53 protein-coding genes and 1 tRNA gene (1 of these 54 only partly in view) are annotated in these 57671 nt (G+C 59.9%); 5 read left to right on the plus strand and 49 right to left on the minus strand.

Going from position 1 to position 57671, the window contains the following annotated elements; translation table 11 throughout:
- The 41 genes from obgE to ACLBWT_RS17910 all read right to left on the minus strand — a co-directional run.
- On the minus strand, positions 1-146 hold the beginning of the coding sequence (gene obgE / locus ACLBWT_RS17710; RefSeq protein ID WP_447664458.1) for a GTPase ObgE. 1180 nt of this gene lie to the left of the window's left edge; only the first 146 of its 1326 coding nucleotides appear in the window; its start codon is at positions 144-146; the stop codon falls past the left edge of the window.
- Positions 147-159: 13 nt separating this feature from the next.
- Positions 160-894, minus strand: coding sequence for a Spo0B domain-containing protein (locus tag ACLBWT_RS17715; protein WP_447664459.1), 735 nt, complete (start codon positions 892-894; stop codon positions 160-162).
- A 122-nt stretch (positions 895-1016) separates the two neighbouring features.
- A complete protein-coding gene (gene rpmA, locus ACLBWT_RS17720) occupies positions 1017-1328 on the minus strand; it encodes a 50S ribosomal protein L27 (protein ID WP_048744637.1) in 312 nt (103 codons plus the stop codon).
- A 20-nt stretch (positions 1329-1348) separates the two neighbouring features.
- Entirely contained in the window at positions 1349-1684 is a 336-nt protein-coding gene (locus ACLBWT_RS17725) for a ribosomal-processing cysteine protease Prp (protein WP_447664460.1), read from the minus strand.
- Positions 1685-1696: 12 nt separating this feature from the next.
- Positions 1697-2008: a 50S ribosomal protein L21 gene (gene rplU / locus ACLBWT_RS17730; protein ID WP_021881561.1), complete on the minus strand. Its 312-nt coding sequence runs from the start codon at positions 2006-2008 to the stop codon at positions 1697-1699.
- A 159-nt stretch (positions 2009-2167) separates the two neighbouring features.
- Entirely contained in the window at positions 2168-3448 is a 1281-nt protein-coding gene (locus tag ACLBWT_RS17735; RefSeq protein WP_447664461.1) for an Rne/Rng family ribonuclease, read from the minus strand.
- A gap of 61 nt (positions 3449-3509) precedes the next feature.
- Positions 3510-4382, minus strand: coding sequence for a site-2 protease family protein (locus ACLBWT_RS17740; RefSeq protein ID WP_447664462.1), 873 nt, complete (start codon positions 4380-4382; stop codon positions 3510-3512).
- Positions 4375-5550 carry a peptidoglycan DD-metalloendopeptidase family protein gene (locus tag ACLBWT_RS17745; protein ID WP_447664463.1) on the minus strand — a complete coding sequence of 392 codons (1176 nt, stop codon included), beginning with the start codon at positions 5548-5550 and terminating at the stop codon, positions 4375-4377. Before ACLBWT_RS17745 ends, ACLBWT_RS17740 begins: the two co-directional genes overlap by 8 nt.
- Positions 5551-5900: 350 nt before the next feature.
- Entirely contained in the window at positions 5901-7046 is a 1146-nt protein-coding gene (locus tag ACLBWT_RS17750; RefSeq protein WP_447664464.1) for an FtsW/RodA/SpoVE family cell cycle protein, read from the minus strand.
- A gap of 6 nt (positions 7047-7052) precedes the next feature.
- Positions 7053-7844, minus strand: a complete 792-nt coding sequence (gene minD, locus ACLBWT_RS17755; RefSeq protein WP_076354307.1) for a septum site-determining protein MinD — start codon at positions 7842-7844, stop codon at positions 7053-7055.
- Positions 7845-7848: 4 nt separating this feature from the next.
- A complete protein-coding gene (locus ACLBWT_RS17760; protein ID WP_447664465.1) occupies positions 7849-8514 on the minus strand; it encodes a septum site-determining protein MinC in 666 nt (221 codons plus the stop codon).
- Positions 8515-8595: 81 nt separating this feature from the next.
- The gene (gene mreD / locus ACLBWT_RS17765; RefSeq protein ID WP_447664466.1) at positions 8596-9123 is read right to left on the minus strand and encodes a rod shape-determining protein MreD; all 528 of its coding nucleotides are present in this window, start codon (positions 9121-9123) and stop codon (positions 8596-8598) included.
- Positions 9120-9938, minus strand: coding sequence for a rod shape-determining protein MreC (mreC, locus tag ACLBWT_RS17770; protein WP_447664467.1), 819 nt, complete (start codon positions 9936-9938; stop codon positions 9120-9122). The genes mreD and mreC overlap by 4 nt, the downstream gene beginning before the upstream one ends.
- An 81-nt stretch (positions 9939-10019) precedes the next feature.
- Positions 10020-11045 (minus strand): rod shape-determining protein, encoded by a 1026-nt coding sequence (locus ACLBWT_RS17775; protein ID WP_447664468.1) that lies wholly within the window; start codon positions 11043-11045, stop codon positions 10020-10022.
- A 42-nt stretch (positions 11046-11087) separates the two neighbouring features.
- The gene (radC, locus tag ACLBWT_RS17780; protein WP_447664469.1) at positions 11088-11783 is read right to left on the minus strand and encodes a RadC family protein; all 696 of its coding nucleotides are present in this window, start codon (positions 11781-11783) and stop codon (positions 11088-11090) included.
- A gap of 61 nt (positions 11784-11844) precedes the next feature.
- On the minus strand, positions 11845-12474 hold the full coding sequence (locus ACLBWT_RS17785) for a Maf family protein (RefSeq protein WP_447664470.1): 630 nt from the start codon (positions 12472-12474) through the stop codon (positions 11845-11847).
- 45 nt (positions 12475-12519) lie between these two features.
- Positions 12520-12762, minus strand: coding sequence for a DUF4321 domain-containing protein (locus ACLBWT_RS17790; protein ID WP_447664471.1), 243 nt, complete (start codon positions 12760-12762; stop codon positions 12520-12522).
- Between the two features lie 88 nt (positions 12763-12850).
- Positions 12851-14650 (minus strand): SPOR domain-containing protein, encoded by a 1800-nt coding sequence (locus ACLBWT_RS17795; protein WP_447664472.1) that lies wholly within the window; start codon positions 14648-14650, stop codon positions 12851-12853.
- A 248-nt stretch (positions 14651-14898) separates the two neighbouring features.
- Positions 14899-16299 (minus strand): UDP-N-acetylmuramate--L-alanine ligase, encoded by a 1401-nt coding sequence (murC, locus tag ACLBWT_RS17800; protein ID WP_447664473.1) that lies wholly within the window; start codon positions 16297-16299, stop codon positions 14899-14901.
- A 5-nt stretch (positions 16300-16304) separates the two neighbouring features.
- Positions 16305-17684 (minus strand): bifunctional folylpolyglutamate synthase/dihydrofolate synthase, encoded by a 1380-nt coding sequence (locus ACLBWT_RS17805; protein ID WP_447664474.1) that lies wholly within the window; start codon positions 17682-17684, stop codon positions 16305-16307.
- Between the two features lie 96 nt (positions 17685-17780).
- The gene (locus ACLBWT_RS17810) at positions 17781-20447 is read right to left on the minus strand and encodes a valine--tRNA ligase (protein WP_447664475.1); all 2667 of its coding nucleotides are present in this window, start codon (positions 20445-20447) and stop codon (positions 17781-17783) included.
- Positions 20448-21086: 639 nt separating this feature from the next.
- Complete coding sequence (locus ACLBWT_RS17815; RefSeq protein ID WP_447664476.1) at positions 21087-22631, minus strand: LysM peptidoglycan-binding domain-containing protein; 1545 nt, start codon at positions 22629-22631, stop codon at positions 21087-21089.
- Between the two features lie 550 nt (positions 22632-23181).
- Positions 23182-24210 (minus strand): RluA family pseudouridine synthase, encoded by a 1029-nt coding sequence (locus ACLBWT_RS17820; protein ID WP_447664477.1) that lies wholly within the window; start codon positions 24208-24210, stop codon positions 23182-23184.
- 14 nt (positions 24211-24224) lie between these two features.
- A complete protein-coding gene (hemL, locus tag ACLBWT_RS17825; RefSeq protein WP_447664478.1) occupies positions 24225-25529 on the minus strand; it encodes a glutamate-1-semialdehyde 2,1-aminomutase in 1305 nt (434 codons plus the stop codon).
- A complete protein-coding gene (gene hemB, locus ACLBWT_RS17830) occupies positions 25529-26530 on the minus strand; it encodes a porphobilinogen synthase (RefSeq protein ID WP_447664479.1) in 1002 nt (333 codons plus the stop codon). The genes hemL and hemB overlap by 1 nt, the downstream gene beginning before the upstream one ends.
- Before the next feature lie 203 nt (positions 26531-26733).
- Positions 26734-28293: a uroporphyrinogen-III C-methyltransferase gene (gene cobA / locus ACLBWT_RS17835; RefSeq protein WP_447664480.1), complete on the minus strand. Its 1560-nt coding sequence runs from the start codon at positions 28291-28293 to the stop codon at positions 26734-26736.
- Between the two features lies 1 nt (position 28294).
- A complete protein-coding gene (hemC, locus tag ACLBWT_RS17840; RefSeq protein WP_447664481.1) occupies positions 28295-29257 on the minus strand; it encodes a hydroxymethylbilane synthase in 963 nt (320 codons plus the stop codon).
- Positions 29247-29891, minus strand: coding sequence for a precorrin-2 dehydrogenase/sirohydrochlorin ferrochelatase family protein (locus ACLBWT_RS17845; protein WP_447664482.1), 645 nt, complete (start codon positions 29889-29891; stop codon positions 29247-29249). The genes hemC and ACLBWT_RS17845 overlap by 11 nt, the downstream gene beginning before the upstream one ends.
- Positions 29892-29921: 30 nt before the next feature.
- A complete protein-coding gene (gene ccsA, locus ACLBWT_RS17850) occupies positions 29922-30728 on the minus strand; it encodes a cytochrome c biogenesis protein CcsA (protein ID WP_447664483.1) in 807 nt (268 codons plus the stop codon).
- Between the two features lie 44 nt (positions 30729-30772).
- Positions 30773-32149, minus strand: coding sequence for a glutamyl-tRNA reductase (gene hemA, locus ACLBWT_RS17855; RefSeq protein WP_447664484.1), 1377 nt, complete (start codon positions 32147-32149; stop codon positions 30773-30775).
- 336 nt (positions 32150-32485) lie between these two features.
- Complete coding sequence (gene speD / locus ACLBWT_RS17860) at positions 32486-32884, minus strand: adenosylmethionine decarboxylase (RefSeq protein ID WP_447664485.1); 399 nt, start codon at positions 32882-32884, stop codon at positions 32486-32488.
- Positions 32885-33203: 319 nt separating this feature from the next.
- Positions 33204-33794, minus strand: a complete 591-nt coding sequence (locus tag ACLBWT_RS17865; RefSeq protein ID WP_447664486.1) for a non-ribosomal peptide synthetase module — start codon at positions 33792-33794, stop codon at positions 33204-33206.
- A gap of 330 nt (positions 33795-34124) precedes the next feature.
- Positions 34125-34745, minus strand: a complete 621-nt coding sequence (gene yihA / locus ACLBWT_RS17870) for a ribosome biogenesis GTP-binding protein YihA/YsxC (protein ID WP_447664487.1) — start codon at positions 34743-34745, stop codon at positions 34125-34127.
- The gene (gene lon / locus ACLBWT_RS17875) at positions 34742-37129 is read right to left on the minus strand and encodes an endopeptidase La (protein ID WP_447664488.1); all 2388 of its coding nucleotides are present in this window, start codon (positions 37127-37129) and stop codon (positions 34742-34744) included. Before lon ends, yihA begins: the two co-directional genes overlap by 4 nt.
- A gap of 36 nt (positions 37130-37165) precedes the next feature.
- The gene (gene lonB, locus ACLBWT_RS17880) at positions 37166-38881 is read right to left on the minus strand and encodes an ATP-dependent protease LonB (RefSeq protein ID WP_447664489.1); all 1716 of its coding nucleotides are present in this window, start codon (positions 38879-38881) and stop codon (positions 37166-37168) included.
- Between the two features lie 383 nt (positions 38882-39264).
- On the minus strand, positions 39265-40179 hold the full coding sequence (locus tag ACLBWT_RS17885; RefSeq protein ID WP_447664490.1) for a DMT family transporter: 915 nt from the start codon (positions 40177-40179) through the stop codon (positions 39265-39267).
- 84 nt (positions 40180-40263) lie between these two features.
- Complete coding sequence (ispG, locus tag ACLBWT_RS17890; protein WP_076354261.1) at positions 40264-41373, minus strand: flavodoxin-dependent (E)-4-hydroxy-3-methylbut-2-enyl-diphosphate synthase; 1110 nt, start codon at positions 41371-41373, stop codon at positions 40264-40266.
- A 129-nt stretch (positions 41374-41502) separates the two neighbouring features.
- Entirely contained in the window at positions 41503-42759 is a 1257-nt protein-coding gene (gene clpX / locus ACLBWT_RS17895; RefSeq protein ID WP_076354234.1) for an ATP-dependent protease ATP-binding subunit ClpX, read from the minus strand.
- A gap of 24 nt (positions 42760-42783) precedes the next feature.
- Positions 42784-43380 (minus strand): ATP-dependent Clp endopeptidase proteolytic subunit ClpP, encoded by a 597-nt coding sequence (clpP, locus tag ACLBWT_RS17900; protein WP_447664491.1) that lies wholly within the window; start codon positions 43378-43380, stop codon positions 42784-42786.
- Positions 43381-43636: 256 nt separating this feature from the next.
- On the minus strand, positions 43637-44938 hold the full coding sequence (gene tig / locus ACLBWT_RS17905) for a trigger factor (RefSeq protein WP_447664492.1): 1302 nt from the start codon (positions 44936-44938) through the stop codon (positions 43637-43639).
- Between the two features lie 99 nt (positions 44939-45037).
- On the minus strand, positions 45038-46006 hold the full coding sequence (locus ACLBWT_RS17910) for a hypothetical protein (RefSeq protein WP_447664493.1): 969 nt from the start codon (positions 46004-46006) through the stop codon (positions 45038-45040).
- 188 nt (positions 46007-46194) lie between these two features.
- On the opposite strand from ACLBWT_RS17910, the gene ACLBWT_RS17915 reads away from it, so the two are divergent.
- Positions 46195-46271 (plus strand) — tRNA-Arg (locus tag ACLBWT_RS17915).
- A gap of 130 nt (positions 46272-46401) precedes the next feature.
- Positions 46402-46827 (plus strand): EamA family transporter, encoded by a 426-nt coding sequence (locus ACLBWT_RS17920; RefSeq protein WP_447664494.1) that lies wholly within the window; start codon positions 46402-46404, stop codon positions 46825-46827.
- A 99-nt stretch (positions 46828-46926) separates the two neighbouring features.
- Here ACLBWT_RS17920 and ACLBWT_RS17925 read toward each other — a convergent pair whose 3' ends face one another.
- Positions 46927-47868: a sugar-binding transcriptional regulator gene (locus tag ACLBWT_RS17925; RefSeq protein ID WP_447664495.1), complete on the minus strand. Its 942-nt coding sequence runs from the start codon at positions 47866-47868 to the stop codon at positions 46927-46929.
- 266 nt (positions 47869-48134) lie between these two features.
- On the opposite strand from ACLBWT_RS17925, the gene ACLBWT_RS17930 reads away from it, so the two are divergent.
- Complete coding sequence (locus tag ACLBWT_RS17930) at positions 48135-49049, plus strand: YihY/virulence factor BrkB family protein (protein WP_447664496.1); 915 nt, start codon at positions 48135-48137, stop codon at positions 49047-49049.
- Positions 49050-49187: 138 nt separating this feature from the next.
- On the opposite strand, the gene ACLBWT_RS17935 is transcribed toward ACLBWT_RS17930, so the two are convergent.
- Together ACLBWT_RS17935 and ACLBWT_RS17940 are read right to left on the minus strand one after the other, a co-directional pair.
- Positions 49188-49529, minus strand: a complete 342-nt coding sequence (locus ACLBWT_RS17935; protein WP_447664497.1) for a hypothetical protein — start codon at positions 49527-49529, stop codon at positions 49188-49190.
- The gene (locus ACLBWT_RS17940; RefSeq protein WP_447664498.1) at positions 49526-49873 is read right to left on the minus strand and encodes a hypothetical protein; all 348 of its coding nucleotides are present in this window, start codon (positions 49871-49873) and stop codon (positions 49526-49528) included. Before ACLBWT_RS17940 ends, ACLBWT_RS17935 begins: the two co-directional genes overlap by 4 nt.
- A 238-nt stretch (positions 49874-50111) precedes the next feature.
- Here ACLBWT_RS17940 and asnB point away from each other — a divergent pair, with 238 nt between their 5' ends.
- Complete coding sequence (gene asnB, locus ACLBWT_RS17945; protein WP_447664499.1) at positions 50112-51956, plus strand: asparagine synthase (glutamine-hydrolyzing); 1845 nt, start codon at positions 50112-50114, stop codon at positions 51954-51956.
- Positions 51957-52622: 666 nt separating this feature from the next.
- On the opposite strand, the gene rdgB is transcribed toward asnB, so the two are convergent.
- The 3 genes from rdgB to ACLBWT_RS17960 all read right to left on the minus strand — a co-directional run bounded on the left by rdgB (position 52623) and on the right by ACLBWT_RS17960 (position 55274).
- Positions 52623-53276: an RdgB/HAM1 family non-canonical purine NTP pyrophosphatase gene (rdgB, locus tag ACLBWT_RS17950; RefSeq protein ID WP_447664500.1), complete on the minus strand. Its 654-nt coding sequence runs from the start codon at positions 53274-53276 to the stop codon at positions 52623-52625.
- On the minus strand, positions 53273-54019 hold the full coding sequence (rph, locus tag ACLBWT_RS17955) for a ribonuclease PH (protein ID WP_447664501.1): 747 nt from the start codon (positions 54017-54019) through the stop codon (positions 53273-53275). The genes rdgB and rph overlap by 4 nt, the downstream gene beginning before the upstream one ends.
- Positions 54020-54188: 169 nt before the next feature.
- Positions 54189-55274 carry a GerMN domain-containing protein gene (locus tag ACLBWT_RS17960; protein ID WP_447664502.1) on the minus strand — a complete coding sequence of 362 codons (1086 nt, stop codon included), beginning with the start codon at positions 55272-55274 and terminating at the stop codon, positions 54189-54191.
- 137 nt (positions 55275-55411) lie between these two features.
- Here ACLBWT_RS17960 and ACLBWT_RS17965 point away from each other — a divergent pair, with 137 nt between their 5' ends.
- Complete coding sequence (locus ACLBWT_RS17965) at positions 55412-55966, plus strand: phosphatidylglycerophosphatase A family protein (RefSeq protein ID WP_447664503.1); 555 nt, start codon at positions 55412-55414, stop codon at positions 55964-55966.
- A gap of 97 nt (positions 55967-56063) precedes the next feature.
- Here the strand turns inward: ACLBWT_RS17965 and ACLBWT_RS17970 are convergent, their stop codons facing one another.
- Together ACLBWT_RS17970 and ACLBWT_RS17975 are read right to left on the minus strand one after the other, a co-directional pair.
- A complete protein-coding gene (locus ACLBWT_RS17970; RefSeq protein WP_447664504.1) occupies positions 56064-56420 on the minus strand; it encodes a cupin domain-containing protein in 357 nt (118 codons plus the stop codon).
- A 119-nt stretch (positions 56421-56539) separates the two neighbouring features.
- Complete coding sequence (locus ACLBWT_RS17975; RefSeq protein ID WP_447664505.1) at positions 56540-57643, minus strand: MBL fold metallo-hydrolase; 1104 nt, start codon at positions 57641-57643, stop codon at positions 56540-56542.
- Positions 57644-57671 lie beyond the last annotated feature (28 nt).

Below are 57671 nucleotides of genomic sequence, written 5' to 3' on the forward strand. Positions count from 1 at the left end.
TCCACACGGAAGATGACATTGCCTCCACGGCCGCCGTCTCCGCCGGCAGGACCGCCCTCGGGCACGTATTTCTCCCTCCGGAACGATACGATGCCGTCTCCGCCGTCTCCGCCTTTGACAAATATTTTTGCTTTATCGACAAACATGATTAGCCTCCAATTATGCGCAGAGCGGAGCCTTAAGCAGCACATGGCGGAACTGCTTCAGGCTGACGGCCTGCAGCGGGGTTCCGCGCAGACGCTGCTCCAATTTATCTACCAGCTCATCGCCGTCTCGCAGCTCCCCGGCGAACTCCAGCTCCACCATCAGCTCATCGGCTGCGCGGGACAGCTTCAGCACCAGGACGGCAGGATCGCCGATTCCCGGCTTGACGCCGAAGCGATAAGCGTTGATGACTTCGATCAGGGCATCCGCGGTCCGGTCTCGGTCAAGCTGGAAATCCTCCAGCGTGAGGTTGTCCTCGACTTCCACTTCAAGCACCAGGTTGTGGCTGTGCGTGCGGAAAGATTGCAAATAGGCGACCAGAGACGGAATGCCAAGGTGAGCGATCTTGCTCTCCACCGCCATCTTGTCCCGAATCCGTTCCACGCTGGCAGCAGCCCTCTCCAGCTTGCCGATGCGGATATAGCCATATAGCACCTGCAAATCGTTCATCCAGTCATGCCGGTGATGATTCAGCGTACGGATGGAGGCTTGCTGCTGAAGCGCGGAGGCGCGTCTGGCGCGGTCCTCAAGCTCCTTGCGCTCCTGGACAATCCATAAGGCAGCTGCGGCAACGGCCCACAGAATGAACAAAATATGCGTCCATAGAAAGGAAGGCCGAATGATCACGCCTGCTGCAGGCAGCAGGACAGACCCCGCTGCATACAGCTTAGCCGATCCGATGCGATTCATACGTTTTATCCCACTTTCTGCCTTAAGGATGCCCTGGCCAGCCAACTCCGTATGCAGCCGGCAATTTGTTGACAAAAAAACCCGGCCTGTTCAAATCAGGCCGGGTCGCGTCTCTCGTGAACTTAAGCTTCTACTGCTGCAGCTACCGGAGCCAGATCAACGGGGTAAACGCTGGCTTTCTTGCGGTCGCGTCCCCAACGCTCGAACTTGACGACGCCGTCGATCAGAGCGTACAGCGTGTCATCCTTGCCGATGCCCACGTTGTTGCCCGGGTGGATCTTCGTTCCGCGTTGACGGAACAGGATGCTGCCCGCGCTTACGACTTGGCCGTCAGCACGCTTGGCGCCAAGGCGCTTCGATTGGCTGTCGCGTCCGTTCTTCGTGGAGCCTACGCCCTTTTTGGAAGCGAACAACTGAAGATTCAGTTTCAACATGTCGGTGTCCTCCCTTCTCGTTAAACTAGCTCTTCGTTCAAGGTGACGAACTTGCTGTAGGAATCGGCGATTCCGCTCAGCATCACCACCATGGATTCCAGAAGCAGCTGAACCCGGCCATCGACCGTTTCGTCCTGCAGAGCTGGAATTTCCGATTGGAGCCATCCATTCTTCATGACGGCCGGCAGGGCGACGCCTGCCAAGGCCTCAATAGAATTCACGGTGCCCACCGTAACGGCGGATACACCTGCGCATACGATATCTTTGCCCGCTTTGGCATACTTCGCGTGCCCCTTGACGGAGAAGGCGGTAATATGCCGGTCACCGGATCGCCGGATGAACGTAACCACAATCATGAGAGCACCGGCTTACGCTTGGATGCTTTCGATCGTGACTTTCGTGTACGGCTGACGGTGGCCTTGCTTGCGGCGGTAGTTCTTCTTGGCTTTGTACTTGTACACGATGATCTTCTTGCCTCTGCCGATTTTCTCGACCTTGCCGGAAACCGTAGCTCCGGAAACGATCGGGGAACCCGTCACGAGACCTCCGTCCTTGGATACGGCCAGGACGCGATCAAACGTTACCGTATCGCCTTCGCCGGCGTTCAGCTTCTCGATGTAGAGAACGTCGCCTTGCTGAACTTTGTATTGCTTGCCGCCTGTTTCGATAATTGCGAACATGGATGGTGCACCTCCTTATAGTCGAAGACTCGCCTGGATAAGGTGGGGAAATCGACGAGCGAAATCCCGGCTTGAAAACCCGTCCGGTGCGGTACCATATATGTCCTCGGGGGACATACACCAAAGTAGTGTACCATATCCTAGGCACTCATACAATAGCTATGTCGAAGCTCGTCCATCCTGACCCGCCTTCGCGCGCGGGGAGAGCCCGACATACCGTTGCCCGCTCCCGCCGCAGCTGCCGCAGATCTCGTGGAATCTGGGCCCGATGCTCTTGCGCGTCTTCTTGCGGGTAATCTCGAGCAGGCCGAGCCGGGTCCAGCCGTGAACCTGGCACTTGCTCCGGTCGTCCCGCGAGGCGTCCTCGAGCTGATGGCGCACCTTCTCCCGATGGATGACGTCTTCCATATCGATGAAATCCACGATGATGATGCCGCCCACGTCGCGCAGCCGGAGCAGGCGGGCGATCTCGCGGGCCGCCTCCATGTTCGTGCGGAACACCGTATCCTCCAGACCGCTTGTTCCGGTGAACTTGCCCGTGTTGACATCGATGACCGTAAGCGCCTCGGTCTGCTCCCAGACGAGGTAGCCGCCGCTGGGCAGCCAGATCCGCGTCTGGAAGGCCGCACTCAGCTGCTCGGCGACTCCATGCTGCTCGAAGAGGGTCTTGCCGCCTTGCTTGTCCGCCAGATGAAGCCGCGCCTCGCTGCCCGGCGCCAGCTCCTTGACCAGCTTGAGCGCCTCCTCGTATCGGGACCGATCGTCGCAATACACCTCGGTGCCCGGCGTGAAGGCGTCGCGGAACGTCCGCCTCATCAAAGCCGCCTCGCGAAGGACCGGCTGGGGCGACTTGAGCCCTTTGGCCTTCTTCACCACCGCTTCCCAGCTTTCCCTGAGCTGCATCAGGTCCTGGCGCAGCGAGTGCAGGCTCTCGCCGGCCGCCACGGTCCGCATGATGATGCCCTCGCTGCCTCTGCGCAGCTCTTCGCCGACGCCTCGGAGCCTGCTGCGCTCGCTCTCGGCTCCGATCTTCTTGGATACGCCGACATAATCCGCGCCCGGCATATAGACAAGCCATCTTCCCGGCAAGGAAAACTGAGTCGTTACCCGCGCTCCTTTGCCGCCGATCGGCTCCTTGATGACCTGCACGAGCAGCTCCTGGCCGACACGGACCAAATCCGCGATGGCCGGCTTGTCCTTGCCGTGATCGGCTGCAGGATGGAGCAGCTCGTCGATATACAGAAACGCGTTCTTGGCCAGGCCGATATCGACGAATGCCGCCTGCATGCCAGGCAGCACGTTGACGACGCGCCCTTTGTACATATTGCCGACCAAACCGCCTTCCGAAGCATCCTCCATGAAAAACTCCATGACGCGCCCGCCCTGAAGCACCGCCGTCTGCAGCAGCGCACCGTTCGCCTGAATCAGCATTGTTCTCATGATATGACGGTGACACCTGCCCCCCGCGGTCTTTGCAAGACCGTTCGATTTGCCTCTTATTCTACCTCAAAAGGTCGGAAACTGCACGATCTCCCGTCAAATATCCTTCGACGATCCTCTGCTCCGGCAGCACCTTCACGATCCGGCCCCGCTCTTCCATCACGTAGACGAGATGATAATGGTCCCGCAGGAACAGTCTCGCAGTCGTCCAGACCGGATGCCGCTGCGTCACGACGATCGGCCTCGCCCGGACGCCTTCCCGAATACGCCTTCTCGCCCCGCGTTCCCTGTTCACCAGGAAACGCAAGAATAGGAAGGGGATATGCTTCCGGTAGGTCCAATTGGTCGCCAGCAGAAACAGCCCTATCGCCAGCAGATTGGCCTGGATGCCGCTGCTGCGGTGAAGCTGCGGCAGCAGCGCGTAACCGATCATGACGAGGCTGAACGCCATTCCGGTCCATGCGCTCAGCCTCAGCGTCGAATAAAAGGTAAAGCGAAGCCCGCAGGCTATCCAGAGCAGCCTGCCGCCGTCCAACGGATAGATCGGCAGCAGATTGAAAGCCAGCAAGAGCAGGTTCGCGCGCACCAGATAGTCCGCCCATCCCGCGTCCATCCATCCAAGCGAGCCCAGCCCCCAGGCCGCGGCCGCCATCCATACATTCTGGAGAGGTCCGGCCAGGGCGATGACCGCCTCCTCGTGCGCCGGCGCTCCCGGCTTCTCCTGTAGCTCGGCTACGCCCCCGAACGGCAGCAGCTTGATTTCCCTGATCGTCCATCCGTATCCATAGGCTGCCGCCGCATGTCCCAGTTCATGGACGAAGACGAGCGTGAAGAGGGTAAGGAGCTCGGCAAGATAACCTGTCATCACCGACAACAGCATCAGCACCGCGAACAAGGGATGAAGGCTCCACCTCACTCCCCGGATGTTAATCAAGCGGAACCACTTCCGCCGGGTCGACGTAGCGGTCGTTGTCCTTCACCGCAAAATAGAGCAGGGGCAAGCTTCCGTCCGCTGCAGCGGATCCCATCTTGCCGATCACCTGCCCGGCCGTCACCCAATCGTTCACCTGCACGCCGGCCTCGCCCAGCTGGCCGTAATAGGTCGTGCGGCCGTCGGCATGCTGGATGACGATCGTCGGTCCCTTGGCGTCATCGGCCGAGACGACCTGAACCCGTCCCTGCTCGGCCGCCCTTACCGCTCCTCCGGCCTGCCCCGCCATCTCCACGCCGCCCAGCGACTCGGCGAACGTCTTCACGACGGCGCCGCCTTCAAGCGGCGATACCGTTTCGGGCTTGACCGTCCCTCCTACGCTTGCCGTCTGCTCCCCGTCCCGAATGCCGAAGCCGGGAATAAAGGAAGGCGCCCCTGCGAATACCTGGTTGTACCAGCCCGCTAACCGCGTGAAGTCCATCTGCTCGGTCAGCGCCTCGGTCACCAGCGCCTGCCCTTGCCTCGCGGCTCCGCCGCTGAGCTGGAACAGTCCCCATACAGCCCCGAACAAGACAGCGGAGAGCAGCAGCTTCACCTGCAGCTCCCGGCGGAAGCCGCTGGTCCCGCCGCTTCCGCTCCGGCTCCCGCCGGAACCGGAGCGGCGTCCGGATGAGGGCGTCCTCCCTTCCTGCTTGCGGAAAGGAGCCGACAGGCTGCCGCTCGCCTCCTCCAGCCGCTGCCAGGGGTTGGCGCTGCGCTTCCATTCCAGCTCGGGATCCTTCTCGGACGGGAGCGGCCAGGCTTCCTGCCACAGCTCGTCCGGCTCGGCGTCAAGCCCTTCCGGCGGCGGAGCGTACACCCTGGTGCCGTAAGGTCCTGCGCCTGAACCTGCGCCTCCGTTATTGGGAACGGATGGGCCGGAACCGAATGCCCCTTGCTTTCGAGGCGAGCCGGACGAGGCGCGTTCAACCTCCGTATCCTTTTCGTACCGCGAGGCAGCCGGACGCTTCCCCGCGCCGGGTCCGCTCTCCGTCAATTCCCGGATTCTTTCCTGACGGCGCTCGCGGTTGCCCGTCCCGATCGCCTCCGCTTCCTCATGCCTGCGGCCGCCGTTCAAGCGGCGCCGGGTCGAATAATCGGCATCGAACCGTCCCTTGTTTCCCGCATCCATCCTTGTCCCGCTCCCTTCGGAATCTCCGCCGCCGGATAAGATGACGGAGGCTTGTTCCTTATCCTTATGAGCAGGCTTATCCAAGTATGCGGACGGAGCGGGCCAGGCTGGGCAATGGCATTTGCTTTTCGTTTGCTGTTAGGATCCGTTGCCGTATCCTCATCTTCTGTAGACGATCTTGGATAAGGCCGGTCACGATAACCCGAAGACCGCCCTGAAGATCCACACGCACGTCACCGAGAAAAGAAAAAGGATGCCGGGCAGAAGCTTGGCAGCTCCTGCTCCGACATCCTCAAGGGATCATCCACACAGAATGGGTGAGTTTTGCAGTTGTTCTGTTATCTTCCGTGCTACTCCAGCTGATACTTCTCCTGATGCGCCCGAACGCTGAAGACAATGCCGATGCTGAGCATATTCAGCATCAGCGACGTGCCGCCGTAGCTGACGAACGGCAGCGTGATGCCGGTGATCGGCATGATGCCGATCATCATGCCGACGTTCTGGAACACCTGGAACACATACATGCACACGATCCCGATGATGATGAACGAGCCCTTCAGGTCCAGGCACTGGAAGGCGATGATGATCATCCGGTAAATGAGCAGGAAGTACAGGAGCAGCAGCACTGCCGAGCCCTGGAAGCCGAACTCCTCGCCGATGACGACGAAGATGGAATCCGAGTACGTATAGGGGACCGCGCCGCGATTTTTGGAATCGCCCTGAAGGAAGCCGTCTCCCGTCAATCCGCCGCTGCCGACGGCGATCTTGGCGTTGCGCGCCTGGTAAGCCTGGTCCTTGTCCGCGTTGGTCGGATCGACGAAGGTGTTGATCCGCTCATACCAGTGCTTGACGCCGTGTTTCTCTGCATAGTCCTTGATTTCGGCATTGAAGGAGGTGAACAGCGTCACGAATAGAAGAGCGCCGCCGATGACGGATACAAGTCCAATCAGGACATGGGAGTACTTTACGTTGCCGATCCACAGCATGCCGAGCAGGATGACCAGATAAATAACGGCATTGCCGAGATCGGGCTGGACGACGACAAGCATGAAGGGCAGCCCGACCAAAACCGCGATCGGCATAAGATCCTGCGTGAACAGCAGCTTTTCTCCCTGCCTTCGTCCCAGCATGTATGCCACGACGATGATCATGATGATCTTGAACGCCTCGGCCGGCTGGAAGCTGAAGCCGCCCGGCAGCTTGAACCACCCGGTCGCGCCGTTCACCTTGGCGCCGAGGAAGAAAACGGCGACGAGCAGCGCGATGCCGATGGCGTATAAGTAATACCAGAACTTGAGAATAATGCGGTAGTCCACCAAGGTGACGAAAGTCACCAGAATGTACCCCGCGACATAAAACTGCAGCATCTTCTTATAGTAGCCGGCATATCTCGGATCCCCGTCGCCGACGCTGTAGAGCAGCATCGCGCTGACCACCATGAAGCACACAAGCAGCGTCAGAATGCCGACATCCATTTTTTTGAGTCTATTGAGCACTTACGTTCATCCCATTCCCAGAAACTTCACGAGCCTGCGCAGCCTACCCGGCCTCTCTTCCAGCTGCATCAGCGGAACCATGTCCCCAAGTATGCGCCTGGCGATGTTGCGATAAGCGATCGCAGCCCGCGAGCTCGGATCCATGACAGTCGGTTCGCCTGAATTGGCCGCCTTGATGACTCGCTCATCGTCCGGAACGATGCCGAGCAGGTCGACTGCCAGCACCTGGCAAATCTCGTCGATGTCCAGCATTTCCCCGTTCTTGACCATCGCGGGCCGGATGCGGTTGACGACCAGCTTGGCCGGAACCTTGGAGCCCTCCAGCAGGCCGATCACCCGGTCGGCGTCCCGCACGGCGGCATTCTCGGGGGTCGTGACGACAATCGCCCGGTCGGCGCCGGCTACCGCGTTGCGGAAGCCCTGCTCGATGCCGGCCGGACAGTCGATGATGACATAATCGTACTCCCGCTTCAGCTCCAGGACGATGTCCTTGACCTGCTCCGGCGTGACGTCGGACTTGTCCTTCGTCTGGGCGGCGGGCAGCATGTACAGCTCCTCGAACCGCTTGTCCTTGACGAGCGCCTGCTGCAGGCGGCAGCGCCCCTCCGCAACGTCCACGAGATCGTAGATGATCCGGTTCTCAAGCCCCATGACGACGTCCAGATTGCGCAGGCCGATATCGGTATCGACCATGGCTACTTTTTTGCCCAGCAGAGCAAGTGCGGTGCCCAGATTGGCCGATGTCGTCGTCTTGCCGACCCCGCCTTTGCCCGATGTGATGACGATTGCTTCTCCCATGCCTTTACACCCCTTTGAACAGCATCGTCTCCTTGCGCATCCGCGCGAGCTGGTTCATCTTGTCGATCTGCATTCGCCCGTCCTCCAGGTAGGCATACTCCATGGAGGCGTCTCCCGATATCCATTCCTCGGGAGGGCGGCTGATGACATCCGCGATGCGCAGCTGCGTCGGCCGCAGCAGCGATGCGGCGATAATGACGTCTTCACGGCCTTCGCAGCCCGCATGGGCCATTCCGCGAAGAGCGCCGAGCACATATATATCCCCGGTGCAGCGGACCGTGCCGCCGGGGTTCACGTCGCCGAGCAGCAGCAGGCCTCCATCATGCTCTACTGTCTGTCCGGAACGGATCATTCCCGTCATAAGCTTGAATGCCTGCATTCCGGCCGCATCGCCTTCTTCGGCGGCGGCTTCGGATTCGATCGACTGGACAAGCAGATTGCCCTTCTGGCGGATCAAGGAACGGATCCTCTCCTTGTCTTCCTCCTCCAGGCTGCGCGCGCCGAGCCTCACATGCACGTGCACCAGCGGCCCGGACAGCAGCTGTTGGTGGGATTTCTCCAGCTTGAACTGGAGCTCTTCCATCAATTCCGAAAGTTCGCACTGTTCGTCAAAGAGGAAGATGAGACCGTCCTTGACTCCCTTAATCGTGATACGCTGTTTGTCGGTCACATCCGTCCCTCCTTGACGTACTCAATTCGGCTTGCGGAAGGCGGTTTCCTGCTTCCTTCATGCATGGCTTCATGTATGGCTTCATTCAGGCTCTTTCTTGCTGTACCGGTTCCTGGCCAAGTTCTGGAACCATCGCCGCAGCGGGATGTACGCCGCCAGGGCGAATGCCAGCTGCAGGAACAGGCTAGGGAGAATATGGTCGGCCAGCGCCCAGGACAAGGACTCCTGCGTGAACTGGAACACTTTGTAGACGAAATAAAGGACTAGTTCATATAAGAGCGTGCCGAACGCGACGACGGCAAGCGCCATCATCATCGTGCTGCGGCGCCTCTCTAGCAGCAGCCCGAACAGGTAGCCGATGAGAGCCATCGCATAGGCATGCAGGCCGAGCAGATGCCCGCGGAAGACGACATCCTGCAGCAGCCCGAAGCCCGCTCCGAGCAGCAGAGCGGAGTGCCGGCTGTGGTACATAGCCGCGAAAAGCACGACGGCAAGCGTGAAATGAGGAATGATGCGTCCGGCGAACTCGCCCGGAATGATCCACGGCATGATCGTCGACTGCACGACGAATGCAAGGAAGGTCAAGCCTACGATGCCTTGCATCCTCATTGGATCGCCTCTGGCTTCTGAACGACAAGCACCTCGCTCAGATGATCGAAATCAGCAGCCAGCTTGATGCTGGCCGTCTTGGTCAGACCGAAGTCGCTGTCCTGAATGGACTCTACGGTCCCGATGACCATCCCCTCCGGATACACATTGTTCAGTCCGGAGGTCAGGATCGTATCGCCCTTCGTCATCGGGTCGTCCGCCGCGATCTTCGTCATTTGAAGCATCTGCGTCTCCTTGTTGTAGCTGCTGACGATGCCGAACGACTGCTTCTGCTTGCCGAGCGCCGTCGCCGATATTCCCGGCGCCTGGTCGTTCAGCTCAAGCAGCGGCATGATCGTGGAGGTGACCTCGGACACTTTGCTGATGATGCCGACCATGCCCTCGTCGGTTATGACGGCCATCTTTTCCTTGACCCCGTTCTTGGAGCCGAGGTTGATCGTCAGCGTCTGGTTGTAAGGATCCGGACTGACCGCGATGACCTGGGCGAACAGGAATTTGTAATCGTTGATCTTCTTCTGGGCTTCGGTGAAGTGCAGCAGTTCCTGCAAGCTCTGGTTCGTCTGCTCCATCGCATTGAATTTCACCTTGTCCCTCGTATAAGCGGCCACCGTCATGCGCAGCTGCTCATTCTCTTCATGCATGGCGCGCAAGTTCCCGATATCCTGGAAGAAGCCCGCCATATAGCCAGCGGGCTTGTAGAACCATTGCTGCACGAATCCGGTCGTATCCCGAAGGAACTTCTCCGGCGCGGTCAGCCCCGAGCGGTTGCTGATCGACACGCCGATGACCGCGATGAAAAGAATGAAGCTGATCATGAGAACGAAGAGCCGCCTGTTCCGCAATTGCTTAAACAAACCGTTCACCCGCCCGTCTCATTCATCCGCTCCTCCTGCGACTTAGCGCTTGGACCTGGAGCCGCCTCTGTTTTTGAATAAATGCAAGTTGTCGAGCGAGCGGCCCGTACCGATCGCTACGCAGTCAAGGGGATTCTCGGCTACGATGACCGGCATGCCGGTCTCGCGGGAGAGCAGCTTGTCCAGGTTGCGCAGCAGCGCTCCGCCGCCGGTAAGCACGATGCCTCGGTCCATGATGTCCGCGGACAGCTCAGGCGGGCATTTCTCAAGCGTGATCTTTACGGCGTCGATAATAGCCGCGACCGTATCGGCGAGAGCTTCCGTAATCTCGTCGGAAGTGATGGACAGCGTCTTGGGCAGCCCCGTCACGAGGTCGCGTCCGCGGATTTCCATCGTCTCCGACTGCTCCAGCGCCATCGCCGTGCCGATCTCCATCTTCAGCTGCTCGGCCGTGCGCTCGCCGATCATCAGGTTGTACAGGCGCTTGATGTACTGGATGACGGCTTCATCCATCTCGTCTCCGGCGATGCGGACCGAACGGCTCGTCACGATGCCTCCGAGCGAGATGACCGCGACTTCCGTCGTGCCGCCGCCGATGTCGACGACCATGCTGCCGGTCGGCTCCCATACGGGCAGATCGGCTCCGATCGCTGCCGCGAACGGCTCCTCGATCGTGAACGCCTCGCGCGCTCCTGCTTGCTTGGCCGCGTCTTCGACGGCGCGCTTCTCGACGGACGTGATGCCCGAAGGCACGCATATCATGACGTTGGGGTGGCGCGGGAACAGGGCGCGCTGCTTCTGCGCCTGGCGAATGAAATATTTGATCATGGTGGCTGTCGTCTCGAAATCCGCGATGACGCCATCCTTCATCGGACGGACAGCGCGGATGTTGCCGGGCGTGCGGCCGATCATTTTCTTGGCATGCTCGCCGACAGCTTCAATCGTTTTTGTATCCGTACGCAGGGCCACCACAGACGGCTCCCTGACAGCGATTCCTTTTCCTTTGACATACACGAGCGTATTGGCGGTACCCAGGTCAATCCCTAAATCCTTAGAGCCTCCGAACATGGTCAAACTCCCTTCTGAAATGCGGCAATCCTATTCATTATATTACAAGAGGCCTTGTTCCTTCAAACTAATGAAGACTCCATCGCCGATGACAATATGATCCAGCACATCGATTCCGACCAGTTCTCCGGCCTCTGCAAGCCTCCGCGTGAGCGCCGCATCCTCCGGACTCGGAGACGGATCCCCGCTGGGATGGTTGTGGGCGCATACGATCGAGGCCGCGCCGTGCCGGATCGCCGCGCGGAATACTTCCCGAGGATGGACAAGGGACGCATTCAGCGTTCCTACCGATATGGTCTCGCGCGCGACGATATGATTCTTGGTATTGAGAAACAGGCAGACGAAATGCTCTACCTTATGATAGCGCAAGTCTTCCATGAGATAATCCGCCGCGTCCTGAGGCCTCCGCACGACGGCGGCCTCCCCCCGGCGGCTCTGGGACAGGCGCCGGCCGAGCTCGATGCCGGCCCGGATCTGCAGCGCCTTGGCCGGTCCGATGCCTTTGATCCGCGTCAGCTCCGTCGTGCCCATGTCCACCAGTCCGCGCAGGCTGCCGCTCTGGGTCAGAATCCGCGAGGCGAGATGCACCGCCGTCTCCGACGCCGTCCCCGTCCGCAGAAGGATCGCCAGCAGCTCCGCATGGCTGAGCGCTTCCGCTCCGTACTTGATCATGCGCTCTCTCGGACGTTCTTCGCTTGGAAGCTCGCGCAGGCTTAACCCTTTTGATGAGACTGGCATTGGACCCGACCGCCTTCAAGCCCCCGTCCTGGCGCAGCGCGCAGGTACGGGAGCAGCAGAATTAAATGACGTGTATGCCGTATTCGGCCAGCATGTCCGCAAGCAGCGGCAGCGGCAAGCCGACGACATTGGTATAACAGCCTTCGATCTTCTCCACCAGCACGCCGCCCAGGCCTTGAATGCCGTAGGAGCCGGCTTTGTCGAGCGGTTCTCCCGTAGCCGCGTAGCGGCGGGCGCTCTCGATGCCGAACGGCTTCATCGTGACCAGCGTACGCTGCCAGCGGCTGACGGCAATCTCTCCCGGACAGGAAAGCAAGGTGACGCCGGTATAGACTTCATGTCTGCGGCCGCTCAGCGCCATCAGGGCAGACACGGCATCCTCGCGGTCCGCGGGCTTGCCGAGCACCGCCCCGTCCAGCACGACGATCGTATCGGCGCCGAGCACGAGATCGTTCGCTGCGGACGATCCTGCGGATTCCTCGCCGCGAAGCGCGTCGGCAGCGGCCTCGGCCTTGCGCCGGCTAAGCTCAAGGACGATCTCTCCGGGAGAGAGCGTCCCGGTGACGGATTCATCCGCCCCGGTAGGAAGCAGGCGGACAGGAAGCTCAAGCCCGAGGACAGCGACCAGCTCCCTGCGCCGCGGGGAAGCCGAGGCGAGTACGAGCCGGTCGGGTATAACGACATCGTTCATGTTCGATAATGCTCCTCTTCGATAACGGTCCGCCATGTCCTCCGGTCAGAGGCGGCGGTACAGCCACAGCGCAAGCACGAGCACGAGCAGGCTGATGAGGCTGAATTGGATGGTGGCGTCCAGACTGTAGCTGAGGACGCCCAGATCGGCAGCGGGAGACCAGCGGATATCCGTGGAGCGCGTCAGTGCCGACACCCCCGGAACATCCTTCAGCCAGCGGTTCGCGAGCGCTCCTGCGACAAGTCCAAGCACGATAAAGAAGAGAAGCGTCCAGCCATTTTTCTTCATGGTTCAACGCCTCTCGCCAATGATTGACACCTGGCCTCATTATACGCGATCGCCTCCGTTCTTTACAATGTAAAGAACCTGTCTCCCCTCACGGCTGCAAGGTTTCGATCATCGCACGCTGTCCGAAGAAGATATCCATCGATCGGCTCTGCACCGTCCACAAACGGGCCTTCGAGGGAGCCGCTATATAGGCATCCAGCTCTTTGGCAGCCTGATTGACTGCCGACTCCAGGCTATCGGCCGCGGCCGCCGCCTCCTTGCCCTGTACCCCGGGACGGAAGGCGGCATAGGCTTGCCGCCACGAGGCCAGCTGCTTGTCCCACTCCGCCATCGCTTCCTTGTCCGGAGCGCCAGGCTTCGCCTGGCTCGCAGATGCCAGCGTCATGTCGGCCAGCTGCGCGATCAGCCCCGATGTCGCAGGTCCAAACGCCTTCGCATCCTTTTCGGAACCGGCGAAACGAAACTTGCCGGCTGCAGGAAGCAAGACTTCCTTGATGTAAACTTCCGTGCCGGAGATGGAAGCAGCGAGAGACTCCGCGCCGCTGCGCTTCGATGAGATGCCTGCATATACGCGATAGCCGCCGTCCGCCTTTGACGAGGCAGAGCCGAGTCCGTCGGCCTTCAGCTCGGATGCCGCCGCGGCGGCGCTGTCCTTGGCCGAGAAGACGCCGTACTGCAGCAGGCTGAAAGCCGTCTGCGGCCAATCCGCCTGAATGTATGCCGCCGTGCCGGCAGCAGCCGAAGCGCCGTCGGCGGACGGCTCCGTCTTGACGGCGGGAGAGCCGGCGCCGCTTGCCGGAGGCGATGCCGCAGGAGCGGACGCCGGCTCCGAAGCCGTGTTTCCGGCGGCTCCGCCGTCTGTGGCCGGGAGAACGCTGCCGCCTGCGAAGAGTGCCAAGGCGATGTAGCCGAAGAGTGCTCCGGTCGCTATCGCGCCGGCAACCGACAGCAGGACCGCCGGCCAGGACGGCCCTCTGCGGCTGCCGCCCGCGCTTCCGCTTTCTATACGACGAGCGGGGGCTGATTTAAGCTTCCTTGAAGCGCGAATTTCATCCAAGTCGATGACGGGACCTTCGAAAAGCTCCGTACCCGCCGCAGGCACAGGCTCCGCATCCGGCCATTGCGGCCATTCGGAGAGAATGCCCGGATCGGGGAGCTGCGGCTTGCTGCGCTCTCCGGGCCTTTTGACAGCTCGGCCTTCGAGGAGCTCGTCCCCGGAGAGAAACGGGACTTCGGGTAAAGCATCCGTTCGGACGGATGGTGCTTCGAGGAGCCCGTCCGCTCCGAAGGCCTTGCCGGCACGGCGTTTTTCCGCTGCCGTTGCGGCGGCAGCCGGCCGTTCTCTTCCGGCCGGACGCCCCTTTTCCTTGTTGATGAGGCTTTCCAACGTATCGATGTCATCCTGAAAAGGGCTTTCCCATGCTTTGTACTCGGCTGTGAATTCCATAGATGAGAGCGACTCCGCAGGCACCGGGCTCCAGTCCGGCGGCAGCGTTGCCTGCTTGCGCATGCCCGACTGTTGCGCCCCCCCATGCCGGAACGGATTTCCCTTCGCTTTTCTTTGCTCTTTCGCTTGCAGTTGTTCTTTTGCTTGCAAGCGGCCTTTCGCTTGCAGTTGTTCTTTTGCTTGCAAGCGGCCTTTCGCTTGCAGTTGTTCTTTTGCTTGCAGGCGGGCTTGCTCAAGCACTTGCTCCTGCGGAGGCACATGGGCTTGCCCAAGCGCTTGATCTTTTTCTTGCCAATGCCCTTGAGTCTGCGCTTGCGCCTTTTCCTGCGCCTTCGCTCCGGCGGCATCGTGCCCGCTCCTTGCAGCCAAAGGCGATTTGCGTTGATCCTGCACCAGCTTCCCTTGGCCGTCCTGACGATAGGTCATCCGCGATTTCGTCATGTTCCATTCCTCCTGCCATGCCGGTTCTTAACTCTAATCTATGTCCGAACGATAGAGTTATTCCTCGTTTTGGAAGAAAGGATAAGGAGATTGATAGGCAGGATGGAATAGAGGAGCAGGAGCTGCAACAGGAGGAAAAGGGTAAAGGCCTAGCATCGCTGCCAGGAACTAGATTCCTGCAAGAAAAAAACCTCCGAAAAAGCCTGCATCAGGCCGTTTCGAAGGTTCTTCCTTCTGCTGTTCCGATGTTATTGCCCGTACCGCTCCCGCAGCTCGCGCGCCAGGCCGTCGGCAGCCTTCCAGATATCGCCGGCTCCCATCGTGATGATGAGATCGCCGGGCTCGGCCTGCTTCGAGAGCTCGGCCTGCACCTCTTCCTTGGTCGGAAGATAGCGTGTATTGGCATTGCAGTTCTCCACGATCATCTCCACGAGCCGCTGCGAGCTGATGCCTTCGATCTGCTGCTCGCCGGCCGGGGAGTAGATGTCGGTGATGATCACCTCGTCGGCTTCGGCGAAAGCCCGGCTGAACTGCTCCAGCAGGAAGAAGGTGCGCGTGTAGCGCTGCGGCTGGAACACGGCCACGATGCGCTTGCCGGTCGCCTTGGCGGCGCTGATCGTCGCCTGGATCTCCGTCGGATGATGCGCGTAGTCGTCGATGACGAGGATGCCGTTCACGTCTCCGAGCACCTGGAAGCGGCGCTTGGCCCCGATGAATTCCTTGATCGCGGCGGCTGCCGCGCCGAACGGAATGCCGGCTTCCATGCATGTGATCAGCGTAGCCATCGCGTTGTACACGTTATGGCGTCCCGGGACGGACAGCTGCACGACGCCGAGCTCTTTGCCGGAACGGGAGAGCTTGAACGCCACCTTGCGGTCGCCGAGAACGATGTCCGATGCACGGAATTCCGCTTCCTCGTCGATGCCGAAGGTCAGGATGCGTTCGGACGGAAGGGAGCCTGCCGCCTGCGGCAGCAGCTCGCGGACGATCGGATCGTCCAGGCATACGACTGCCCTCCCGTCGGGAGTGACCTGGGTGAGGAACTGAACGTAGGCCTTCTTCAGGTTGGCGAAATCGCCGTCGTAGTTCTCCAGATGATCCGGCTCGATGTTGGTGACGACCGCGATCGCCGGATGGTAATGCAGGAAGGAGCCGTCGCTCTCGTCGGCTTCCGCTACGACGTATTCGCCTTTGCCCGCCTTGGCGTTCGTGCCGACATTGACGATCTCGCCGCCGATGATGTAGGTCGGATCCGCTCCGCAGCTCTCCATGACGAGAGCGATCATCGAGGAGGTTGTCGTTTTGCCGTGCGCGCCGGCGACAGCGACCCCCTTGCCCGCATTCATGAGCCTGGCCAGCATCTGGGAGCGATGGATCACCGGAATCTTCAGTTCCTCCGCCGCGCGCCGCTCCACGTTGTCCCTGGAGAGCGCCGTGCTGTAGACGACCAGATCGGCCCCCTTGACGTTGCCCGCGTCATGGCCGATATAGATGCTCGCTCCCAGGGATGCCAGCTTTTCCGCCAGCTCCGCCCGCGCAACGTCGGATCCCGTCACCTTGTATCCCATCTCCAGCATGACGCGGGCGATCGCGCTCATGCCGTAGCCGCCGATTCCGATAAAATGTACGTGCTCTGCTGTAGTCGTCATGACGGTCACCAACCTTTTTCAGAATCCGGTAGCCCAAGCACCCTGGTGCGGACATCGGCGATTAAATAGAGAGTGCCGGTTGCGACGGACAGGTCCTCCGGACCCGCCGACTCTTCCAGGCGCCGCAGCGCAGCGGTCCAATCGGGCTCGACGACGATTTCCGGCGAAACCCCGAGCTCCGCCGCTTCCGAGCGTGCCAGCTCGGCAAGAGCAGGGGCCGGCATCGCCTTGCGGAAAGCGGGCTCCGTAATGACAAAGGTATCCACTATAGGGAGTATATGCCGCAGCACTTCCCGATGATTCTTGTTCTCCAGCATTCCCATCATCAGATGGAGCTTGCGGTACTTGAAGACGTCCTTGAGCGCCGCCGCCAGCGACTCCGCTCCTTCGGGATTATGCGCGCCGTCCAGCAGCAGACGCGGCTCGCTCCTCACCATCTCGAGGCGGCCCGGCCATGCAGCCTCCTTGAGGCCGGCGCGGAGCTGCTCGTCGTCGACCAGCAAGGCGTAGTACTGGCGCAGCACCTCAAGCGCCATGACCGCGGCAGCGGCATTGGTGCGCTGATGGGCGCCGCCAAGCGTCACGGTCAGCGGACTCACGGAGCGGAACGGGCCTTGGAACGCGAAGCTCTGCTCGGCCTCCGACACCTCCAGCGCTTCGATGGAGAACTGCTCGCCGAGCTGGTACAGCGTGCTCTTGCTGCGGCTTGCCGCCTCGCGGATGACCGCCAGCGCTTCCGGATCCTCGACGGTGCTTACGACCGGGACGCCAGGCTTGATGATGCCGGCTTTCTCCGACGCGATTTCCGTTATGGAGCTGCCAAGCACATCCATGTGGTCATGCCCGACGTTGGTGATGACCGAGATGACCGGCGTCACGATATTCGTCACGTCCAGCCGGCCTCCGAGGCCGGTTTCCCATACGACGTAATCCGGGTAGGTCACCTTGGCAAAGTACAGGATCGCCAGCGCCGTGGATACTTCGAACATTGTCGGGGAGCCGTGTTCGGTAACCGCGATCTCATCCACGAGCGGCTTCAGCTCGTTGGCCAGCCGCAGCAGCGTCTCCTCCTCGATATCCTGGCCGTTATAGCGGAAGCGGTTGGTGAACTTGGTGATATACGGCGACGTGAACGTCCCCGTGTCATAACCTCCGCGCGTCAGCGCCTCGGTCAGATAGGCGCAGACGGAGCCTTTGCCGTTCGTTCCCGCCACATGGATGAAGCGGAGCCGACGCTCGGGATGTCCGAGACGCTCCATCATCAGCTTCATCCGGTCCAGGCCCGGACGGATGCCGAAGCCGATGAGGCCTTCGATCCATCCCCGCGCTTCCTCGTACGATTTCAGCAGGCCTCCGGCCTGTCGATGCGTTTCCTGGTTGTCCATATCGTTTCGCTTCCTTTTATGTTTGACTTGCGCCGGCGAAAGGCGCGAGCGCCCTTCGCCGGGCCTCCCGTCCTCCAAGGACAGACGCAGCTCCGATCAGCTCTGCAGCTCCTCGATCCGCGCCAGCACCTTCTCCAGCTTGGACTCGTAATCGGCCCTCTTGGCTTTCTCTTCCTCGATGACTTTGGCCGGAGCTTTGGCCGTGAAGCCTTCGTTGGAGAGCTTCTTGTCCACGCGCTCCACTTCGGAGCGGAGAACGGCGGCTTCCTTCGTCAGCCTCGCGATCTCCTGCTCGATGTCGAGGAGTCCCGCGAGCGGCAAGTACAGCTCCGCGCCCGTCACAATGGCGGCCATCGCCTTGTCGGGAGCGGACAGTCCTGTGTCGATCGCCAGGGAGGAAGTGCCGCAGAAGCGGCGCAGCAGCTCTTCGTTCCCGCTCAGGATGCCGGCTTCGAAGCTGCCGGAAGGCTTGATCTGCAGCTCGATCTTCTTGCTCATCGGCACGTTCACTTCGGCGCGGATATTGCGCACGGAGCGGATCGTGCTCATGAGCAGCTCCATCTCGCGGACGGCTTCCGGTGCTTCCAGCGCGGCTTCATAGACCGGCCAGGCGGCCGTCGTGATGGATTCGCCTTCATGCGGCAGATGCTGCCAGATTTCCTCGCTGATGAACGGCATGAACGGATGGATCAGGCGCTGAGTCCGGTCCAGCACATAGGCGAGCACGGATTGAGTCGCCTTTTTGGCATCCGCATCCTGTCCGTACAGATTCAGCTTGGCAACCTCGATGTACCAGTCGCACAGATCGTCCCAGATGAAATTGTACAGCAGGCGGCCAGTTTCGCCGAAGTCGTAGGCGTCGATCAGTCTCGTCACATCGCGTGAAGTCTCGTTCAGACGATGCAGGATCCAGCGGTCGGCTGTGCCTAGAGGACCAGTTATATCGATATCATCGTAATTGAATCCTTCCAGATTCATCAAGGCGAAGCGGGAAGCATTCCAGATCTTGTTGGCGAAGTTTCTCGCTTGCTCTACTTTCTCCAGCCGGAACCGCAAATCCTGCCCCGGCGTGCTGCCGGTGGACAGCATGAAGCGCATCGCGTCCGCTCCGTACTGCTCGATGATGTCCAGCGGATCGACGCCGTTGCCGAGCGACTTGGACATCTTCTTGCCGTCCGCGTCGCGAACCAGGCCGTGCATGAGCACATCCTTGAACGGAATGCGGTCCGTGAATTCCAGCGCCGTGAAAATCATGCGGGCTACCCAGAAGTAAATGATGTCGTAGCCGGTGACAAGCAGGTCGTTCGGATAGTGCCGCTTGAAATCGGCGCTGTCCTCGTCCGGCCAGCCGAGCGTGGAGAACGGCCAAAGGGCGGAGCTGAACCAGGTGTCGAGCACATCCTCGTCGCGGCGCAGCTCTCCATGCCCGCAGTCCGGGCAGGCTTCGAGATCCTCGCGGGCGACATGCAGCTTGCCGCAGGAGTCGCAGTACCAGGCCGGAATGCGATGGCCCCACCACAGCTGGCGGGAGATGCACCAGTCGCGGACGTTCTCGATCCAGTTCAGGTAGATCTTCTCGAAGCGGTCAGGCACGAAGTTCACGCCTTCGCCGGACTTCTGGGCTTCGATTGCGCGCTCGGCGAGCGGCTTCATCGCCACGAACCACTGCGTGGACAAGTAAGGCTCGACGACAGCGCCGCTGCGCTCGCTGTGCCCGACTTGATGCACATGGTCCTCGATGCGGACGAGGACGCCGCTCTCCTGAAGGTCGGCGACGAGCTTCTTGCGCGCTTCGGCGCGGTCGAGACCCTGGTAAGGTCCGGCCTCGGCGTTCATGACGCCGCTCTCGTCCATGACGATGATCTTGGGCAGGCTGTGGCGCTCGCCGACCTCGAAGTCGTTCAGATCATGAGCCGGCGTGATCTTGACCGCCCCGGAGCCAAAGTCCTTCTCGACGTAATCGTCTGCGATGATCGGAATCTCGCGTCCGGTAACAGGGAGCACGAGCATTTTGCCGACGAGAGCGGCGTAGCGCTCATCCTTCGGATGCACCGCTACAGCCGTGTCGCCGAGCATCGTCTCGGGACGGGTCGTCGCGACGGTCACATGGCCGCTGCCGTCCGCGAGCGGATACTTCAGGTGATACAGGTGCCCGTTCACTTCCTTGTACTCGACCTCGATGTCGGACAAGGCCGTGCGTGCTGCCGGATCCCAGTTGATGATCTTGGCGCCCCGATAGATCAGCCCCTTCTCGTACAAGCGGACGAACACCTCGCGAACGGCTTTGGAAAGCCCTTCGTCCAGCGTAAAACGCTCGCGGGAGTAATCAAGGGAAAGGCCCATCTTGCTCCACTGGCTGCGGATCGTGCCCGCATACGTGTCTTTCCACTCCCATACCTGCTCTAGGAATTTCTCGCGGCCGAGATCATGGCGCGTGATGCCCTGCTCGCGAAGCTTCTTCTCCACTACGGTCTGCGTCGCGATGCCGGCATGGTCCGTGCCGGGCAGCCACAGGGCGTCGTATCCCTGCATGCGCTTCGTGCGGATCATGATATCCTGCAGCGTGAAATCGAGCGCATGTCCGATATGGAGCATGCCCGTCACGTTGGGAGGCGGGATGACGATCGTGTAAGGCTTCGCTTCAGGCTTCCGGCCGGCTTGGAAAAAACCGCCCTTTTCCCAGAAATCGGTTCCTTTCTGCTCCGCCGTCTTCGGATCGTAGGTCGTCGGCATTTCCGTCGTGTGCTGCTGAGTCTCTGACATCTTGGATTTCCACCCTTATCAATGAAAGTCGTTTTTTATGGCCTTCTTTTTGACAACGCCTCGGCTGGCCGGCCTGCGCGGAAGACACCGGATATCTGCCTCCGGCTGATGCCGGGTGCCGAAGTCCCGCAGGAAGACGAACGCCGTTTTTTCGACAAAAAAAAGCCTTTCATCCTCTTCGCAAAGGACGAAAGACTTCAAGCTTCCGCGGTACCACCTTTGTTCCGCAAGAAAGCTTCCTTGCGGCACTTTGGCGCAGGATATCGGCTGCGGCCGGCTCCGGCTTCCGCTGCGGACGCAGCATGACCGGGGCAACTCCGGGGCGACCCGCATCCGCTCCTTGCCTGCAGACCTTCCAGCGCTTGCGGTCTGCTCTCTGTAGGCGAGGCGAATGCTCTTCCCTTTCAACGTCGGCTATTCAAACTTCGGAAAAATAGATAGCTTCATTTTAGCGTTCTTGAAGGCTGGAGTCAACTTGGTTAGGCAGCAGCCATGCCCGGGGCAGCCATATCGGACAAATGCCGGGATCGGGCCGGAACAGCAGCCGAAGCCAAAAAAGGCGCCATCCCCCGCAAAGCGGGGAAAGGCGCGGTATGGTAAGCCATGGACGGAGCCGGGATAGATTCGGGACGCTCCCGCTCAAGGGATGTAGAGAATCTGGCCTTCCGCGACGCCCTGATCGGCAAGGCGGTTGTAGAGAGCGAGCTCGCGGGCTTGAAGATGATAGCGGTCGGCGATCAGATCCAGCGTCTCTTCCCGCTGCACGATGCAGATCCGCACTTTGCGGAACGGCTTCTCATCGCTGACCCGGCCGAGGAACAGCGACTGCCACTCCACCTCTTCCGCTGGCGCTGCCAGCTGGGATTCCTGGGATTGCCGGCTGCGCTCGGCCGCCTGCCGCTGCTCCCGCTCCCTCCGGCTGGAGCCGATCAGCGAAGAAGCAAGCTCCTGCCCGGCTTCCTCGGGCGAAGCCGATCGCTTGCTTCCGAACGCGATGCGCAGCTCCTGCTTCTCCTGCTCCTGCAGCGGCTCATGCTTCTCGAACGGCTCCGCGGCGAAGGCGGATGCGGAATCCCCTCCCCCGGCCGCTTCCGCCTCGGCTCGCTGAGGCTCGGAATCGGTCTCTTCGACCGGCGGCAGTTCGGCAGCCGGGCGGCCGTACAGGACGGCGGCCGGATCCTCCTCCTGCGGGACAGCCGCCGCTTCCGGCTCTGCCGGAATGATCTCCCCGGCTATGTTCCGGAGCGCCGAGAAGGCCGACTGCCGCTCTTCGTGCTGGACCTGGGGAATCTCCGAAGCAGGCGGAATCGGCGCGCGGAACGGGCTGGAGCTTCCTCCGCTGTCCGCGAGAACTTCGATTGCCGCCTCGGCATCCTGCCTGGAGGAACCCTCCTCCTGCTGGAAGGAGGAGTTCGCCTCGGCATCCTGCCTGGAGGTACCTTCCTCCTGCTGGAAGGAGGCGTTCGCCTCGGCATCCTGCCTGGAGGTACCTTCCTCCTGCTGGAAGGAGGCGTTCCCTTCCTCCTCGCGAGTCCCGCTGGCCAAGCCGAGCTGCGTCCAGCCGGCAGCATAGGCGTACGGCTCGCTCTGCGCCTCCTCGACCGGATCAATGCTCTGGCCGGCAATCGCCTCTGCATCCTGATAAGGAGTTGCCTGGTCGAATTCCCTTTCTCCCCCCGCTTCTACCTGCGGCTCGTCTTCCTCCTCATCCAGCTCCAGATACAGGACCGGAGAAATGTCGCCCGTCGGCTGGGCTTCCTGGCGATGCACCACCGTATAAGGCTCTTCCTTCCACTCCCCCTCCTCCTCGGAGGAGGATTCCACCCGAATGCCGGACAACGACAGCACGCCGGTAATGTTCAGCGTACGCGCCGACAGGAGGTCGACGTCGAAGTTGTCGATCTCCACGGAGATGTCGTCCAGCCTCTCGATGCGGTTCATCGGAAGCGTAATCTCGACCGGTATCCGATGCTCCATCGACTGCGCGGACGCCGAACGGTCCGCCGTGCGGTATACTCCGCTCAGCAGCAGCTGGCCTCGCAGTATGGCTTGTTCTCCCTGCTGAACGACTTGGATGCGGGGAACGAGTTCGATTTCCTCCAGCTCGTCGATAGCTGGAACTTCCTCGGGCAGATGGACGCGTTCATACACGTCGAACCGCAGTCCTTGTGTTAGTTCGCTCACGCTTAAGCCTCCCTTCCCTAGCTATTGCTTGGGCATATGCCTTGCTCCATACCATCTATATGGCAAGGAGTCCCATAGCATGACTACTTGGGAGTGGGACTCGATGACGTGGGCAGGCTGTTTTTGCTTGACGGCTGTCATCGGCAAGGCCGGCTTCCGCGTGCTTGCGCCGGGAAAACCGGCATAAAGGGCTGGCTAAGGCCGGATCGAGACCTATTTCGCCAGGTAGAAAAACATGTTTCTGCCGCTTCATGTCCGGCGATGAAAAAAATCCAAACCTGTATCGCTCAATATCGCGATGGAAGAAACACAACCTGTATCGCTTGATTCCGTGATGGAAGAGATGCTGGCTTGCTTCGTTTCATTCCGCAATGGAAGAGAAGCTGGCTTCGTTTCTTTCGGCCATGAAAAAGAACCACCCTGCATCGCTCAAAACGATGCAAAGCGGTTCATAAACCGAGGGCGGCCTCAAGCCGGCCAACGAGACGATGCCTCCCGGGACAGACCCATGGCAGGCCGAATTCCCGACACAGAGAGCCAATCCTATCTCTTATGGCTTCCCGGCGCGGAGCCTTGCCAGCAGACGCTCCATGTCAGCGGGAAGAGGGGCCTCGATCACCATATCGGAGCCCGTCCATGGATGCCGGAACCGAAGCAGCCTTCCGTGAAGAGCTTGACGGCCGAGCAGCGGCGACGCTCCGCCGTACAGGCCGTCTCCAAGCAGCGGATGGCCGATATGGCTCATATGAACGCGGATCTGATGCGTCCTTCCGGTATCAAGCGCAAGCTGAACGAGAGCTGCCGAGCGCCAGGATTCCAGAACCTTGTAGAAAGTGACAGCCCTGTCTCCGCCCGGCGATACTCTTCTCCGCGACGGATGATGCCGGTCCTTGCCGATCGGCTGGTCGATCTTGCCCTCAGGCGGATTCGGCGCGCCGTGTACGGCAGCCCAATACTGGCGTCCGATCGCCTTCTCCCGCATCGCAGCATCGAGCACCTGCTGGGCCAGATCGTTTTTCGCATACAGCACCGGGCCGCTCGTATCGTCGTCGATGCGGTGGATATGCCTCGCCGGAAGCGGGTCCCCCGCCGCCAGGCAGCGGCAGGCGGCCGCCTCGTCCAGCGTCGCCGGGCAGGCAGGCGCCTTGCCCGTTGCGGCGGCATGGGAAGCCCTGCTTCCCGCTGGACGCGGCGCTTCGCCGCTGCCGTGGACCGGCATGCCGGCCGGCTTGTTCAGGACGAGGCACCAATCGTCCTCATGCAGCACTTCCGGCCAGTCCTGCGCATATGCTCCGCCGGACGCCGCAAGGACGGCCGCGGCACGACGCTGCAGCGGGTCGGCCGCCGCTGCGGCGGGAAACGCCCGCAGCCGCAGCTCGCCGTCCGGCGTCCAGCCGATGCCTCCGGTGGAGAAGAGGGAATTGATCCATTTGGCCGGCCAAAGGCCAAGAGCCAGAAGCTGCAGGCGCGTCTCGTGCGCGTGGCTTCCGGCTCTCGGCTCTCCGGCATCTCCGTCCGGGGAGACAGGCACATGCAGCCATTCTCCGCGGCGATAAGCAGATTCCATCATCAGCTCCATGCCGGAATCCTCTCCTACAAGCGCCGGAGCGCTTCCCGGTTGGCAGCGATCGTCTCGTCGATCAGCTCCGCCGTATGGGCTGCCGAGACGAACATGCCTTCGAACTGCGAAGGCGCGACGCTTACGCCGAGCTCAAGCAGATTCGCGAAGTAGGCGCGGAAGCGGCCCAGATCGCTCTGCTGCGCCGTCTCGAAGTTGATGACGTGGCTGTCGTTGAAGAAAGGACAGACCATGGACCCGACGCGGTTGATCGTCACCGGTACGCCGGTCTCGCGCGCATTGTCCTCGAAGCCCGCCTGCAGCCGCACCGACATCTTCTCCAGCTGCTGATAGACTTCCGGCGTCAGCAGGCTGAGAGTCGTGTATCCGGCCGCCATGGCAAGCGGATTGCCGGACAGCGTGCCCGCCTGGTAGATCGGACCGGCCGGAGCCATGCGCTCCATGATGTCGCGGCGTCCGCCGTAGGCGCCGACGGGAAGGCCGCCGCCGATGACTTTGCCGAGGCAGGTCAAGTCGGGGGTAATGCCGAACAGGCCTTGGGCGCAGTTGTAATGGACGCGGAAGCCGGTCATGACCTCGTCGAAAATGAGCAGGCTGCCGTACTTCGTCGTGACGTCGCGCAGCCCTTGCAGGAACCCGGGCAAAGGAGGCACGACGCCCATGTTGCCGGCTACCGGCTCCACGATGATGCAGGCGATCTCCTCGCCGAACTTCTCGAACGCCAGCTTGACCGATTCAAGGTCGTTGTACGGAACGGTAATCGTCTGGGACGCCACCGTCTCGGGTACTCCCGGGCTGTCGGGAAGGCCGAGCGTCGCGACGCCTGAGCCGGCTTTGATGAGCAGGCTGTCGGCATGGCCGTGATAGGAGCCTTCGAACTTGAGGATTTTGCTCCTTCCGGTATACCCGCGCGCAAGGCGCAGGGCGCTCATCGTCGCTTCCGTGCCGGAGTTGACCATGCGCACGATGTCGCAGGACGGCACGCGCTCGCAGACGAGCTTCGCCATCTCCGTCTCGATCAGCGTCGGGGCGCCGAAGCTCGTGCCGCGCTCTGCGGCGGATTTGACCGCCTCGATGACTGCGGGATGGGCGTGGCCCATGATGAGCGGGCCCCAGGAGCCGACATAGTCGATATAGGAGTTGCCGTCGATATCGTACACGATCGCCCCTTCGCCGCGCTCCATGTAAGCCGGCGTGAGGCCGACCGATTTGAAGGCGCGCACCGGGCTGTTGACGCCGCCCGGAATATAGCGCTTCGCTTCCTCGAAGGCCGCGCTGGATTTCTCATCCGCTTTTCTGCCGTGAACGTTGTCCGCCATCAGTTCTGCACCTCCTGCAGCCAAAGGGCTGCGTCCTTGGCATGATAAGTGATGATCATGTCCGCTCCGGCCCGCTTCATGCCGAGCAGCGTTTCCAGCACGATCTTGCGCTCATCGACCCAGCCATTGGCTGCCGCCGCCTTCACCATCGCGTACTCGCCGCTGACGTTGTAGGCGACGAGCGGAAGGTCGAAATTCTCCTTGAGCGCGCGCACGACGTCGAGATAGGCGAGCGCCGGCTTGACCATGAGCATGTCCGCGCCCTCGGCGACGTCGCTGTCAGCTTCGCGGAGTGCCTCGCGGAAGTTCGCCGGATCCATCTGGTACGACTTGCGGTCTCCGTACTGCGGAGCGGAATTGGCCGCCTCGCGGAACGGTCCGTAATAAGCGGAGGCGTATTTGACCGAGTAGGAAAGAATCGGGATGTCGCTGTAGCCGGCCTCATCCAGACCTGCGCGGATCGCGCCGACGAAGCCGTCCATCATGTTGGAAGGAGCGATGACATCCGCTCCCGCCTCCGCCTGGGATACCGCCGTGCGCACGAGCAGCTCCAGCGAAGAATCGTTGTCGACCTCGGCTTCTCCGGTCCGCTCGTTCTGATGCACGATGCCGCAGTGTCCGTGGTCCGTGAATTGGCACAGGCAAGTATCCGCCATGACGATCAGCCCCGGAGCCCATTCCTTGATCAGCCTTGTCGCCTGCTGCACGATGCCATTGGCGTCGTAGGCGGAAGATCCGACCGGGTCCTTATGGTCCGGAAGCCCGAACAGCATGATGGAAGGAATGCCGAGCGAGACGATCTCGCGGATTTCCTGCTGAAGAAGGTCGAGCGAGAAGCGGTATACGCCCGGCATGGAGGAGATCTCCTGCTTGATGCCGGAACCGTGGATGACGTAGATCGGATAAATGAAATCGCTGGCCGTCAGAATCGTTTCGCGGACCATGGAACGCATCGCCGCCGTGCGGCGAAGCCGGCGATGCCGGACGATCGGGTAACTCATATGAATTCCTCCTTGTGTTCGTATGCAAAACAGGGGAAGGAGCACTCGGCGCCCTCCCTGATTTATCTTGTCGATGCCGATAGAGCTGCCGGACTGCTTGCTAGCCAGCCGAAAGCCGCTGGCTGCTTGTCTGCCTTGCGAGCCGCCCGAAACTGCCCGCTGCTTGTCAGCCCTGCGAGCCGCCCGAAACCGCCCGCTGCTTGTCAGCCTTGCACGGCGTCCCGAAGCTCGGCCATCCGCCTTGCGATCGCCTCGGCCAGCGACGAGATCGTCGCTTCCTCGGGAATGATCGTAGGCGCAAGCCCCGCTTCCTCTGCCGTACGGGCCGTAACGGGACCGATGCAGGCGATTTCGCAGCCGCGAAGCAAGCCGACCGGATCGGATTCCCCGAAGCGCCTGAGCACTTCGAGCAGATTCGTCACGGTCGAGGAGCTCGTGAAGGTGACGACATGGACAGCGCCTTCGCGCAGCCGTTCAAGCACCTGCTCATCCTGATCCCGAGGCACGATCGTCTCGTACAGCGTGACGGCGTCCACAGAGATGGAACGCGCGGCAAGATCCCGCGGCAGCGTCCCTCGCGCCAGATCGCCGCGCAGGAACAATGCTCGCTGGCCCGGCTCCAGCACCTCGTCGAGATGATCCAGCATGCCCTCCGCCTGGTAACCGCCCGGCAGCGCTTCATGCTGAAGCCCGCGCGAACGAAGCGCATCGCCGGTCTTCGGTCCGACTGCGGCGATGCGCGCCCGGTGGAAGCGGCGGATATCGCCTCCGAGCTCGGCCAGTCCGCGGAAGAAATGCTCAACGCCATTGACGCTGGTGAAAAACAGCCAGTCGTAGCTTTCCGCCTCGTCCAGAGCGTCGCGGAACGCTCTCGCGTCGCTTTCTCCGCGCGCCGGCACGATCTCGATGACGGGGAACTCGCACGGCTCGCCGCCAAGCTCCTCGATGAGATCGGCCAGCTCGCTGGCTTGGCTTCGCGAGCGCGTCACAAGCGCTCTCGTGCCGAAAAGCGGCTTCAAGTCGTACCAGCGCAGCGTCTCCCGCTGCTTGACGACATCGCCGACGACGATGACCGCCGGCGGCTCGAAGCCGGCCGCCTTGACCTTCGCCTCGATGTCCGCGAGCGTGCCCGTCAGCGTCTGCTGTTCGGGCCTCGTGCCCCAGCGGACGAGAGCTACAGGGGTATCGGCCGCGCGGCCATGCTTCATCAGCTGCTCGCTGATATACCCGATCTTGGCGACGCCCATCAGAAAGATCAGCGTGCCCGTCGCGTTCGTCACCTTGTCCCAGTAAATCGAGCGGTCCAGCTTGTCCGGGCTCTCATGGCCCGTGACGATCGAGAGCGACGACGCATGGTCCCGGTGCGTCACGGGAATGCCGGCATAAGCCGGCACGGCGATCGCCGACGTGATTCCAGGCACGATCTCGAACGGAATGCCGTGCTCGGCCAGCAAGCCGGCCTCCTCGCCGACACGTCCGAATATGGTCGGATCGCCTCCTTTGAGACGAGTGACGGTTTTTCCCTGCAAGGCCAGATCGACAAGCAGCCGGTTGATCTCCTCTTGCTTCATCGTATGGCGGTCCGGCTGCTTGCCGACATAGATGCGCTCGGCCCCCGGCCTCAGTCCGCGCAGCAGGCGCGGGCTGGCCAGCCGGTCGTAGACGACGGCATCGCTCCGCGAGAGCACCTCCATGCCGCGCACCGTAATCAGCTTCGGGTCTCCCGGCCCGGCGCCGACAAGATACACGATCCCCTTCGCCATGTTATCCCCCAATCTCCGCCAAAATCTCGTCTGCGCCCATCTCTCTCAGCGCCTGGGCGACTTCAAGCCCCAATGCTTCCGGATCGCGTCCGACCCGCATTTCCTTCAGGATCGTCTCGCCGTCCGGAGAGCCTACCATCCCAGTCAGCTCCATGACGAGCTCGCCGCCATCGCGGGAACGGATGACCGCATGGGCTCCGATCGGAATCTGGCAGCCTCCGTTGAGAGCGCCGAGGAATGTCCGCTCTGCCGCTACGGTCCGTTCCGTATCGGAATCGTTGAGCAGATCCAGCAAACCGCGGACATCGGCATCATCTTCCCTGCATTCGATGCCAAGAGCCCCCTGGCCGACGGCAGGCAGGCAGACATCCTCGGAGACCGCTTCGGTGATGCGGTCCTCCCAGCCCATGCGCTTCAAGCCGGCAGCGGCGAGCACGATCGCATCCAGCCCCTCCGTCTCCAGCTTGCGGATCCGGGAGTCGATATTGCCGCGTATCGATCGGATATCCAGATCGGGCCGGTAAGCCTTCAGCTGGCTGGCCCGCCTGAGGCTGCTTGTTCCGACCGCGGCGCCGATCGGAAGCTTCTCCAGGGGAATGCCGCCGCGGGCAATGATGCAATCCCGAGGATCGACGCGACGCGGCACCGCTCCGTTGATCAGTCCGGGAGGCAGCTCGGACGGCATATCCTTCATGCTGTGCACAGCCATATCGATATCGCCGTCGAGAAGAGCCTGCTCGATCTCCTTGACGAACAAGCCCTTGCCGCCTACTTTGGACAGGGTTACATCCAGGATGCGGTCGCCTTTGGTGACGATCTTATGGATTTCAAAGCCGTAATCCAAGCCATGCTCGTCCGCAAGACGCTGCAGTTCCTCTATGACCTGGCCGGTCTGCGTCAGCGCGAGCGCGCTCTGGCGCGTGCCGACGACAATGACTCTGCGGCCGTTCTCATCAGTTTTCAATATCCCCATCTCCTTCCGCCCCGAATCGGGCATGATCCTCTAGTCCCCTGCTTCCGGCAGCCGCCCAGCTTGCCAGCCGCTTCGCCTCGCTGCGGAGCAGCCGACTTCGCTTTCCTTGATCCGGCTCCTCGGCCAGCAGCCTTCGCCTCAGCTCCGCATGCTGCCTTACAGCCTCCGCATAAGGCTCCTTATATAAGTCTTCAAGCTCTTCCCGGATGACGGACGACAGGGCAGGCGAGCCGCCTCCCGTCGTGACGGCCAGCAGCAGCCCGCCACGCCTTACCGCGCCAGCTGTAATAAAGTCGCCTGATTGTCCGCTTGAAGCATGGTTGAACAACGCGCCTGCATTACCGGCATCCTCCATGACGGCGCTGTCGACTTCGACTATGCCCGTGGCCGCCACGACGAGAAACATGCCTGCGGCGTCTCCCGGCCGGTAAATTCTGTCCATGTGCTTCAACCGCCCCTGTCCGGCGAGCGCCTGGATGCCCGCCGTGACCGCCGGGCTGATGACGGTAAGCTTGTCCGCGCCGCCGTCGAGCAATCCGGCCGCCTTCCGTTCGGCAGCCGCGCCGCCTCCGACGATCAGGCAGCTTTTCCCCTCCAGCCGCAGCACGACCGGATATCCCGGCATCGCCATCTCCTCCTTCAAGCCGCCTTGATCTCAGCGGTGAAAATCCGATGCCGGGCTGATCATCGTGTTCAGCACGAGAAAAGCAAAGCAAAACACGTTCCAGCGCGCCGTCTCCAGCGCGGTTTTGCGCAGAATCTTTTTCTGGATCAAATAGAAGCTGTACAAAATGAGGACCGCGAATGAGGTGATGACTTTCCAATCGAGCAAATATTGGAACCTGTTCTCGACGATGACGAGAGCAACCGCGACCGACAAAGAAAGGGCGAGCAGCGGAACGCCGATCATGACGAGACGATAGGCGAACCGATCGGCTTGCTCCAGACTCGGGAGCCGCGCCGTCGTCCGATTCCATTTCCGCGACTTGAGCCTTCCGTGCAGAAACAGGTACATGCCCGAGAACACGCTCGAAATCGCCAGCGCCGCGAAGGAGCAAAGCACGAGGCTGATATGTAAAATGAGCAGCTCATTGGCCAGCTTCCAGTCCGGAAGCGGGATTCCGCGGGAAGGCCCGCTGAACAAGTTGAGCGCCAGCACGCCGAAACCGATGATGTTGACGAGAAACACGATGAACTCGATTCGGAAAAAGCGGCTGATGACGAGCGATGTCGTAAGCAGGAGCCATGAAACGGCAAGCCAGTATTCGAATCTGGAAAACAGCGTCATGTCCAGATGGGACCAGATCCGGTACAGCACGTATCCAGTCTGCAGAACCCATACGAACACAAGCAGCCCTGCGCCCATCCGCTTCGCTCTCCGATTCGCGTCGACGAAATCGGAGAAGTAGAACAGAAGGCTCAGGGCGTATAAATACAAAATCGTGTCGTAAATGGTGACCATGGCGCCCTCCTGACCTTGGAGATGAGGGCGATAATCCTGGCAGCCTAGCGCATGACCGCTGCAAAGGCGCCCTTGGACGGCTTGGCTTCTTCCGAGCCTTGACGGGACGTATCCGTTGTCCTCGCCGCTTGGCTCTTGACGGTCTTGGACGGCGCGCCGTCCTCCAGGGCAAACAGCTTGGCGAACAGCTCCATCGCCTCATCCGCTTTCTTATCGCCCGCAAGCTCCTTAATGCTGTGAATCGGATTTTGCACCATCTGGTTCAGCATGCTCTTGGTCAGCTTGTGGATGACCTTCAGCTGCTGCTCGTCCAGTCCGGGCAGCTTCTTGGAGAGGCTGTCCATCGTCTGGCTATGAATATCCTCGGCCTTTTCCTGCAGGGAGCGGATCAGCGGCACGACGCCGAGCGTGCGGTACCACTGATGGAATTCCTGCAATCCGGCAGCGATCATGACTCCGATCTTCTCCGCCTCCTGGCGGCGATGCTCCATGTTCGACTCCACGATGCCTTCCAGATCGTCGATGTCGTACAGGAATACATTCTCGACGGAAGCGATCGCGGGATCCAGGTCGCGGGGAACCGCGATGTCGATCATGAACAGCGGACGGGCTCTCCTGCGCTGCATGGCGGCCGCCACTTGCTCGCGGCTGAGCACATAGCCCTGGGCTCCGGTCGAGCTGATGATGATATCGGCCTCATGCAGCCTCCGCTCCGCTTCTTCCATGGAGCAGGGAATGCCGCTGAATTTCTCCGCGAGCTCGGCCGCGCGCTCGAACGTCCGGTTGACGACGAGCACCCGATCGGCCCCGTTCGCATACAAGTGCTTGGCCGTAAGCTCGCTCATCTTGCCGGCTCCGATGATCATGACCGTCTTGCGGTTGAACTGGCCGAAAATCCGCTTGCCGAGCTCGACGGCCGCATAGCTGACCGATACCGCTGATTCTCCGATCGATGTCTCGGTATGGGCGCTCTTGGCCAGAGTTACGGCTTGCTTGAAGAGCATGTTGAAGATCGTGCCTGTCGCGCGCCGCTGCTGAGCGAGCAGGAAGGCATTCCGCACTTGGCCAAGGATCTGCGTCTCCCCAATGACCATGGAATCCAAGCCGCTAGCCACCCGGAACAGATGCTCGATAGCCCGATCGTCCTCATGCATATAAAGATGGCTGGTGAATTCCTGCCGTGGGAGGCGGAACCACTGCTCCATGAACGTACGGATATGGTGGCCGCACAGATGATGCTGGTCAACGACCGCATACAGCTCCGTCCGGTTGCAGGTCGCGACGATGACACATTCCAGTATGCTTGGGGTCGCCTTGAGGGCTTCCACGGCACGGGGCAGATCGCTGTCCGCGATTGCGAAATTCTCCCTGATTTCGACGGGAGCCGTACGATAGTTAAGCCCGACCACAATAATATGCAAGTGACATCACCGCCTTATTTTTCGTATCTGAGCTGCCTTGTCCGAGCAACTAATTTAGAATTATTATAACATAGTTTTTTGGGAGGGAAGACTCAAGTTATGACGTTTTTTTGACCGGCTCGCCAAAAGGAAGGAAATGTCTTGACGACAGCAAAAGGAGCCGGCTTCCGCGGGCTAGTCCGCCCTGCCTTCGCTGCGCCGGGCAAGAAGCCCATTCCGACAAGGACAATCCATTTCATCCATTGTCTAGTTTAGGCCCGCAGCCCCTTCTCTATTCCAGGCTTAAAAAAAATAACCATGGAGCCTCCCATGGTTATTTGTACAGCAGGCTGGGTTTTAAACCAGCTCGATTTGTTTCATTTCCGGTTCTACAACTTGCAGCTCGCCCATTCCGCGAATCAGCTTCTTCGCGTGAGCGGCTTTAGGTTTCAGCACGGCCAGCATGTAATCGATCGCCAGCTGTGGGTCCACGGTCTCACCGCAGGTGTAGCAGTCAAGAGCAGCAAAGCCTCTTTCTGGATACGTGTGAATCGAGAGATGGCTTTCCGATAAGAGCACCAGTACGGTTGCGCCTTGGGGCTCAAATTGTTTTGCCTGTACCGAGAGCACAGATGCTCCGCATGCTTCAGCAGCCTCTACCATGTGGGCTTGCAGAAACTCTGCGTTGTTAATGAGTTCGAAGTCTACTCCCCAAGCATCAACAGCAACATGTCTTCCGAAAGTCGAATATTCCATCTTCCGGCTCCCCCTTCCTAGGAATAAAATGATTAAAAATTTCATCCGCTAGGACCTACGTCATTCACTTCCCGAGGGATAACTCTCTCTCGCAACATATCCATGTCCTGAGTGAATCCTGGTTCCTATATTGGGTTTTTTTCAACGAAATTAAAAATACCATCTATCTATAGGAAATGCAACCTTTTTTTCTGTTGAAAATACGCCGTTTTCCTGCACGCGGACAGCCCTTCTCCAGCTGCATGTCCAAAGCAGGCCTGCAAAAGGCGGAGACATGAAAAAAGCCGCCCGGAGGCGGCATCGGAAAAAGCGGTCGGAATCAGGCCTCGAGAGCGAAAAGCCGGTCGGAATAAAACTTGAGGCTGCGGTCTATGTCCAGCTTCTCGGCTGCGCTTGCAGCATCGATGCGGCGATCGAGCAGCTCGTTGACGGCCTGCTGGATCCACTGGATCTCCCCCTCCACCGATTGGAGGCGGAAAGCCCGCTCAAGCTCGCCCAGCGTGTCCTTGAACTGGTACACGATGCGGCTGCCCTTGGCGGTCTGCTCGGCGATCTGATGCACGGCGCCTGCTACATACTGATAGGACATCGTATAATGGCTGTAGATGCGTTTGACGACGGCGTCGCCCTTGAAGGCCGAGACCGCCTTGCGAAGCGCATTGGTCAGCGCGACGTTGGTGATGCGGCAGGACCACTCGCATACAAAGCGATCTTCATCCTGCTGGAATAAAAAGCGGACTTCTTCCCTCCCTGCACAGTCTTCGAGAACCGCCTCTTGGCTGCCGTTATCGAGCACCTTGACACCAAGGCGTACTTGCTGCTCGTCAAAAAAACGGAGGAATCGGGTCATCTCATCGCGTGTCAGTCGCAGTTTGGCTTGAACGTACTCGGTGGCTATCCGCTGAGCCATAAAAATCTCCTCAATTCTTTGTTCTTTGAAGCTATGGTTGCAATGTTCACTGCCCGCTTGCATTCGCTCCAAAACCGTCCGAGCCTTCAATCGCTGTTGAACCCAGATTTCCTTGATTAGATTTCTAAGGAGGGAAATCCGTCTTCAAAGGCGACCGTTATCACTTTTCCGGCTTCGAACGCTTTTTCCGCATCCTCGGGCAAATAAAAGACCTACAACCATTATACGGCATCGGCTCAAACGATTCCTGCCGGCCGGCCGCGATTATCCGCCGAATTTCAGAATTATCCGGAAGGAACCGTGATTGGCATCAAGAAAGATGCAAAATGCTTACGATTCCGACGTTCCTTGAAGAACTTCTCCCTCATATCCTGCCGCGGACGCGATTACGCTCCATAATTCGTCTCTTCCATTACCCTTTTCGGAGGAGAACAAAACGACCTGGTCGCCCGCGCTTGCGCCGAGCGTCTGCTTGACCAGCTTGATCTGCTTGTCCCATTGGCTCTTGGGAATCTTGTCCGCCTTCGTGCAGACGATGCAGAAAGGAATGTCATAATGCTTGAGCCAGTCGAACATGAGCACGTCGTCCTTGCTTGGCGCATGGCGGATATCGACGACGAGCAGCACGAGCTTCAGCTCCTCGCGGCCCTGCAAATAGCGCTCGATCATTTTGCCCCAGGCTTCGCGTTCGGTCTTGGATACCTTGGCATAGCCGTATCCGGGAAAATCGACGAAGTAGACAGCCTCGTTGACCTTGTAATAGTTCAGCTGCTGCGTCTTGCCCGGCTGGGAGCTTGTCCGAGCCAGATTCTTGCGCATGATGAGCTTGTTGATCAGAGAAGATTTTCCGACATTCGAACGCCCTGCCAGAGCAATCTCCGGCAAGGCGTCGATAGGATATTGATGCGGCTGAACCGCACTGATGATAAATTCTGCATTCGTAATCTTCATAAAATCGGAGTCCCTGCTTTCTCTTCTGCGGCGGCCTGCTCGCCGCTTGTTCCGTCCTCTGCCGGCAGCAGCGCATGGCGGACGACTTCATCCATATGCGCGACAGGAACGAATTCCATATCATCGCGCACGCTGTCCGGGATATCCCGCAGGTCGCGCTCGTTGTCGAACGGCAGCAGCACCTTGCGGATGCCGGCCCGATGGGCGGCAAGCGATTTTTCCTTGAGTCCGCCGATCGGCAGCACACGGCCCCGGAGCGTGATCTCGCCGGTCATGGCGACCTTCTTATCCACCTTTCGGCCGGTAAGAGCCGATATCAGTGCAGTCGCCATCGTGATGCCTGCCGAAGGTCCGTCCTTTGGAATCGCGCCTTCGGGAATATGGATGTGGATATCGTTCTTTTCATGGAACTGCGGATCGATGCCGAGCTCATCCGCGCGGGAGCGGGTGTAGCTGAAGGCGGCTTGCGCCGATTCCTTCATCACATCGCCGAGCTTGCCGGTGAGCGTAAGCTTCCCCGTCCCCGGCAGCACCGTCACCTCGATGACGAGCGTATCGCCGCCGACCTCGGTCCATGCAAGCCCGGTGACGGCGCCGACCTGGTCTTCCGCTTCGGCCATGCCGTAGCGGAACTTGGCTGGCCCCAGCCATTCCTTGATGACGGCCTCGTCGACCCGGATCGCTTCCCCTTCCGTCTGGGACACGAGCCTTTTGGCCGCCTTGCGGGAAATCGCCGCGATCTGCTGCTCGAGATTGCGGACGCCGGATTCCCGCGTGTACCCGCGGATCAGCTGCAGGAGCGCCTCGGGCTCGATCTCCAGCTGCTCCTCCTTCAAGCCATGCTCCCTCTTCTGCTTCGGAATGAGGTAGCGGCGCGCGATCTGGCTCTTCTCAAGCTCCGTGTACCCGGGGATATTGAGCACTTCCATCCGGTCCAGCAGCGGCCGCGGAATGTTGTGCAGCGCATTGGCCGTCGTCACGAACATGACCGAGCTGAGATCGAACGGCACCTCGACGAAGTGGTCGCTGAACGTCCCGTTCTGCTCCGGATCCAGCACCTCCAGCAGAGCGGAAGCCGGGTCGCCCCGGAAATCCGAAGCCATCTTGTCGATTTCGTCGAGCAGGAATACCGGATTCATCGACCCGGCATTCTTCATTCCTTGGATGATCCGTCCCGGCATCGCGCCGACATACGTGCGCCTATGGCCGCGGATCTCCGCCTCATCCCGGACGCCGCCGAGAGAAATGCGGACAAACTCCCTTCCGAGCGACTTGGCGATGGAGCGCGCAAGCGAAGTTTTGCCGACTCCGGGAGGTCCGACAAGGCAAAGGATCGGTCCCTTCAACTTTTGGACGAGCTTCTGGACCGCCAAATATTCGAGAACCCGCTCCTTCGGCTTCTCGAGCCCGTAATGGTCCTCGTCCAGCACTTCCTCCGCTTTGGCGAGATCAAGGTCGTCCTCGGTCGCTTTGCCCCAAGGCAGCGATAAGAGCCAATCGATATAGTTGCGGATGACGCCGCCCTCGGCTGAGGACGCCGGCATCTTCTCCAGACGGTCGATTTCCTTCTCGACCTTCTCGATGACCTTCTCGGGAAGCTCGGCGGCTTCCAGCTGGGAGCGCAGCTCCTCGACTTCTCCCGCTCGGCCCTCGCGGTCTCCGAGCTCCTTTTGGATCGCCTTCATCTGCTCGCGAAGATAATATTCTTTCTGCGTCTTCTCCATCTGCTTCTTCACGCGCTGGCTGATCTTGCGCTCCAGCTCCAGCACCTCGCGCTCATTGTTCAGGAAATCCAGCAGCTTCTCCAGCCGGGCGCGGACGTCGACGGTCTCGAGAATCTCCTGTTTGTCCTTGATCTTGAGCGACAGATGGCTCGTTATGACATCGGCCAGCCGGCCGGGCTCGTCGATATCCGACACGGCGGCATGCGTTTCGGGAGTGACTTTCTTGGACAGCGTGATGTAATGCTCGAACTGGTTCAGCACCGTGCGCATGAGAGCGTCGATCTCCGGATCGGTCGATTCCTCTTCCGGAAGCTCCCGAATCGATACCTCGTAAAACTCCTCGCGGGCGACGTAATCCTGGATTTCCGCCCTCGTAACGCCTTCGACCAGCACCCGGATCGTGCCGTTAGGCAGCTTCAGCATCTGACGCACCCGGGCAATGGTGCCGATTCGGTAAATATCCTCTTCGGTCGGCTCTTCAATATTCACTTCCGATTGCGAGCAGAGGAGGATCATATGATCGTCGAGCATGGCCCGGTCAAGCGCCTTGACCGATTTCTCCCTTCCCACATCCAGATGAAGCACCATACTAGGGTATACAAGCAGCCCCCGAAGCGGGAGCAGCGGCAGCCTGCGGCTTCTTCCTTTGGCAGGTCCCATGCCAACACCTCCCATTTAGATAGTCCCCCTATTGTATCATTCCCGAGAATCCGCCTGCAAATAGGGTACTTGCGGCGTCAGGAACAAATCGCTGATCGGAGCCGGCTCGGAAATGTCCTCCAAGGCTTCCTCCGCCATGAATCCTTGCGGGAAGACCGTCTGGAACACTTCCTCCACCCGATCGACCGGGATCACCCGCAGACCGTTCAAGCCCGCGAAAATTTCTTGCCAGTTGTCCTTCGGAATATAGACCGTGTCGGCACCGGCCTGGAAGGCGGCCTCCACCTTGGCAAGCACGCCGCCGACGGGCTTGACGTTGCCGTGGATCCCTACTTCCCCGGTCATCGCGATCCGGTGGTCCACCGGTATGCCGCGTATGGCGGATGTGATCGCGGTCGCCATGGCGATTCCCGCCGACGGTCCGTCGATCGGCGTTCCGCCCGGGAAGTTGATATGGAGGTCGAAGTCATGCGGCCTCATGCCAATGCGGCGAAGCATGGTGATGACATTTTCCACGGAGCCTTTGGCCATGCTCTTGCGCCGGAGCGTCCGCTGTCCGCCTCCAAGCTCTTCTTCGTCGACGACACCCGTAATGGTGAAGGCGCCTTTGCCGGAAGCGGCCGGGATCGCGCTCACTTCGATTTCCAGCAGCGTGCCCATATTGGGGCCGTATACGGCAAGGCCGTTGACGAAGCCGACCTGCGGCGCAGCCGGAATCTTGCGGTCCGGACGCGGAGGGATCTGGCTGCTGTTCACGACCCACTCGATATCGGCGGCGCTGATGCCTTCCCGTTTCTCCGACAGGGCAAGGCCGGCGGCAAGCTGGATGATATTGACGGCCTCGCGGCCGTTGGTCGCGTAGCGCTTCACCACATCCACCGCTTCCGGGCAAGGCGCGAAGCCTATTTTCTTCACCGCGTTGTCGGCGATCTCTCCGATCTCCTCCGGCAGCAGCGGCCGGAAGTAAATCTCCATGCAGCGGGAACGGAGCGCCGGCGGCAAATCCTGCGGAGATCGGGTCGTCGCTCCGACAAGGCGGAAGTCGGCCGGCAAGCCGTTTTGGAAAATGTCATGGATATACATCGGAATGTTCGGGTCCTCGGAGTGGTAGTAGGCGCTCTCGAGATAAACCTTGCGGTCTTCAAGAACCTTTAACAGTTTATTCATCTGGATGGGATGCAATTCACCGATTTCGTCGATGAACAGCATGCCTCCATGCGCCTTCGTCACAGCGCCCGGCTTCGGCTGCGGAATCCCGGCCACGCCCATCGCTCCGGCTCCCTGGTAGATCGGATCATGCACGGAGCCGATCAGAGGATCGGCGATTCCGCGCTCGTCGAAGCGGGCCGTCGTGGCGTCGATCTCCGTGAACTTCGCTTCCGCCAGAAACGGGGAAGTCGGATTTTTCTTCGCTTCCTCCAGCACGACCCGGGCTGCGGCCGTCTTGCCGACTCCTGGAGGACCGTAGACGATGACATGCTGCGGATTGGCGCTGCAGAGCGCCGCCTTCATCGCGCGAAGGCCGTCGCGCTGCCCGACGATGTCCTGCATCGTCTGCGGACGCGTCTTCTCCGCGAGCGGCTTCGTCAGCGAGATGGAGCGAAGCTTCCGGAGCTTATCCATTTCCTTGCGCGATTCCTTGTCCACTGCGGACCGGTTCGTGCGCTGGCTGCGCAGCATATTCCAAAAGTAGACCCCGATTACGACAGCGAAAAATACCTGGACCAGCATCAAAAACAAGCTTAACGTCATGCTTACCCGCTCCTCTCAAGCGTTTCCGGAATAAAAGACCCATACCGGATAGTATTGCCTGCGGCGCCAGGTTTAAATCCGGCTTCCCGAATTAGATTCGATCCGACAACAGGCGCAGCTTCAAGGAGCAACGGACAGTGCTACGAAGCACTTATCTGACACAGCTTCGAGGAGCATGCCGGATTGTGCTTCGATGCAAATACCAAACACAGCTTCAAGGAGCAACGGACAGTGACACGAAGCACTTATCTGACACAGCTTCAAGGAGCAACGGACAGTGACAGGAAGCACTTATCTGACACAGCTTCGAGGAGCATGCCGGACAGCTACGCTCTTGCAAAACGCCAAAAAGCGCATGCCCGCCAGCATGCGCTCCGATACGGCTAAGACGCCGCCGGCTTCGGTTCCGTCTTTTCTTTTTTAGGCCCCGGCCTCCGGTTCACGAGCACGATGCTCGCCAGCACAAGCGCAAGCCCCGCGACGAGCCGCACCGTCACCCGCTCTCCCATGAACAGCACGCTGACGATCAGGGCCACGACCGGAATGAGGAACGTGTATACCCCGACTGTGCTCGCCTGCCCCGAACCGACCAGCGTGAAGAAAGCCAGCCACCCGAGCGCGATGACAAATACAGAGATGAAGGCGAGCTCAAGCCAGAAAGTCCCCGTCCAGCGGATAGCGGCGTACGATTCCGATGCGGCTGCGCCGGAAGCGAACAGAAGGACGCTGCCGATCAGAAGCTGCATGGCGGTCATCCATACGATATCCACCCTGCCTCCGACCCGCTTCATGTAGACCGTTCCGATGCACCAGCTCAGCGCCGAGGCGAGCGCCAGCAGCACGCCTTCAAGCGATAATCCGGAGCCGAGGCTGCCGATGCTGATGACGGCCACGCCGGCGAAGCCGACCAGCAGGCCGGCCAGCTTGGCCCCATGCATGCCTTCACCCAGCCATAGCCAGGCTGCGATTCCCAGAAGGACCGGCTGCAGGAATACGATCGCGGAGAAAATGCCGGCCGGCATGTATTGGAGACCGACCGTCTGAAGCCCGTAGTACAGCGTAATATTAAGCACGCCGGCTGCCGCATAATAGATCCAGTTCGACTTCAGCCGCAGCTGTCTCCACCTGGGAGCCGCGACGGCGCACAGGATCAGTCCCCCCAGCAGCGTCCTCAGTCCTGCGAACAGCAGAGGGGGACTGAATTGAAGAGCCGCCTTGGACAGCGGCCAGTTGATGCCCCATACGAGAATGAGAAAAGCCAGATAAAGGACAGTCTGTCTCTTCGAAAGCTTGCTCAAAATAAACCCTTCTCTCTTGGATCTGGTCATGAAAAAGACCGGCAGCGCTAGGGCTGGCCGGTCATGACCGTCTTTACGTGCAGCTTACGCAGGCAGATGCTCCTTGCGTCCCGGAATTTCTCCCGTCGCCTCGAACACGCGGACGATTTCGTCGATTTCCTTCTTGAGCTCCGAGAGCAGCTCCTGCTCGGGAACTTTGCGGATCATCTCTCCATACCGGAACAACATGCCTTCCCCGCGTGCGCCGGCGATGCCGATATCGGCTTCGCGGGCTTCGCCGGGACCGTTGACGGCGCAGCCGAGGACCGACACCTTGATCGGAACCTTGATCTTGGAGATGTACTCCTCCACTTCATTGGCGATGGAGAACAAGTCGATATCGAGCCTGCCGCAAGTCGGACAGGAGATGAGCGTCGCCGCATTGGTGATCAGTCCGAATGTCTTCAGCAGCTCGCGCGCGACCTTGACCTCTTCGACCGGGTCCGCGCTAAGCGAGATGCGCACGGTGTTGCCGATGCCGAGCGCGAGCAGGGCGCCGATGCCGGCCGAGCTCTTGATCGTGCCGGAATGGAGCGTGCCCGCTTCGGTAATGCCCAGATGGAGCGGATACTTGATCTTCTCGGCCGCCATGCTGTAGGCCGCGATCGCCATCGGCACGTCGGATGCCTTGAGCGACACGATGATGTCATGGAAATCGAGTTCTTCCAGAATGCCGATATGGAAGAGCGCGCTCTCTACCATCGCTTCGGGAGTCGGATAGCCGTACTTCTCCAGCAGATGGTTTTCCAGGGAGCCTGCGTTGACACCGATCCGAATCGGAATGCCTTTGTCCTTGCAGGCTTTGACGACCGCTTCGACTTTCTCGCGGCGGCCGATGTTGCCGGGATTGATGCGGACCTTGTCCACCCCGTTCTCGATCGCCAGCAAGGCAAGCCGATAATCGAAGTGAATATCAGCGACGAGCGGAATATGGATGCGGCTCTTGATCTCCTTGATCGCTTCCGCCGCTTCCTTGTTGTTGACCGTAACCCGGACGATCTGGCAGCCGGCTTCCTCCAGACGGAGAATCTCCGCTACCGTCGCTTCCACATCCGCAGTCTTGGTCGTGCACATGCTCTGGATGATGACTTCGTTGCTGCCCCCGATCGTCAGATCCCCTACTCGGACGGGCACGGTGTCTTTGCGAGAATACATTATGATCTCTCCCTATGAAACGCCAAAGTCCACCCTGCGAGGACCGCTGAAAAAAGGTCCGGCAGGGTGGAACGATGACGAGAGTCAAGGCTTGAAGCCCGTCATCGAAGGATGCTGCGTCCCTTCAACTCAGGCGCTTTCTTCTTTTTTCTTGCCTTTTTTGGCGGTCAGCTCCGGAATGACCCGGTCTTGGACAACCTTCTCCGTAATGACGCAGGTGCTCATCTCCTCGCGTGAAGGAGCTTCGTACATGATCTCCAGCATGATGCCTTCGATGATGGCGCGGAGGCCGCGCGCGCCAGTGTTGCGCTTGATCGCTTCCTTCGCGATGGCGTCCAGGGCGCCTGCATCGAACTCGAGCTTCACATTGTCCATCTCCAGAAGCTTCTGGTACTGCTTCACGAGAGCGTTCTTCGGTTCGGACAGGATGCGCACGAGAGCCGGCTCGTCAAGCGGCTCCAAAGTCGAGATGACCGGAAGCCGGCCGACGAACTCCGGAATCAAGCCGAATTTCAGCAGGTCTTCCGGCAGCACGAGGGAAAGGTATTCCCCGGCTTTCATGTCTTTGGTGCCGTCCGCGCCGGTGCTGAAGCCGATCACTTTCTTGCCGATGCGGCGCTTGATGATCTGCTCCAGGCCGTCGAACGCGCCGCCGCAGATGAACAGGATATTCGTCGTGTCGATCTGGATGAATTCCTGATGCGGATGCTTGCGTCCGCCCTGTGGAGGAACGGATGCTACGGTGCCTTCGAGGATTTTGAGCAGCGCCTGCTGCACGCCTTCGCCGGACACGTCGCGGGTAATGGATGGATTCTCGGACTTGCGGGCCACTTTATCGATTTCGTCGATGTAGATGATGCCGCGCTCGGCCTTCTCGACGTCGTAATCGGCGGCTTGAATAAGCTTGAGAAGGATGTTCTCGACATCCTCGCCTACATAGCCGGCTTCCGTGAGGGAAGTCGCGTCGGCAATGGCGAACGGAACGTTGAGAATCTTGGCCATCGTCTGCGCCAGGAGCGTCTTGCCGGAGCCTGTAGGGCCGACGAGCATGATGTTGCTCTTCTGCAGCTCCACGTCTTCCAGCTTGTTCTGCGAATTGACGCGCTTGTAGTGGTTGTATACCGCTACGGACAGCGATTTCTTCGCTGCTTCCTGGCCGATGACGTAGGAGTCCAGAATGGCGCGGATATCCTTCGGCTTCGGAATATCCTTCAGATCGAGCTCTTCTTCGTGGCCGAGCTCTTCTTCGACGATCTCGGTGCACAGCTCGATGCATTCATCGCATATATAAACGCCGGGACCGGCTACCAGCTTGCGTACTTGATCCTGGGACTTGCCGCAGAACGAGCATTTGAGCTGGCCCTTTTCTTCGTTGAATTTAAACACTTGATCACCCCTTGGAGGAAGATGTTACAGAACTGCGGCTTCCGGAACGGTAATAACCTTGTCGATCAGACCGTATGCCTGAGCTTCGTCCGCGCTCATGAAGTTGTCGCGGTCGGTGTCGCGGTCGATTTTCTCGTAAGGCTGTCCTGTGCGGTCGACATAGATCTGGTTCAGCTTCTGCTTGGTCTTGAGAATCCAATCCGCATGGATCTTGATGTCCGAGGCCTGGCCTCGAACGCCGCCCAGCGGCTGATGGATCATGACCTCGCTGTTGGGAAGCGAGAAGCGCTTGCCCTTGGCTCCTGCGGTCAGCAGCAGGGACCCCATGCTGGCGGCCATGCCTACGCAGATTGTGGATACGTCCGGCTTGATGAATTGCATTGTATCATAAATACCCATGCCGGCCGTGACCGAACCGCCGGGCGAGTTGATGTACAGGTGGATATCCTTCTCCGGATCGTCAGCCGCAAGGAAGAGCAGCTGGGCGATGATGGAATTGGCGACGTCATCGTCGATGGCGCTGCCAAGAAAGATAATCCTGTCCTTGAGGAGACGGGAATAGATATCGTAAGACCGTTCACCGCGGTTTGTCTGTTCGACTACGATAGGGACCAAATTCATGCGACCAACCTACTTTCCATTGTGGAATTCAGATACACGACCATTTTATCACGTTCGGACATCCCCTGTCATTTTTGCAGGCAGGGCCGGGGAACGCGAAAGTTCCGGCTGTGATGAATCTTATGTATGGGGGAACTCCCCCATTCCTTCGGCAGCGCAATCCATGCCGAGGCGGTCAACCCTAAAGCTTATGTGGTAAAAATAAGGCACGTGCGAATGACGTGCCTTACAGGATGCATCCTCTGCCGCAGGAATATTAAGCGACTTCGGTTGCGACTTTGCTGTTGTCAAGAAGGAACTTGATCGTCTTGCGAAGCTTCAGGTCTTCCTTCATGTTGTCGAGGTTGCCGTTGCGCTCGAAGATCTCGCGCAGCTCGGCTGCCGGACGGTTGTGCATTTTGGACAGGTTCTCGAGCTCTTCGCCGACTTCGTCCTCGGAGATCTCGATGTTCTCTTGCTTCGCGATGGCATCCAGAACAAGGTTGTTCAGGACGCGCTTCTGGGCATCGGCGCGCATCTGCTCGCGCAGAGCGGCTTCATCCTGGCCGGAGAACTGGTAGTACAGGTCCATGTTGAGGCCTTGCTGGCGAATGCGGTTCTCGAAGTCGCGGAGCAGGAAGTCCACTTCGCTGTTGATCATCGCTTCCGGAATTTCAACTTCGGCAGCCTCGGCAACCTTGTCGACGAGAGCGTTCTCGCGGGCTTGCTCGCTCTCTTGCTGCTTGCGCTCCTTGAGCTTGGAGGCCAGATCCTGCTTGAACTCGTCAAGCGTATCGAACTCGCTCACATCCTTGGCGAACTCGTCGTCCAGGGCTGGCAGGTTCTTGCGCTTGATTTCGTGCAGCTTGACCTTGAATACGGCAGGCTTGCCGGCCAGGTTCTCTGCATGGTATTCCTCAGGGAAAGTCACTTCAACGTCCTTGAAGTCTCCCGTCGCCATGCCGACGACTTGCTCCTCAAAGCCCGGAATGAAGGAGTTGGAGCCCAGCTCAAGCGTGTAACGCTCGGCTTGTCCGCCTTCGAAAGCTTCCCCGTCGACGAAGCCTTCGAAATCGATGACGGTAACGTCGCCGTTCTCGGAAGCGCCTTCTTCAACGACAACCAGCTCGGCATGGCGCTGCTGGAGGCGATCCAGCTCCGCGCTCAGCTCTTCTTCGGTTACTTCGGCATCAGCCGCCGCAACTTCGACGCCTTTGTAATCGCCAAGCTTCACTTCAGGCTTGACAGTCACTTTTGCCTTGAACTTGAAGGATTCGCCCTTGGCGAACTGCTCGATGTCGATCTCCGGACGGTCAACCGGCTCTACGCCCGTTTCCTTGAGGGCATCCTCATATGCCGTCGGAAGCAGGATGTCGATCGCGTCCTGGTAGAGGCTCTCCACGCCGAAGCGGGATTCGAACATGCCCCGCGGTACTTTGCCTTTGCGGAAGCCCGGAACGTTCACGCGGCCTACGACTTTCTTGAATGCCTGGTCGAGCGCGTCCTTGACTTGCTCCGCTCCGACTTCAACGTCGATCGAGACGACGTTCGTTTCTATTTTCTCCCAAGTAGCTGCCATTTATGCTGTCCCCTCCAAAAAATAGGCGCCTTGCGCCGAATATACACGTGTAATAAACCACTCCATTATAATGAATCCGCCCATCGATTACAAGAGAAGTCAGCGTTCGCCGTATCCTTCCTGCAAATCCGTTATTTGGCGCAGGGAGCGGCAAGCCTGCTCGTAACGGAATCGGAGCTCTCCGGTAATGCCGTATGTATGCCTGATCTCGTCTTCATCCGCCGACCCGTACACAGCCAGCAGAAGGGTGAGGTGAAGCGCCGCCGCATGGCTGTCGACCACGGCTTCTTCCTCGCTCAGCATGCGCTCGTAAGCCGAGCTGCCGTAAAGGTACTGCAGGCATTCCTTCCACAGCTCGCGGGCAAAATGCGGAAGCGTCGGATCCGCCGTCTCGGCGACGCCCTCCACCCTCTCCACGATGCGCCTCACCGGGACGGGGTAGTCTTCCAGAGCGAGCGGGGTGCGCTCGATCTCCAGCTCGACCCGCTCGCCGAGACGCTCCAGCCGGACGGTACCGGCCACGCCCCTGCGCTTCAAGCACTGCAGAGCCTTGTACTGGACGACGGGATGAAGCTTCTCTTCCTCCAGCCAGCCGAGAATCGAGTCGTCGACCTCGGGGCTTCGCAAGTGCGCCGCCCTCTCGAGCGCGAGCAGCTGCTGGTCGAGCATCGGGTGGTTCTTCATGATATAAAGAACCTGCTGCACGTACGATTCATCCTGTTCCCCGCCCGACAGCGCGGCCTGGCGAAGCTCATCCTCGTCGGGATCCTCCTCCTCCCTGTCCCCCGTATCGGGAAAGGCCGCTTCCAGCCAGGCCAGAAGATTTTCCCATTCCTCGTAGTTGCGCTGCTCGCCGCGCGTCTGCAGCAGAAACTGGAGCAGCCTCTTGGCCTCTCCGTACTGCTCGGCTTCGAGCATCCGCGTCAGCTGCTCCTGATAGTGATCGAGCGTCCCGGGCAGCAGATAGACATTATGTTCTTTCTCCTCGCGGGGAAAATCGTTGGAAGTCGTAATGGTACCACCGCCTTGTTGTCTATGACGCCAATTATTCACCAAATTACGCGTCAATTATAACATGCCATCCTCAAAAGGAGAACTTCAGGCCTGCTGCAAGCCTTCGGAAGGCCGCTGGACGCCTCTGTGAAACCGGTTGAAAAAACAGTTCGCAAAAAGCTTGATTTATGCAAGTTATTCCTGTAGTATCAGGAAGTATCATTTTTCGAGGTCCGCAGCATCAGCTGTCCGGCTTCCCAGTTGTCCCGGTAGCTCAGTCGGATAGAGCATGCGCCTTCTAAGCGCACGGTCGGGGGTTCGAATCCCTTCCGGGACGCCATTTTCATGATCCGACACAAGCCCCTTCCTCGTGAAGGGGCTTTTTTCTTTGCGCCGCGCATGGTTTATCCTTCCCCACGCACACTAGAGATATATGCCGGCCAAATCGGCAACCCTGGAGGTGCACGACCATGCTCTGGCTACCGCTCGCCCTGCTCTCCGCGGCAGCAGCCGCCCTTGTCTCCATATTCGGCAAGATCGGACTCCAAGATATGGACGCGAACAGCGCCACGGCCTTGCGCGCAGTCATCATGGCCCTGTTCCTGCTGGCTGTCGTCGCTGTGCAGGGCAAATTCGGCCAGATGGCCGAGATCGTCGCCCACAAGCGCTCGCTCGGCTTCATCGCCCTCAGCGGAACGGCCGGCGCTGTATCCTGGCTGTTCTACTTCCTCGCCTTGAAGGTCGGCAAAGTCGCGCAGGTCGGTCCCGTCGACAAGCTGAGCGTCGTGCTCGCGATCGTCATCGCCGTTCTGTTTCTCGGAGAGAAGCTCACGCTCTGGAACGGTGTCGGAGTCGTCCTGATTGCGGCCGGGGCGATTTTGACTTCGCTCAAATAGCAAAAAACCGAAAAAACTGCACCGGAATCTTCCGTTTCGGAAAGACGTGATGCAGCCTGACGGAATTCCGCCTGCCTCCGGACCGGAATAGAGGCGGCCTCAGCCGATTATTTCGAGCAGCTGCCTGGCGGTAAAGGAATCCGTCACCACCGTGTTCGGATATCCCCCCCGCATAGCCGCATACATCGCCTCGACTTTTTTGACGCCTCCCGCAACGAGAATGGAATGCTCCTTGGATCGGAGCTCTTCGAGGCGGATGCCGATCGTGCGCGCATCCAGCTCCTCGTCGCAGATGTCCCCGTCGATGTCGATGAATCGGGAGCAAATATCCCCCTTGCCTGCCCGATGCACGGTCTCCAGCTCCTCCGGCCGCAAGTACTGGGCTTGGACCAGCACGGAATCGACGGTCGGCACGCCCACGGTGAACACGGCGATGTTGGCCTCCCTGCCGATCTCCAGAATCTTGGATATATGACGGTCCGCTTCAATCGCCCGGCGGACGACAGGCTCGTCGACTATGGCCGGAAGCGGCAGCAGATGCGGAGGCGTATTGAATGCCCCGCCGAATAAATGCACGATCTCGGATGCGTATGTATTCGTCTCGGAATAACTGAGCCCGCCGTTCAGCTGGACGACGCGGACATCCTTGACGCTCTTCATGGGCAGCCGCTGGGCGACCTCGTACAGCGTCGTTCCCCATGTCACGGCGATCGTGTCCCCGGCCTTGACGATCTCGTAGAGATGGGCCGCGGCTGCTTCGCCGATATATTTCTTCACTACGGCATCGTCATGGGACGGGGTCGAGACGACAATGACCCGGCTCAGCCCGAATTGCTCCTCGAGCCGCCGGCAGATCCGGTCATGGTTCTCCTGCGGATCGTGAATCGTGATCTGGACGATGCCCTCCGTCTTGGCCTGCTGCAGGAACCTCGATACCGTCGGCCGGGATACGCCGAGCAAACGCGCGATATCCTGCTGGCTGTAGTCCATTTGATAATACAGCCTCGCGGCTTCCACCATTTTTTCTATTTTCTCCGACATAGAACCACTCCGTATTCGCGCCCGCTCTTCATTTTGTCCATTATAGAATCCTTTAGCGGTTAAAAGCAATGAAAGATTGGCGGAACGGCCGCGCATCGAAATGTGCCGTTCCATCGTTTTTGCTTGCCCTTGCCGGGGTAAAGACATGCAAATGCGCAGGCCAAGCGCCGCCGGCTCTTGTCCAGGCAAAGGACGTCGGCCCGGCGGACATAGAACGCAGGCTTGTGCCGTATCTATTTTACAGACCGAAAACGGAGGGGCCTGTTATGCCGATGAAACAGAGATTCAATCTAAAGGACTTCGTCAAGAATATGATCAGCCGCTTCCAGGATGACGAAGTGCCTGCGATGGGCGCCCAGCTTACTTATTATCTGCTGCTGGCCTTCTTCCCTTTCTTGATCTTCATCGTCAGCATCGTCAGCTTCATTGACATGTCCGGAGACGATGTAATCGAACAATTGCTGCGGCTCATGCCGGAGGACGGGAGCAATACCGTCCGGGACATCATCCATGAAGTGTCGGGCAACCGCAACGGAGCTTTGCTCTCGATCGGGATGATCGCGACCATCTGGGCGGCTTCGAACGGCATCAATGCCGTCATCAAAGGGCTCAACAAAGCCTACGACGAAGAGGAGGACCGCCCCTTCTGGAAAGTCCGGGGCATCTCGATCATCGCCACCGTCGTGCTCGCCGTCGTCATCATTCTCGTCATGCTCATGCTCGTCTTCGGAAAGACGATCGGCGAATACCTGTTCCAGCTGCTCGACTATCCGAGCGGGTTCGAACCGATCTGGAATATCGTCAGCTACCTCGTCCCGTTCGCCGCGATGATCATGGTGTTCACCCTGCTGTACTGGATTACGCCCAACCGCCGGCTCTGCTTCCGCGAAGTTCTGCCGGGCGCAATCTTCGCGACGATCGGATGGATCGCAACCTCGCTTCTGTTCTCGATCTACGTCAACCAGTTCGGCAACTACAGCAAAACATACGGCAGCCTGGGCGGGGTCATCGTCCTTCTTACCTGGCTGTACCTGAGCTCCATCATCATCATTCTCGGCGGCGAGATCAACGCGGCCTTGAAGTTCGGCCAGGACGGCATCCAGAAAAAACCGCAGAAAACGTTCGGCCTGCATCTGCCCTTCACCCGCAAGAACGGGAAAGACAAGCGGATTCCGATGTAAGGGCTCCGGCGAATCCTCTGCTTGTTTGGAAATATGAACATCGTTGTTTGACATATCCAAAAAACAGAAAGGGACTGCCCCCAAGTCATGAAATGACTTCCGGGACAGTCCCTTCTTGTTGTCCTGCCTGCGTTGCATTCAGCCGAGCAGCCTGCCGAGCTCGGAGCGTACTTGGCCGCTGCTCAGAACCTGCTGCTTGAACGTTTCGCGGCGGCCCCAATCGGTCTTTCCGTTTTCATTTTCGAACCATTGCATCGTGATCTCTTCAAAGGCGGTATGCATGCTGTTGTCGAACCAGTCTGTCAGCAGGTCCGCGTCGCTGCGAACGATGGAGACGAGGTCATAGTCCTCGTCCCTGGAAAGGCTGAAATATGCCAGTACCTGCTCGCACTGCGGATCGTCCGTGCTCACCTGCACCTCTCCGCAAGGAATTCCTTCCTTGTCGACGGAACGGACGACCTTGGCTTCGATCACATTCACCCCTTGAGTCCCCCGATCTCCATGTTCATGGATTCGATATGCTTCCGCGTCCTCTCGGTGCCGAGCCGGTAGATCAAGGTGTAGATCTGCTTGTTGAGCCCTTCGTAGCCCCGGTTCATTTCCTCCAGGCTGGCGGAGCCGAAGGGGCTGCTGTGGAAATGGGCCAATTCCGCCTCATCCATGCTCGAGAGCTCCGCGAACAGCGCCTTCAGCCCGTCGCGCTCATGCTCGCTGGCGATGATCTCCAGCTCATAGGCGGCCGCCTCCTCACCCTCCAAAACCTGGCCGGCTCCGACGGAGACATAGTAGGTCTTTCGCTGCCCTTCTTCTTCATAGACATTCACAGATGTCGACAGCTCCTTCCTTTAACCGTCAAATTCCTTAGTAGTGTCTCCCTGCGGACAGACATGTTATGCCTGAATTCCGCATATTCATGGTAGTACGTCGTTTCATGCCGCAAGCATCGATTCGGGGAGAACAGGCGGACGAAGTACGGACGCCGCAAACGACAGCAGGCGGATGATCTCTTGGTTTCCGCTTTTTTTGCCCGACCTTTTACAACAAGAGAGGAATGAATAACCCATGTGCGGATTCACCGGATGGATCGATTGGAATCGCGACCTGACGCTGCACAGCGACGACCTGGAGCGGATGACGACGACGCTTGCCCTACGAGGACCCGACGCTTCGGGCACCTGGATCTCGGGACCTTGCGCGCTCGGGCATCGCAGGCTGGCGGTCATGGATCCCGAGAAGGGCGCACAGCCCATGATTCGCAATCAGGATGACGGCAAGTACGTCATCGTTTACAACGGGGAGCTGTACAACGCGCCGGAGCTGAAAAGGGAACTGGAATCCAGAGGGCGCGTCTTCTCGACGACCTGCGATACCGAAGTGCTGCTGGCCTCTTATATGGAGTGGGGACCCGCTTCCGTAGAGAAATTCAACGGCATCTTCGCCTTCGCCATTTGGGATGCCAAGGAGGAAAAGCTGTTCCTCGCCCGCGACCGGGTAGGAGTCAAGCCTCTGTTCATCAGCCAGGCTGGCGGCCAGTTCATCTTCGGCTCGGAGCCGAAAGCGCTGCTCGCCCATCCGGCCGTGAAGCCCGAGGTCGGCGCCCAAGGAATCGCCGAGCTGTTCATCGTCGGTCCGGCCCGGACTCCCGGAGTCGGCGTCTACAGCCAGCTCACCGAGCTGCTCCCGGGGAAATGCATGACCGTCGACCGCAGCGGCGTCCGTACCCATACTTATTGGGAGCTTCGAAGCTACGAGCATGAGCACAGCGTCGAGCAGACTGCCGCGCATGTCGGCGAGCTGCTGCGCGATACGCTGGAGCGCCAGCTCGCCTCCGACGTGCCGATCGGCACGCTGCTGTCGGGCGGCCTTGATTCCAGCGCCCTGACTTCTCTCGCCGTGAACTTCCTGAACCGCACCGGAGACTCGCAGCTGCATACGTTCTCGGTCGACTATGTCGACAACGACAAGCATTTCAAATCCCATGCGTTCCAGCCCAACTCCGATGCCCCCTGGATTCAGAGAATGAAGGATTATCTCGGCACCGAGCATCACGACGTCTATTTCGACACGCCGGATCTTGTCGCCGCTCTGGATGACGCGCTGACCGCGCGCGACCTCCCCGGCATGGCGGATGTCGATGCTTCGCTGCTGCTGTTCTGCCGGGAAATCAAGAAGGACGTTACCGTAGCCATCTCGGGTGAGGCGGCGGATGAAGTGTTCGGCGGCTATCCATGGTTCCACCGCGAGGAGTCGCTGAATGCCTCTACGTTCCCTTGGGCGCTGGCCTCGGAGATGAGGGCCGGGCTGCTCTCGCCGGAGATGCGCGAATGGATCCGCCCGCTGGAATACATCGGCGACCGGTATTCCGAAGCGGTTGCGGCCGTTCCCCATCTGAAAGGCGAAACGGAGAAGCAGCGCAAGATGCGGACGATGTCCTACCTCAACATCACCCGCTTCATGCCGACGCTTCTCGACCGGAAGGACCGGATGAGCATGGGCGCCGGGCTCGAGGTCCGGGTTCCGTTCTGCGACCATCGCCTCATCGATTACGTGTTCAACATTCCATGGGAGATCAAAACCTCCGGCGATCGCGAGAAGGGCATTCTGCGTCAATCGCTTCGCGGCGTCCTGCCCGAGGACGTGCTTTTCCGCAAGAAGAGCCCTTACCCGAAAACCCACAATCCGGCCTACCTGAACGCGGTGCGCTCCAAGCTGCTGGATGTGCTCGACGATCCGTCCTCTCCGATCCTCCCTCTCATCGACACGGCCAAAGTCCGCGAGATCGCGGGCTCGGACGCCGCCAGCTCCAATATCCCCTGGTTCGGCCAGCTCATGTCCGGCCCCCAGCTGTTCGCCTATCTCTACCAGGTCAACCGCTGGCTGAAGGAATACAAGGTGTCGATCCGATAACAAAAGCCGCCGCGGCATCGCGTGAAAAGCGATGCTGCGGCGGCTTTGTTTTTTCGAGGGATAGGCGCAAAGCGGCAGAAGGCGGTTCCGTTTGCGACGATGCAATTCGGAACGAACCCTTTGGAAGGGGTTAAAATAACATTCCAATTTTTTAACGGACATCAGGTCGTTATTTTCACCGAAACTGACATTCCAATTTTTTAACGGACATCAGGTCCGTTATTTGTCCCGAAATTAACATTCCAATTTTTTTAACGGACATCAGGTCCGTTATTTGTCCCGAAATTAACATTCCAATTTTTTTAACGGACATCAGTTCCGCTATTCGAAGCGTCAATATCAGTATCCCGCTATTTGTTCACAAATAACGGATCGTATGTCCGATAATTTACGCGGCTGCACAAATATGCTCAAATAACGGATCGTATGTCCGGTATCAAACCAGCTGGTCAATTATGGGATCGAACAACGCTCATACATCAAAGTATCGAACCGGCTGCGCGGTGTCACCTTGAACAGCGGTTCCTGCGTCCTCTATAACTAACCCGCCTACTCGCTTTAACCTCGAACAGCAACTCGCAGGTCCGGCACTGTACTCGTTGCTTGATACCGCTGCGAATAACGGCTGCTGAGACCGCTACAAGACTCCCGCCGAAACCGACGAAATCAGCCCTGAAGCTTTTCCAGCAGCGAGCGCAAGGCGGCGCCGCGATGGCTGGCGGCCTGCTTCTCCTCCATGCTCAGCTCTGCCGCCGTACGGCGAAGGGCCGGAACCCAAAGCAGCGGGTCGTAGCCGAAACCGCCTGAGCCGCGGGGGCTGTCGATGACATAACCTTCCATCGCTCCCTCGCTTTCGATGAAGCGGTCTTCGGAAGGAACGTAGAGGGCCAGAGCGCATTTGAAGCGCGCGGCGCTTAACAGACGGGCGCCTTCGGGACGAAGCATCTCATCGCCCGGAACATCAGCCCCTGCCGAAGCAAGCTCTGCCAGCAGCTTGGCGTTGTTGTCCGCATCCGCCGCGCCCGGTCCCGCGTACCGCGCCGAGTAGATGCCAGGCGCTCCGCCGAGCGCATCCACGCATAGGCCGGAATCATCCGCCAGCACCGGGATGCCGAGCAGACGCCCGATCTGGCCTGCCTTGATGCGGGCGTTCGCTGCGAAGCTGTCGCCGTCCTCGACGATTTCAGGCATTCCTTCATAGTCTTTCAAGCTCCGGACTTCAAGGCCCAGCGAAGCGAAGGCATGAGCGAATTCCTTGACCTTGCCCGGATTGCCGGTTGCGACGACGACGAGGCCGGAGCCTCCGAGAAGCCTGCTCATGCCTGGACCGTGCCGATCCGGACTCCGGCCTCTCCGAGCGCCTGCTTCTGAATTTCAATCAGTTCCCGGATTCCAGATTCTCCCAGTACGAGAAGAGCGTCCAGCTCCTCGCGCGAGAATGGCTCCTCTTCCCCTGTGCCTTGCAGTTCCACGAACTTGCCGGCTCCGGTCATGACGACGTTCATGTCGACTTTGGCTTTGGAATCCTCCTCGTAGTTGAGGTCGAGCCGCGGCTGGTCGGCTATGACGCCGACGCTCGTGGACGCAAGGTAGTCCGTGAGCGGATAGACGGAGAAAGACGATGTGCGGGCCAGCTTGTCCACCGCAAGCGCCAGCGCTACGAAGCTGCCGGTGATCGAAGCCGTGCGGGTTCCTCCGTCAGCCTGGAGCACGTCGCAGTCAAGCGTAATCGTCCGCTCTCCCAGCGCCTGCAGGTTGACGACCGAACGGAGCGCGCGGCCGATCAGCCGCTGGATCTCCATCGTGCGGCCTCCTACTTTTCCGCGCTGGGATTCGCGCTGGTTGCGGGTATGCGTCGAGCGGGGCAGCATGGAATACTCGGCTGTAACCCAGCCTTTGCCCTGCCCTTTCATGAAAGAAGGGACACGCTCGTCCACAGTTGCCGTGACAAGCACCTTGGTGTCTCCCGCTTCGATCAGCACGGAACCCTCCGCATATTTATTGACGCCCGTCGTGATCGTCACGGGGCGAAGCTGCCCGAATTGTCTTCCGTCCGTTCTCATTGATCCAACATCCTCCTTCAAGCCGTATCCGGCAATAGCCCTCATTGTAGCAGACGGGAAGAGGAAAATCATCCCGGCGGGAAGCCCCTCCTGCCAACGCCAAAAGGAGCAGGCATATTTCCCGCTCCCTGGCCATGCATGGTCATGATCGCTTTCCATCCCTCGCCTATTACGATTTGAATGCGTTCAGATGCTCCGGACGGCTGACCGGCTCGGTATAAGAGACATTGCGGCTGTCCTTGAAGTCGGACTGGCCATTGAGCTTGATCTGGACTTTGCCCGCGCCGCTGTTTTCGGTCAGCGACAGGACGACGGCTTGCAGCATTTCGGAAGGCGCCGCTTCTCCTTTTTTGTACTGTGCGTCGGAGAGATCCACCGTGACCGTTCCCTTGGACTGCTCAAGGGTTTTGACCGATACGTCCGGCACCCAGACAGGAGTAAGGCTGCTTCCGTCGAGCGGCCCTTCGGCCAGCTGCTTCATGGCCGATGCCAGCTTATTGGACGTGCGGGGAACGAGGCGCGTAACCGGGACATAATATTGGGCGTCCTGATCCGTAATGCCGGAGAAGTACAGCGTCACCGGCGTCGAAAGGCTGTAATCGACTCCGTCCTGGGCCTCAAGATTGATGCCGACCGTGCGCGTCAGCGGACGGTCAAGCGGGAAGGCGCCTACAGGCATCTCTTGAAGCTTTTCGCCTTCCTCCCACAAGCTTACGCCGCTTACGCCTTCCATGCCGGTAAGCGTCCAGGTGACGGCTTCCACGATGCTGCGCTCTTCCTGCTCGTTGTAGTCGTAAAATTGCTTGGAGAAATCAACCGATGCAACGCCTGTCTTTTTGTCTATCTGCACGTTGCGGATCTCAGTCCCTTGGGGCAGCACGCCCGTGAAGCCTTCAGGCAGAAGCTTGGCGTAAGGCCCTCCGCTCACGAGCAGCTCCAGCGCCTGCGCCTCCGGCGTCAGCTTGCTGTCCAGCTTGGCCTGAATCGTGACAGGCGCCAAATAACCGTTTTTGTCTTTGAGATAGACGGTCAGACCGTTCGCCGCCGTCTGGTCGGCGACCGTGGCCGCTCCGTCCGAGGAAGCCGTGACGGCAGCGTCCGTGCCGGGAAGGACAGATCCCGTCACTCCTTGCGGCGGATCGATGTCCTTGCTCTCGGACGGCGAGAACCAGCCGCAGCCCGCCGTGACGACCGGCAGGGTAAGGGCGCCCGTGAGAGCTGCCCGGCGAATCCATTTGTAGCGCTGTTTCTTCATTGTCGATATCCTCCCTTGGGTTAACCGGCCGCTTGCCGCAGCCTGGTGGTGCTGGCTCTTTTTGTAGTACTATGTGTATGGGTTGTACCATCCTTTTAGACCAAGCTTGGCTCAAAATGATGTTAGGAGGCAGAGATATGTCCGATCCCGGAACTTATGCGCTCAACAGCAAGGCGGTGGCGGAAGCGACCGCCGTATGGCTGGAGAAGCGCGGCGTCAATAAAACCCAGATCGCCGAATTGGCCTTGTTCCTGCAAAAGGACTACTATCCGGATCTGTCCCTCGCGGAGTGCGAGGAGAACGTGGATGCCGTCCTGGCCAAAAGAGAAGTGCAGAACGCGATCCTGACCGGCATTCAACTCGACGTGCTGGCCGAGGAAGGCAAGCTGATCCCTCCCTTGCAGGACATGATCGGCAACGACGAAGGGCTCTACGGCTGCGACGAGATTCTGGCCCTCTCCATCGTGAACGTATACGGCAGCATCGGCCTCACTAACTTCGGCTACATCGACAAGCTCAAGCCCGGCATTCTCGTGCGTCTGAACGATAAGAACGACGGGCAGATCCATACGTTCCTCGATGACATCGTCGGCGCGATCGCGGCTTCCGCCGCGAGCCGGATCGCCCACCGCAAGCAGGCCCAGCGCGAGATCGACCGTGACGAGCACAGAGATGAGGTTCCTCTGGCGTAATGGCCGCTCCAAATAAAAAAGAAGCTCTTGCCCCCATAGGGAAGAGCTTCTTTTTTCATGCACCCTGTCCGTCTGCTGCCGGATCCAACGCCACCGCTTACAGCGAGGCCAGCTCCTGCATCTCGATGACTAATTCCTCTCCTTCGACGAGCAGGACGGTCATTCCGCTCCGGGAACCGGATTCATGGCTTTCGCCGCGTTCCCAGAAAGCCGCCTGGCCGGTGCGGATCGCGTAATGCTGCCCGTCCGGGCCGCTGACCCATCCTTCCCCGTCGACGACGAGGAACAGCTGGCTGACCGCCGCCGGGTGACGCCCGACGACTCCGTCCGGCTCGATGCGGAAGCTGCTGAACTGGATGCGGCCGTCATGCCGCGTAATGCCGGAAAACATCGCTCCCTTGCTGCCGTATGCATCGACCGACCGTTCTTTTCCCGGCAGGGCATAAAATTTCATCCGCGTTCCTCCTCGTATCTATGCGATGTCAGACACAAAACTCCCGCCGGCCCTCCGCTTTCCTGGATGAGCGGCACGGAGCGGCGCCTAATCCCTCTACATTATCGGATGTCCTCGGCTCAAGCTGAAGCATACATCCACGGTCCGCCGCCCGGGCCGGAAACGGCTGCTTCGCCGCGCTTGGCCAGCCACGCCAGATGCGCGAGCGTCTCGGACATCGCGAAGCGCAGGTTGTGGATGTTATGCCGAAGATGTCTTCCGAATTCCCGCTCGCATAGGTCGAACGCGCTGGCCGGTCCTTCCGCCAGCAATCCGCGCAGATGCTCCAGCCTCCGCTCGTGATGGGCAATAATCTCCATGGCCCGGCGGCCGGCATCCGCGAACGGGTCGCGGTGGCCCGGCAACACCTGTTTCGTCTCAAGGCCCGACAGCTCTCGAAGACTGTTCAGGTAGGAACCAAGAGGATCGGGGTCTTCCTGCGTTCCCGGGATCAGGCTGATATTCGGCGTAATGCGCGGCAGCACCTGATCCCCGGCGATCATCGTCAAGCTGGCCGGGCTGTACAGGCATACTCCCCCGCCGGCATGTCCCGGCGCGTCGATGATCTCCCAGCTCTCCCCGCCCATATCCAGCCGGCTTCCCGGTTCCAGATCCGTGAGCCGAGGCTGCGGCTCCACCCGTTCGCGAAAAGACGCCAGATGCGGGCCGAGCTGGACCAGCAGCTCTTCCGGCATGCCATGATTACGGAACCAGCCGGTCAATTCGGCGGCAAAGACGCTGCCGCTTCCCCACAGCCTGCGGGCATATCGGCCGGCCTCGGCCGTCATCAGCACCGGACAGCCCGCTTGCTGCTGGAACCAGCCAGCCAGGCCGTAATGGTCGGGATGCTGGTGGGTCAGCAGAATGCGGCCGATGCCGCGGAAGCGGATTCCGAGGCGTTCCAGCTCCTGCAGCCAGATGTCCCGGGATTCAGCCGTATTGAGACCCGGATCGATCAGCGTCCAGCTGCCGTCCGTCTCCGGAACGAGATAGCTGTTCACATAGCGCAGCGAATAGGGCAGCGGCATTTTCACTCGGAACCAGCCGTTTTCAAGCCGTTCCGCCACCGTCTCCCCGCTTTCCGCTCCGTGTTCCGCCGCATTTCCGGCAGCCGCCTTGCCTCCATCCTCCCGACCCGGCCTCCCTCCGCCTTGATCAGGTGTTCCCTTTGCTGTTCCACTCACGCTATCAACCACGCTTTCTTCGCTCGAC

The organism is Paenibacillus sp. D51F (assembly GCF_053345695.1).

Coding starts and splice junctions, on each gene's coding strand:
- ACLBWT_RS17960 (WP_447664502.1), bottom strand. CDS start 55,274: ATGAAGAAACAGCGCTACAAATGGATTCGCCGGGCAGCTCTCACGGGC.
- ACLBWT_RS17865 (WP_447664486.1), bottom strand. CDS start 33,794: ATGGCTCAGCGGATAGCCACCGAGTACGTTCAAGCCAAACTGCGACTG.
- ACLBWT_RS17735 (WP_447664461.1), bottom strand. CDS start 3,448: ATGAGAACAATGCTGATTCAGGCGAACGGTGCGCTGCTGCAGACGGCG.
- ACLBWT_RS17725 (WP_447664460.1), bottom strand. CDS start 1,684: ATGATTGTGGTTACGTTCATCCGGCGATCCGGTGACCGGCATATTACC.
- ACLBWT_RS17795 (WP_447664472.1), bottom strand. CDS start 14,650: ATGACGAAATCGCGGATGACCTATCGTCAGGACGGCCAAGGGAAGCTG.
- ACLBWT_RS17920 (WP_447664494.1), top strand. CDS start 46,402: ATGCTCTGGCTACCGCTCGCCCTGCTCTCCGCGGCAGCAGCCGCCCTT.
- radC (WP_447664469.1), bottom strand. CDS start 11,783: ATGCCAGTCTCATCAAAAGGGTTAAGCCTGCGCGAGCTTCCAAGCGAA.
- rplU (WP_021881561.1), bottom strand. CDS start 2,008: ATGTTCGCAATTATCGAAACAGGCGGCAAGCAATACAAAGTTCAGCAA.
- cobA (WP_447664480.1), bottom strand. CDS start 28,293: ATGGCGAAGGGGATCGTGTATCTTGTCGGCGCCGGGCCGGGAGACCCG.
- murC (WP_447664473.1), bottom strand. CDS start 16,299: ATGACGACTACAGCAGAGCACGTACATTTTATCGGAATCGGCGGCTAC.
- hemB (WP_447664479.1), bottom strand. CDS start 26,530: ATGAGTTACCCGATCGTCCGGCATCGCCGGCTTCGCCGCACGGCGGCG.
- yihA (WP_447664487.1), bottom strand. CDS start 34,745: ATGAAGATTACGAATGCAGAATTTATCATCAGTGCGGTTCAGCCGCAT.
- ACLBWT_RS17965 (WP_447664503.1), top strand. CDS start 55,412: ATGTCCGATCCCGGAACTTATGCGCTCAACAGCAAGGCGGTGGCGGAA.
- ACLBWT_RS17930 (WP_447664496.1), top strand. CDS start 48,135: ATGCCGATGAAACAGAGATTCAATCTAAAGGACTTCGTCAAGAATATG.
- ACLBWT_RS17790 (WP_447664471.1), bottom strand. CDS start 12,762: ATGAAGAAAAATGGCTGGACGCTTCTCTTCTTTATCGTGCTTGGACTT.
- clpP (WP_447664491.1), bottom strand. CDS start 43,380: ATGAATTTGGTCCCTATCGTAGTCGAACAGACAAACCGCGGTGAACGG.
- ACLBWT_RS17845 (WP_447664482.1), bottom strand. CDS start 29,891: ATGCCGGGATATCCGGTCGTGCTGCGGCTGGAGGGGAAAAGCTGCCTG.
- mreC (WP_447664467.1), bottom strand. CDS start 9,938: ATGATCAGCTTCATTCTTTTCATCGCGGTCATCGGCGTGTCGATCAGC.
- speD (WP_447664485.1), bottom strand. CDS start 32,884: ATGGAATATTCGACTTTCGGAAGACATGTTGCTGTTGATGCTTGGGGA.
- hemL (WP_447664478.1), bottom strand. CDS start 25,529: ATGGCGGACAACGTTCACGGCAGAAAAGCGGATGAGAAATCCAGCGCG.
- asnB (WP_447664499.1), top strand. CDS start 50,112: ATGTGCGGATTCACCGGATGGATCGATTGGAATCGCGACCTGACGCTG.
- rpmA (WP_048744637.1), bottom strand. CDS start 1,328: ATGTTGAAACTGAATCTTCAGTTGTTCGCTTCCAAAAAGGGCGTAGGC.
- ACLBWT_RS17970 (WP_447664504.1), bottom strand. CDS start 56,420: ATGAAATTTTATGCCCTGCCGGGAAAAGAACGGTCGGTCGATGCATAC.
- ACLBWT_RS17775 (WP_447664468.1), bottom strand. CDS start 11,045: ATGTTCGGAGGCTCTAAGGATTTAGGGATTGACCTGGGTACCGCCAAT.
- rdgB (WP_447664500.1), bottom strand. CDS start 53,276: ATGAGCAGGCTTCTCGGAGGCTCCGGCCTCGTCGTCGTCGCAACCGGC.
- ACLBWT_RS17820 (WP_447664477.1), bottom strand. CDS start 24,210: ATGGAGCTGATGATGGAATCTGCTTATCGCCGCGGAGAATGGCTGCAT.
- mreD (WP_447664466.1), bottom strand. CDS start 9,123: ATGAGGATGCAAGGCATCGTAGGCTTGACCTTCCTTGCATTCGTCGTG.
- ACLBWT_RS17715 (WP_447664459.1), bottom strand. CDS start 894: ATGAATCGCATCGGATCGGCTAAGCTGTATGCAGCGGGGTCTGTCCTG.
- ACLBWT_RS17785 (WP_447664470.1), bottom strand. CDS start 12,474: ATGAACGATGTCGTTATACCCGACCGGCTCGTACTCGCCTCGGCTTCC.
- ccsA (WP_447664483.1), bottom strand. CDS start 30,728: ATGGTCACCATTTACGACACGATTTTGTATTTATACGCCCTGAGCCTT.
- ACLBWT_RS17925 (WP_447664495.1), bottom strand. CDS start 47,868: ATGTCGGAGAAAATAGAAAAAATGGTGGAAGCCGCGAGGCTGTATTAT.
- lonB (WP_447664489.1), bottom strand. CDS start 38,881: ATGACGTTAAGCTTGTTTTTGATGCTGGTCCAGGTATTTTTCGCTGTC.
- ACLBWT_RS17810 (WP_447664475.1), bottom strand. CDS start 20,447: ATGTCAGAGACTCAGCAGCACACGACGGAAATGCCGACGACCTACGAT.
- tig (WP_447664492.1), bottom strand. CDS start 44,938: ATGGCAGCTACTTGGGAGAAAATAGAAACGAACGTCGTCTCGATCGAC.
- ACLBWT_RS17745 (WP_447664463.1), bottom strand. CDS start 5,550: ATGGATGCGGGAAACAAGGGACGGTTCGATGCCGATTATTCGACCCGG.
- ACLBWT_RS17805 (WP_447664474.1), bottom strand. CDS start 17,684: ATGGACAACCAGGAAACGCATCGACAGGCCGGAGGCCTGCTGAAATCG.
- lon (WP_447664488.1), bottom strand. CDS start 37,129: ATGGGACCTGCCAAAGGAAGAAGCCGCAGGCTGCCGCTGCTCCCGCTT.
- ispG (WP_076354261.1), bottom strand. CDS start 41,373: ATGTATTCTCGCAAAGACACCGTGCCCGTCCGAGTAGGGGATCTGACG.
- minD (WP_076354307.1), bottom strand. CDS start 7,844: ATGGGAGAAGCAATCGTCATCACATCGGGCAAAGGCGGGGTCGGCAAG.
- rph (WP_447664501.1), bottom strand. CDS start 54,019: ATGAGAACGGACGGAAGACAATTCGGGCAGCTTCGCCCCGTGACGATC.